This window comes from Burkholderia sp. AW49-1 (genome assembly GCF_053427845.1).
Genome location: NZ_JBSAXF010000018.1, coordinates 1 through 55,880, shown reverse-complemented (window position 1 = coordinate 55,880; position 55,880 = coordinate 1). Strand labels below are relative to the sequence as shown.

At 64.7% G+C, this 55,880-nt stretch carries 58 protein-coding genes and 1 tRNA gene (1 of these 59 running past the window's edge); 37 read left to right on the top strand and 22 right to left on the bottom strand.

The features are described from left to right. From ACV22W_RS23825 to ACV22W_RS23775, 11 genes are all read right to left on the bottom strand, one after another. A protein-coding gene (locus ACV22W_RS23825) for an ArnT family glycosyltransferase (RefSeq protein ID WP_448022149.1) crosses the window boundary here: on the bottom strand, positions 1-230 show its 5' portion. Its footprint begins 1,666 nt before the window's first position; the window shows 230 of its 1,896 coding nt (coding positions 1-230); its start codon is at positions 228-230; its stop codon lies beyond the left edge, outside the window. A 229-nt stretch (positions 231-459) separates the two neighbouring features. After that, on the bottom strand, positions 460-1,224 hold the full coding sequence (locus ACV22W_RS23820) for an SDR family oxidoreductase (RefSeq protein WP_322041177.1): 765 nt from the start codon (positions 1,222-1,224) through the stop codon (positions 460-462). Positions 1,225-1,246: 22 nt separating this feature from the next. Then, entirely contained in the window at positions 1,247-1,828 is a 582-nt protein-coding gene (locus tag ACV22W_RS23815; RefSeq protein WP_448022146.1) for an LOG family protein, read from the bottom strand. Next, positions 1,825-2,580 (bottom strand): TetR/AcrR family transcriptional regulator, encoded by a 756-nt coding sequence (locus ACV22W_RS23810; protein WP_059600412.1) that lies wholly within the window; start codon positions 2,578-2,580, stop codon positions 1,825-1,827. Before ACV22W_RS23810 ends, ACV22W_RS23815 begins: the two co-directional genes overlap by 4 nt. Before the next feature lie 192 nt (positions 2,581-2,772). Beyond that, positions 2,773-3,309, bottom strand: coding sequence for a diacylglycerol kinase (locus ACV22W_RS23805; protein ID WP_448022144.1), 537 nt, complete (start codon positions 3,307-3,309; stop codon positions 2,773-2,775). Next, entirely contained in the window at positions 3,306-4,340 is a 1,035-nt protein-coding gene (locus tag ACV22W_RS23800) for a glycosyltransferase family 4 protein (RefSeq protein ID WP_059533238.1), read from the bottom strand. The genes ACV22W_RS23805 and ACV22W_RS23800 overlap by 4 nt, the downstream gene beginning before the upstream one ends. 30 nt (positions 4,341-4,370) lie before the next feature. Beyond that, a complete protein-coding gene (locus tag ACV22W_RS23795; RefSeq protein ID WP_448022142.1) occupies positions 4,371-5,309 on the bottom strand; it encodes a UDP-2,3-diacylglucosamine diphosphatase in 939 nt (312 codons plus the stop codon). Between the two features lie 272 nt (positions 5,310-5,581). Further along, entirely contained in the window at positions 5,582-6,094 is a 513-nt protein-coding gene (locus ACV22W_RS23790) for an RDD family protein (protein WP_448022141.1), read from the bottom strand. Positions 6,095-6,099: 5 nt separating this feature from the next. Continuing rightward, positions 6,100-6,861, bottom strand: coding sequence for a DUF3106 domain-containing protein (locus ACV22W_RS23785; protein WP_448022139.1), 762 nt, complete (start codon positions 6,859-6,861; stop codon positions 6,100-6,102). A 26-nt stretch (positions 6,862-6,887) separates the two neighbouring features. Next, the gene (locus ACV22W_RS23780) at positions 6,888-7,310 is read right to left on the bottom strand and encodes a DUF3619 family protein (protein ID WP_448022137.1); all 423 of its coding nucleotides are present in this window, start codon (positions 7,308-7,310) and stop codon (positions 6,888-6,890) included. After that, entirely contained in the window at positions 7,307-7,870 is a 564-nt protein-coding gene (locus ACV22W_RS23775) for an RNA polymerase sigma factor (RefSeq protein WP_059468121.1), read from the bottom strand. The genes ACV22W_RS23780 and ACV22W_RS23775 overlap by 4 nt, the downstream gene beginning before the upstream one ends. Before the next feature lie 352 nt (positions 7,871-8,222). Here ACV22W_RS23775 and ACV22W_RS23770 point away from each other — a divergent pair, with 352 nt between their 5' ends. The 6 genes from ACV22W_RS23770 to ACV22W_RS23745 all read left to right on the top strand — a co-directional run bounded on the left by ACV22W_RS23770 (position 8,223) and on the right by ACV22W_RS23745 (position 15,230). After that, positions 8,223-9,986, top strand: coding sequence for an acetolactate synthase 3 catalytic subunit (locus ACV22W_RS23770; protein WP_059689386.1), 1,764 nt, complete (start codon positions 8,223-8,225; stop codon positions 9,984-9,986). A 111-nt stretch (positions 9,987-10,097) separates the two neighbouring features. Continuing rightward, positions 10,098-10,589, top strand: coding sequence for an acetolactate synthase small subunit (gene ilvN, locus ACV22W_RS23765; protein ID WP_034207977.1), 492 nt, complete (start codon positions 10,098-10,100; stop codon positions 10,587-10,589). 95 nt (positions 10,590-10,684) lie between these two features. Beyond that, positions 10,685-11,701 (top strand): ketol-acid reductoisomerase, encoded by a 1,017-nt coding sequence (gene ilvC / locus ACV22W_RS23760; RefSeq protein WP_059533228.1) that lies wholly within the window; start codon positions 10,685-10,687, stop codon positions 11,699-11,701. A gap of 127 nt (positions 11,702-11,828) precedes the next feature. Beyond that, a complete protein-coding gene (locus ACV22W_RS23755) occupies positions 11,829-12,473 on the top strand; it encodes a phosphatidylserine decarboxylase (RefSeq protein ID WP_059468119.1) in 645 nt (214 codons plus the stop codon). Between the two features lie 15 nt (positions 12,474-12,488). Next, a complete protein-coding gene (pssA, locus tag ACV22W_RS23750) occupies positions 12,489-13,361 on the top strand; it encodes a CDP-diacylglycerol--serine O-phosphatidyltransferase (RefSeq protein WP_059533226.1) in 873 nt (290 codons plus the stop codon). Between the two features lie 324 nt (positions 13,362-13,685). Next, a complete protein-coding gene (locus tag ACV22W_RS23745) occupies positions 13,686-15,230 on the top strand; it encodes a 2-isopropylmalate synthase (protein ID WP_059533224.1) in 1,545 nt (514 codons plus the stop codon). A gap of 80 nt (positions 15,231-15,310) precedes the next feature. Here ACV22W_RS23745 and ACV22W_RS23740 read toward each other — a convergent pair whose 3' ends face one another. From ACV22W_RS23740 to ACV22W_RS23730, 3 genes are all read right to left on the bottom strand, one after another. Beyond that, on the bottom strand, positions 15,311-16,861 hold the full coding sequence (locus tag ACV22W_RS23740) for a SulP family inorganic anion transporter (protein ID WP_059533222.1): 1,551 nt from the start codon (positions 16,859-16,861) through the stop codon (positions 15,311-15,313). Positions 16,862-16,897: 36 nt separating this feature from the next. Continuing rightward, complete coding sequence (locus tag ACV22W_RS23735; protein WP_448022134.1) at positions 16,898-17,539, bottom strand: carbonic anhydrase; 642 nt, start codon at positions 17,537-17,539, stop codon at positions 16,898-16,900. Between the two features lie 385 nt (positions 17,540-17,924). After that, positions 17,925-18,437 carry a hypothetical protein gene (locus ACV22W_RS23730; RefSeq protein WP_448022132.1) on the bottom strand — a complete coding sequence of 171 codons (513 nt, stop codon included), beginning with the start codon at positions 18,435-18,437 and terminating at the stop codon, positions 17,925-17,927. A gap of 190 nt (positions 18,438-18,627) precedes the next feature. Here ACV22W_RS23730 and ACV22W_RS23725 point away from each other — a divergent pair, with 190 nt between their 5' ends. The 28 genes from ACV22W_RS23725 (at position 18,628) to ACV22W_RS23590 (ending at position 45,329) form a co-directional block, all read left to right on the top strand. Then, positions 18,628-19,887, top strand: coding sequence for a branched-chain amino acid ABC transporter substrate-binding protein (locus tag ACV22W_RS23725; protein ID WP_448022130.1), 1,260 nt, complete (start codon positions 18,628-18,630; stop codon positions 19,885-19,887). A gap of 119 nt (positions 19,888-20,006) precedes the next feature. Continuing rightward, complete coding sequence (rpsO, locus tag ACV22W_RS23720) at positions 20,007-20,276, top strand: 30S ribosomal protein S15 (protein ID WP_006398792.1); 270 nt, start codon at positions 20,007-20,009, stop codon at positions 20,274-20,276. A gap of 290 nt (positions 20,277-20,566) precedes the next feature. Beyond that, a complete protein-coding gene (gene pnp / locus ACV22W_RS23715; protein WP_059533215.1) occupies positions 20,567-22,714 on the top strand; it encodes a polyribonucleotide nucleotidyltransferase in 2,148 nt (715 codons plus the stop codon). A 141-nt stretch (positions 22,715-22,855) separates the two neighbouring features. Continuing rightward, positions 22,856-23,875 carry an NAD(P)H-quinone oxidoreductase gene (locus tag ACV22W_RS23710; RefSeq protein WP_448022129.1) on the top strand — a complete coding sequence of 340 codons (1,020 nt, stop codon included), beginning with the start codon at positions 22,856-22,858 and terminating at the stop codon, positions 23,873-23,875. A 141-nt stretch (positions 23,876-24,016) separates the two neighbouring features. Beyond that, positions 24,017-24,772 carry a triose-phosphate isomerase gene (gene tpiA / locus ACV22W_RS23705; RefSeq protein WP_448022127.1) on the top strand — a complete coding sequence of 252 codons (756 nt, stop codon included), beginning with the start codon at positions 24,017-24,019 and terminating at the stop codon, positions 24,770-24,772. 72 nt (positions 24,773-24,844) lie between these two features. Then, complete coding sequence (secG, locus tag ACV22W_RS23700) at positions 24,845-25,222, top strand: preprotein translocase subunit SecG (protein WP_059533209.1); 378 nt, start codon at positions 24,845-24,847, stop codon at positions 25,220-25,222. A gap of 111 nt (positions 25,223-25,333) precedes the next feature. Further along, positions 25,334-25,418 (top strand) — tRNA-Leu (locus ACV22W_RS23695). Positions 25,419-25,572: 154 nt separating this feature from the next. Next, on the top strand, positions 25,573-25,932 hold the full coding sequence (locus tag ACV22W_RS23690) for an NADH-quinone oxidoreductase subunit A (RefSeq protein WP_006398798.1): 360 nt from the start codon (positions 25,573-25,575) through the stop codon (positions 25,930-25,932). 62 nt (positions 25,933-25,994) lie between these two features. Beyond that, positions 25,995-26,474, top strand: coding sequence for a NuoB/complex I 20 kDa subunit family protein (locus tag ACV22W_RS23685; protein WP_006398799.1), 480 nt, complete (start codon positions 25,995-25,997; stop codon positions 26,472-26,474). Positions 26,475-26,495: 21 nt separating this feature from the next. Continuing rightward, positions 26,496-27,098, top strand: a complete 603-nt coding sequence (locus ACV22W_RS23680) for an NADH-quinone oxidoreductase subunit C (protein WP_059502607.1) — start codon at positions 26,496-26,498, stop codon at positions 27,096-27,098. Positions 27,099-27,107: 9 nt separating this feature from the next. Beyond that, entirely contained in the window at positions 27,108-28,361 is a 1,254-nt protein-coding gene (locus ACV22W_RS23675) for an NADH-quinone oxidoreductase subunit D (protein ID WP_006750459.1), read from the top strand. A gap of 168 nt (positions 28,362-28,529) precedes the next feature. Next, positions 28,530-29,015, top strand: coding sequence for an NADH-quinone oxidoreductase subunit NuoE (gene nuoE / locus ACV22W_RS23670; protein ID WP_006478266.1), 486 nt, complete (start codon positions 28,530-28,532; stop codon positions 29,013-29,015). After that, the gene (gene nuoF, locus ACV22W_RS23665; protein WP_006756904.1) at positions 29,012-30,322 is read left to right on the top strand and encodes an NADH-quinone oxidoreductase subunit NuoF; all 1,311 of its coding nucleotides are present in this window, start codon (positions 29,012-29,014) and stop codon (positions 30,320-30,322) included. Before nuoE ends, nuoF begins: the two co-directional genes overlap by 4 nt. Before the next feature lie 84 nt (positions 30,323-30,406). Continuing rightward, the gene (nuoG, locus tag ACV22W_RS23660) at positions 30,407-32,737 is read left to right on the top strand and encodes an NADH-quinone oxidoreductase subunit NuoG (RefSeq protein ID WP_448022125.1); all 2,331 of its coding nucleotides are present in this window, start codon (positions 30,407-30,409) and stop codon (positions 32,735-32,737) included. Then, complete coding sequence (nuoH, locus tag ACV22W_RS23655; RefSeq protein ID WP_059533202.1) at positions 32,738-33,805, top strand: NADH-quinone oxidoreductase subunit NuoH; 1,068 nt, start codon at positions 32,738-32,740, stop codon at positions 33,803-33,805. Positions 33,806-33,820: 15 nt separating this feature from the next. Further along, positions 33,821-34,309, top strand: coding sequence for an NADH-quinone oxidoreductase subunit NuoI (gene nuoI / locus ACV22W_RS23650; RefSeq protein ID WP_011885529.1), 489 nt, complete (start codon positions 33,821-33,823; stop codon positions 34,307-34,309). Positions 34,310-34,423: 114 nt separating this feature from the next. Further along, a complete protein-coding gene (locus ACV22W_RS23645; protein WP_059533200.1) occupies positions 34,424-35,074 on the top strand; it encodes an NADH-quinone oxidoreductase subunit J in 651 nt (216 codons plus the stop codon). A gap of 18 nt (positions 35,075-35,092) precedes the next feature. Next, positions 35,093-35,398 carry an NADH-quinone oxidoreductase subunit NuoK gene (gene nuoK, locus ACV22W_RS23640; RefSeq protein WP_004185739.1) on the top strand — a complete coding sequence of 102 codons (306 nt, stop codon included), beginning with the start codon at positions 35,093-35,095 and terminating at the stop codon, positions 35,396-35,398. Positions 35,399-35,415: 17 nt separating this feature from the next. Further along, positions 35,416-37,470, top strand: a complete 2,055-nt coding sequence (gene nuoL / locus ACV22W_RS23635; RefSeq protein ID WP_059533198.1) for an NADH-quinone oxidoreductase subunit L — start codon at positions 35,416-35,418, stop codon at positions 37,468-37,470. An 18-nt stretch (positions 37,471-37,488) separates the two neighbouring features. Next, positions 37,489-38,979, top strand: a complete 1,491-nt coding sequence (locus ACV22W_RS23630; protein ID WP_059533196.1) for an NADH-quinone oxidoreductase subunit M — start codon at positions 37,489-37,491, stop codon at positions 38,977-38,979. 36 nt (positions 38,980-39,015) lie between these two features. Further along, a complete protein-coding gene (nuoN, locus tag ACV22W_RS23625; RefSeq protein ID WP_448022200.1) occupies positions 39,016-40,470 on the top strand; it encodes an NADH-quinone oxidoreductase subunit NuoN in 1,455 nt (484 codons plus the stop codon). Beyond that, entirely contained in the window at positions 40,470-40,766 is a 297-nt protein-coding gene (locus ACV22W_RS23620; protein WP_059533192.1) for a DUF2818 family protein, read from the top strand. Before nuoN ends, ACV22W_RS23620 begins: the two co-directional genes overlap by 1 nt. Positions 40,767-40,807: 41 nt before the next feature. Continuing rightward, the gene (locus ACV22W_RS23615) at positions 40,808-41,398 is read left to right on the top strand and encodes an NUDIX domain-containing protein (protein WP_448022123.1); all 591 of its coding nucleotides are present in this window, start codon (positions 40,808-40,810) and stop codon (positions 41,396-41,398) included. A gap of 135 nt (positions 41,399-41,533) precedes the next feature. Continuing rightward, positions 41,534-41,956: a DUF1178 family protein gene (locus tag ACV22W_RS23610; RefSeq protein WP_059600436.1), complete on the top strand. Its 423-nt coding sequence runs from the start codon at positions 41,534-41,536 to the stop codon at positions 41,954-41,956. A gap of 54 nt (positions 41,957-42,010) precedes the next feature. Further along, a complete protein-coding gene (locus tag ACV22W_RS23605) occupies positions 42,011-43,207 on the top strand; it encodes an acyl-CoA dehydrogenase family protein (protein WP_448022122.1) in 1,197 nt (398 codons plus the stop codon). Between the two features lie 19 nt (positions 43,208-43,226). After that, positions 43,227-44,360 (top strand): acyl-CoA dehydrogenase family protein, encoded by a 1,134-nt coding sequence (locus ACV22W_RS23600; protein WP_448022120.1) that lies wholly within the window; start codon positions 43,227-43,229, stop codon positions 44,358-44,360. A gap of 34 nt (positions 44,361-44,394) precedes the next feature. Continuing rightward, positions 44,395-44,856 carry a MaoC family dehydratase gene (locus ACV22W_RS23595; protein WP_448022118.1) on the top strand — a complete coding sequence of 154 codons (462 nt, stop codon included), beginning with the start codon at positions 44,395-44,397 and terminating at the stop codon, positions 44,854-44,856. After that, positions 44,853-45,329: a MaoC family dehydratase gene (locus ACV22W_RS23590; RefSeq protein ID WP_448022116.1), complete on the top strand. Its 477-nt coding sequence runs from the start codon at positions 44,853-44,855 to the stop codon at positions 45,327-45,329. Before ACV22W_RS23595 ends, ACV22W_RS23590 begins: the two co-directional genes overlap by 4 nt. 51 nt (positions 45,330-45,380) lie before the next feature. Here the strand turns inward: ACV22W_RS23590 and ACV22W_RS23585 are convergent, their stop codons facing one another. Both ACV22W_RS23585 and ACV22W_RS23580 read right to left on the bottom strand, forming a co-directional pair. Next, a complete protein-coding gene (locus tag ACV22W_RS23585) occupies positions 45,381-46,073 on the bottom strand; it encodes a glutathione binding-like protein (RefSeq protein ID WP_448022114.1) in 693 nt (230 codons plus the stop codon). 150 nt (positions 46,074-46,223) lie between these two features. Beyond that, positions 46,224-47,015, bottom strand: a complete 792-nt coding sequence (locus ACV22W_RS23580; RefSeq protein ID WP_448022112.1) for an oxepin-CoA hydrolase, alternative type — start codon at positions 47,013-47,015, stop codon at positions 46,224-46,226. Between the two features lie 210 nt (positions 47,016-47,225). Here ACV22W_RS23580 and ACV22W_RS23575 point away from each other — a divergent pair, with 210 nt between their 5' ends. Beyond that, positions 47,226-47,882: a glutathione S-transferase family protein gene (locus tag ACV22W_RS23575; RefSeq protein ID WP_448022111.1), complete on the top strand. Its 657-nt coding sequence runs from the start codon at positions 47,226-47,228 to the stop codon at positions 47,880-47,882. Between the two features lie 49 nt (positions 47,883-47,931). Here the strand turns inward: ACV22W_RS23575 and ACV22W_RS23570 are convergent, their stop codons facing one another. Beyond that, a complete protein-coding gene (locus ACV22W_RS23570; protein ID WP_448022109.1) occupies positions 47,932-49,104 on the bottom strand; it encodes a pyridoxal phosphate-dependent aminotransferase in 1,173 nt (390 codons plus the stop codon). A gap of 32 nt (positions 49,105-49,136) precedes the next feature. Further along, positions 49,137-49,634: a putative toxin-antitoxin system toxin component, PIN family gene (locus ACV22W_RS23565; protein ID WP_448022107.1), complete on the bottom strand. Its 498-nt coding sequence runs from the start codon at positions 49,632-49,634 to the stop codon at positions 49,137-49,139. 57 nt (positions 49,635-49,691) lie between these two features. Here ACV22W_RS23565 and yaaA point away from each other — a divergent pair, with 57 nt between their 5' ends. Both yaaA and ACV22W_RS23555 read left to right on the top strand, forming a co-directional pair. Then, positions 49,692-50,474 (top strand): peroxide stress protein YaaA, encoded by a 783-nt coding sequence (gene yaaA, locus ACV22W_RS23560; RefSeq protein ID WP_448022105.1) that lies wholly within the window; start codon positions 49,692-49,694, stop codon positions 50,472-50,474. A gap of 88 nt (positions 50,475-50,562) precedes the next feature. Then, positions 50,563-51,717 (top strand): M14 family metallopeptidase, encoded by a 1,155-nt coding sequence (locus ACV22W_RS23555; RefSeq protein ID WP_448022103.1) that lies wholly within the window; start codon positions 50,563-50,565, stop codon positions 51,715-51,717. A gap of 82 nt (positions 51,718-51,799) precedes the next feature. On the opposite strand, the gene ACV22W_RS23550 is transcribed toward ACV22W_RS23555, so the two are convergent. The 4 genes from ACV22W_RS23550 to ACV22W_RS23535 all read right to left on the bottom strand — a co-directional run bounded on the left by ACV22W_RS23550 (position 51,800) and on the right by ACV22W_RS23535 (position 55,597). After that, a complete protein-coding gene (locus ACV22W_RS23550; protein ID WP_448022101.1) occupies positions 51,800-52,447 on the bottom strand; it encodes a BspC domain-containing protein in 648 nt (215 codons plus the stop codon). A gap of 136 nt (positions 52,448-52,583) precedes the next feature. After that, entirely contained in the window at positions 52,584-53,258 is a 675-nt protein-coding gene (locus ACV22W_RS23545; protein ID WP_448022099.1) for an energy-coupling factor ABC transporter permease, read from the bottom strand. Positions 53,259-53,333: 75 nt separating this feature from the next. Further along, positions 53,334-54,170 (bottom strand): LuxR C-terminal-related transcriptional regulator, encoded by an 837-nt coding sequence (locus ACV22W_RS23540; protein ID WP_448022097.1) that lies wholly within the window; start codon positions 54,168-54,170, stop codon positions 53,334-53,336. Positions 54,171-54,379: 209 nt separating this feature from the next. Next, a complete protein-coding gene (locus ACV22W_RS23535; protein WP_448022199.1) occupies positions 54,380-55,597 on the bottom strand; it encodes a DUF2863 family protein in 1,218 nt (405 codons plus the stop codon). Between the last annotated feature and the right edge of the window lie 283 nt (positions 55,598-55,880).

Sequence of the window (55,880 nt, the reverse complement as noted above, 5' to 3'; positions counted from 1 at the left end):
ACGCCCGGCAGCGTGTACGCGCAGACCAGCGCCGCAACCAGCAGCCAGACACGCCAGCCGAGCCGGACGATGCGATCGGGGGGGGCGTCAGTCGCGGCGGTGCCCGCCGCGGCTGGCGTGCCGGCGGCATGAAGTGTCGCGTTGAGGTCGGGATCGGCGGCTGAGCGGGCGTGCGTGGCCGAAGCGGGCACGGACGTGCGTCGCCGGCCGGGCGCTGCGGTTCCTGGCATGGAAAAGATCTCGGTCGGGTCAAGCCGGTCCGGCGACATGGGCCGGACCCAGTAAGGGTCGCATCAGAGCGAGATACAGCCGGATGACAGGCTGTTTTTGACTTGGCGCTAGTAAAGCACGGAACTGTTACGGATGTTTACTGAAAATGGTCACGATATTGTGGAGATTTGTGGTGTCGTGACCACGGGCCGCTTCAGCTGGCCCGTTTTGCCGCCTTTCGGGGCGCGATTACCGGCCGCCGCCGACGTCGAGCAGGGCGCCCGTCGTGTATGACGCCGTATCGCCGAGCAGCCAGACGATCGCTTCCGCGATCTCCTGCGCCTCGCCCGCGCGGCCGAGCGGGGTCTGCGCGCCGAGGCGTGCCGCGCGGCCCGGCTGGCCGCCGCTCGCATGGATTTCGGTCTCGATCAGGCCGGGACGCACTGCATTGACGCGCACGCCGTGCGGGCCGAGTTCCTTCGCGAGGCCGATCGTCAGCGAATCGACCGCGCCCTTCGAGCCTGCGTAGTCGACGTACTCGTTTGGTGAACCGAGCCGCGATGCGATCGACGACACGTTGACGATCGCGCCGCCGCGCCCGCCCCGATCGGTGGACAGCCGGCGCGCGGCTTCGCGCGCGCAGAGGTAGGCGCCGAGCACATTGGTATCGAACATTCGCCGCAGCCGGTCGACCGGCATGTCGGCGAGCGGCATCGACGGCGCGACGATCCCTGCATTGTTGACGAGCGCGTCGAGGCGACCGAACGCCGCCGCGACGGTGTCGAACATCGCGATGACGTCCGCCTCGTTCGCGACGTCGCCGGCGACGACACACGCACGTGCGCCGGCGTCGCGAACGGCTTGCGCGGTCAGTTCGGCTGCCGCCGCGTCGCGTGCGTAGTTGATGCCGACGTCCCAGCCGTGCTCGGCCGCGAGCACGGCGGTCGCGCGGCCGATGCCGCGGCTCGCGCCGGTGATGAGGACGGCCTTGCGCTCGGACGACGGTGCGGGCATCGCGTGCGGCTCCCGATAAACGTTACTTGGCCGCGTCCGGCGCCCACTTGTCGCGGACGGGCGGCTGGTAGCGTCGCAGCTGTTCGATCAGCGCGACCGGTTCGGCGTCGATGCACAGCGCGTCGAAGTAGGTCGGGCGCATGAAGCCCTCGTCGACCGTATGGCGCAGGAGCGCGATCAGCGGATCGTAGAACGAATCGATGTTGTAGAGCGCGACGGGCTTGCGGTGATAGCCGAGCTGCGCCCACGTATAGACCTCGAAGAATTCCTCGAGCGTGCCGGCGCCGCCGGGCATTGCGACGAACCCATCCGCGAGGTCGGCCATCATTTTCTTGCGGTGGTGCATGTCGGGCACGACGTGCAGCTCGGACAGCCCGGTATGGCCGACTTCCTTGTCGACCAGCAACTCGGGGATCACGCCGACCGCATGGCCGCCGGCCGCCATCACTTCATCGGCGATCACGCCCATCAGGCCGACGCGGCCGCCGCCGTAGACGAGCGTGAGGCCCGCATCGACGAGCGCGCGGCCGAACGCGCGCGCGGCGTCCGCATAGACGGGCCGCACGCCGGACGACGAGCCGCAGTAAACACAGACTGCCTTCATTGTTTCGTATCCTTCGCGGCGGGCTTGGCGGCGACCGGGCTGCCCGCAGGGCGCGGCGAACCGTCGCGCGGCGGCAGGTAGTCGGTGAACTGGCGCTTGGGCAGCTTGCCGGAGACGAGATCGTCGAACAGCTGGCGCGAACGGCCGCGCAGGTACGGAGCCATGACCGAGATCACGTGCATGCTCACCTGGTGCAGCTCTTCGCGGATCGCGTCCTGATCGTTGTATTTGCGCGGGTGCATCACGTACTGATACGACAGCCAGTACGTCGAGATCACCGCCATGTTGGTGGCGATGACTTCGATCTCGGCGGGCGTCGCGACCATTTCGGCGTCGGACACGAGCAGTTCGCACATGTCGTGCGCGAAGCGCACCTTGTGGCTGATGATCTGCTTGAAGTGCGTCTCGAGCGTGCGGTTGCGCGCGAGGAGGTCGTTGAGGTCGCGATACAGGAACCGGTAGGTCCACATGAAGTCGGCCATGTACTGTAGGTACGACCAGGTTTCGTCGATCGTTGGACGGTGATCTTCGGGAAAGCGCAGCCGCCGTTCGATCTGCTGCTCGAACTGCGCGAAGATGCTGTTGATGATGTCGTCCTTGTTGCGGAAATGGTAGTACAGGTTGCCTGGACTGATTTCCATTTCCTCGGCGATCGTCGTGGTCGTGACGTTCGGCTCGCCGATCTCGTTGAAGAGTTTCAACGACAACTCGAGAATCCGTTCGCGGGTGCGGCGGGGAGGTTTCGCTTCCATGTCGTCCGGCCCTGTGTGTGCCGGACTGGCGGGCGCTGCAATCGATGCTGCGAGATTCGTCCGGCGCGGGTTGCTGTTCTAAGTCTGGCGGACGATTATAAACCGCGGTTTCCTTACAACGGGCGCATTTCGTGATCGCGATGCGTTCGGCGCATGGTGCAGCGCCGCACGCAGGCGGTGCCGCGGGCGCTGCTAGAAGCCGAGCCAGCGTGCGACGACCGGGCCGAGCACGAAGCCCCACGTCGTCACGCACGCGAACAGCGCGACCGTGACCGCCGCGCTGCCGAGATCCTTCGCGCGCTTCGACAATTCGTGCCGCTCGAGCGAGATGCGATCGATTGCGGCCTCGACGCTCGAGTTCAGCAGCTCGACGATCAGCACGAGCAGCACCGACGCGATCAGCAGCGCGCGCGACGCGGCGGGGACTGGCGAGAACGCACCGATCGGCAGCATCAGCGCGGCGAGCGTGAGCTCCTGGCGAAACGCGCTCTCCTCGCGGATCGCGACGCGAAACCCGTTCAGCGAATGCTTGAGCGCGTACCACGCACGCGTGATGCCGCCGTGGCGCTTGTACGGGTTCGGCGGCAGCGGCGCGAGCCGATCGTCGGGGCCGAGCGGTTCGTGCGTGTGCACGTCCGCGTCGGCGTGCGGCTCTTCTTCGTCGAACGGACGATGCGGTTGCGCCGTCGCGGCAGGGGGTGGGGTCTTGTCGTTCAGGTCTCGTTTCAAACGGCGGCACCTTCGGCGGGCGAGTACGCAGTCTTCGGCAGCGGTTTCAGATGCGACGCGAACTGCTCGGACGCCGCGCGCCACGAGAAGCGCTCGGCCCACGCGCGGGCAGTCTCGCGTTCGATCTTGAGCGCCTCGAGGCAGGCTTCCTGCAGGTCTTCGTGCATCGCGCCGGCATCGCCCCCGCCGAGCACGTCGATCGGGCCCGTGACCGGGTACGCGGCGACCGGCGTGCCACACGCGAGGGCCTCCAGCAGCACGAGGCCGAACGTGTCGGTGCGACTCGGGAACACGAACACGTCGGCCGCAGCATACACCTTGGCGAGCTCGGCTTGCGACAGGACGCCGAGATAGTTCGCTTCCGGATAGCGCGATTTCAGTTCGGCGAGCGCCGGACCTTCGCCCGCGACCCACTTCGAGCCGGGCAGGTCGAGGCGCAGGAACGCCTCGACGTTCTTCTCGATCGCGACGCGGCCGACGTACAGGAAGATCGGCCGCGCGGTATTGAGCACCTTCGACTCCATCGGCCGGAAGATGTCGAGGTCGACGCCGCGCGTCCACAGCACCACGTTCGTGAAGCCGAACTTCTCGAGATCCTGCTTCACGACCGGGGTCGGCGCCATCACCGCGAGCGACGGCCCGTGGAACCAGTGCAGGAACTTGTAGGTCGCCGACAGCGGAATGCCGAAGCGCGCCTGCACGTATTCCGGGAAGCGCGTGTGATACGCCGTCGTGTACGGCAGCTTGCGTGCGCGCGCATAGCGTCGCGCGGCGAGGCCGAGCGGGCCTTCGGTCGCGATGTGCAGCGCGTCGGGTGCGAACGCATCGATCCGGGCGCGCAGCTTGCGGTACGGCAGGATCGACAGGCGGATCTCCGGGTAGGTCGGGCAGGGCACCGTGCGGAATTCCAGCGGCGTCAGCATTTCGACCCGGTGGCCGAGCGCGGTGAGTTCGCGGGACGTGCTCTTCAGCGTGCGCACGACGCCGTTGACCTGCGGTTCCCACGCGTCGGTGACGATCATGATCTTCATCGCGGCATGTGTCCTGTAAGTGGAGTTGTGTCAGGCGGTGGCCTTGGCCTTGCGCGACGGGGCTGCGGACGGCGCGGCGCGCATCGCCGTCCAGTAGACGATCTTCAACTCGCCTTCCATCGTTTCGACGAGTGCGGACAGGCTCTCGACCCAGTCGCCGTCGTTGCAGTACAGCACGCCGTCGATGTCGCGGATCTCCGCCTTGTGGATGTGCCCGCACACGACGCCGTCGCAGCCGCGGCGGCGCGCTTCGTCGGTCATCACGGTCTCGAACTGCGAGATGAAGTTCACCGCGTTCTTCACCTGATGCTTCAGGTACTGCGACAGCGACCAATACTGGAAGCCCAGCCGGCTGCGGATCCGGTTGAACCAGCGGTTCAGCACGAGGATCAGCGTGTAGAGCGTGTCGCCGAGATACGCGAGCCACTTCGCGTGCTGGATCACGCCGTCGAACAGGTCGCCGTGGACGATCCACAGGCGCTTGCCCGCAAGCGTCGTGTGAAATGCCTCGCCGCGCACCTGGATGTCGCCGAACGCGAGGTCGCAGAACTGCCGCGCGCCTTCGTCGTGGTTGCCCGGGATGTAGACCACCTGCGTGCCCTTGCGCGCCTTGCGCAGGACCTTCTGCACGACGTCGTTGTGCGCCTGCGGCCAGTACCAGCCCTTCTTCAATTGCCAGCCGTCGATGATGTCGCCGACGAGGTACAGGTATTCCGAATCGTTGTGGCGCAGGAAATCGAGCAGGTACGGCGCCTGGCAGCCGCTCGAGCCGAGATGGATGTCGGACAGCCAGATCGTGCGGTAGCGATGGGTGGACGGCTCGGGGTCGTCGTGCTGCCTGGCGTGCGCGGCCGTCGGCTCATGCGACGCAAGGGCATCGGTTGCGGCCGAGCCGGACAGGAAGGCGGTGACGGCGCGGGCGCCGAGCGGTTGACGGAACAGGGAGGTCGCGGACGTTTTCTGGCCCATGCATGACTCGCGCCGGTTGACATTACCGGCATTGCGCCATGCGGGCGTGACCATGCCGTGACAGTCACGAGACGTTCTTATTACTGTCGTTCCGGCGTGTTTAGCAGTGAATGCGGCTGCGTTGCGTAATCTGCCGAACCGACCGCCCTGCGGCGATCGGGCAAGCCGTGAGCGGTGGCTGGTGACGGCGCCTTCGAGGGGTTTAGTCCGACGGATGCGCCGACGCGCGGAAACCGGTCCAGTTCGCGCGGACCGCGCGGCGCATCAGCGCATCAGCGCGGAATCGCGACGACGCGCGTGCGGGCGATGCGGTCGTGCGGGAACTGGCGATCGGCGTGCAGGCGGGCGGCGCCGGCCCATGCGACGATCCACGCGGCGGCCAGCGCGAGCGTGACGGGCACCGACAGGCCGAGGAGCGGATGCAACGCGAGCGGCGGCAGGAACCACAGCCACCCGAGCGCGTAGCGAACGAGCGCGTGGCCGGCGCTCAACGGACGGCCGCTCGACGATTCGAGCCGCAGCCGCCAGGTCTTCATCGGCAGCGTCTGGCCGCCGTGGGTCCAGAACCAGACGAAGTATGCGCCGACGACGAGCGCGATCCATGCGGCGAGGAGGTTGTGATGGACGAGGCCGTTGCGCTGCTGCATCGCGAGACTGAATGCCAGGCCGGCGAAGAACACGATGCCGAACAACAGCACGGCTTCGTACAGCATCGCGGCGAGGCGCCGGCGCACGGACGGCGCGGCGGCGACGGCCGGGGCCTGGGGTGCGGGGGCGCTCGCCACGCGGGTCAGGAACCCTTGAACATCGACGGCGCGTCGGCCGGCGAGACGGGCGTGACCGTCGCAGGCGCGGGTGCGGTACCCGACGTGGACGACGCCGCCACGGCGGGCGTGCCGGCGCCGGCCGTAGCTGGCGCGGATGTCGGCGCGGCATTGCTCGCCGGATGCTCGTGCGAATTGACGAGGCGGCGCACATCGCGGTCGGCGGCCGTCGGCGGCGCGCTGACGACGCTCGGCCGGCGACGGCGCTCGGTCGCGGCGAGGCGCTGCTTCTGTTCTTCGGGAAGTTGCTGGTAGGCCCTCCACGCACGCTCGCGCGCCTGCGCGGACAGCTCCTTCGCGCTCTGGTAATTCTCGCGCGCAACCCGGCGTTGCTCGGGCGTCATCCGCGCCCACTCGGACATTCTGTCCTGCAGGTGCTTTTGCTCATCGGGCGTCAATTTCGCGAAACGCGATGCGATCTTCAGCCATTTTCGCTTGCGTGCATCGCTGAAGCCGTCCCACTGGTCGGCGAACGGCGCGAGTGCCGCGCGTTGCGCAGGCGTCAGGCGTGCCCACGACAGCGGGCCGTTGGCGGCCGGCAGCGGCAGGGGCAGCGGGGCGAGATCGGTGGTCAGCCCGGCGGCGGCCGAAGTCGGCGCGGGCGCATTGCTGGCCGCCGTGGAGACCGTCGCGGCGGGCGGGTTGAATCGGGAATAGGTGGCGACGTACGAAACGGCGATCGCGATCACGCATCCGAAAAATACGGCCAGGCCGCGTTTCTGACTCACCCGAGCGATCCCCTCGTTATTCTCTGTTAGCGTGCGTGCGAAAGATACGCGTTGAACCCGTGATCGAGATACGCGTTGAGCGGCAGGTCGTCGCTGAGCATCGCCGCGTCGATGTCGGCGAGTTCGGCGGTGCGCTGCATGTCTTCCCAGTAAGCGATGCCGACGAGCCCCGCGAGCAGCAGCGCGAGCGGCCACGCGCGCAGCAGGCGGCGCGCGAACGACGTCTGCGGGCGATTCGCGGGTGGCGTACCGTATGCGGCGGCGCCGGCGAAGGCGGGCACGAACACCGGCGCGGTCGCGGCTTCCGGCTTCTTGCGCGCGAGCGCGGCCCGGCGCGCGACGGCCAGACGATCGGCGGTCGCGGCAGGCAGCGCCGCGGCACGTTCGTCCAGCGCGCGGCGAACCTTCAGCGCGAATTCGTGTTCTCGATTTACGGGAGCGGAGCTCATAGCGTGATTCCTTTGGCCTTGAGCGCTTGCGCCAGGGTGTGGGTGGCTCGCGAGCAGTGCGTCTTGACGCTGCCTTCGGAGCACCCCATTGCGGCGGCAGTCTCGGCGACATCCATATCTTCCCAATAACGCATCAGGAACGCTTCCCGTTGACGCGTCGGAAGTTTCTGGATTTCTTCGTCGATCAGGGCCAGAACCTGCTCCCGCTCGAGGCGGTGCTCGGTGCTCTCGACGCCCGCATTGTCGTCCGCGGACTCGAGCGTTTCCAGCGGATCGAAATCCTCGTCGTCCGTGTTGTTGAGCGACGAGAAGAGCGTCACCCAGGTATTGCGGACCTTCTGCCGGCGGAACCAGTCGTGGATCGCGTTCTGCAGGATCCGCTGGAACAGCAGCGGCAGCTCGGCCGCCGGCCGGTCGCCGTACTTCTCCGCCAGCTTGATCATCGCGTCCTGCACGATGTCGAGCGACGCATCGTCGTCGCGCACGGCGTACGCAGCCTGCTTGAACGCGCGCCTTTCGACGCCCGCCAGAAAGTCGGCGAGTTCCTTGTCTGATGCCATTCCGTAAAGGTATGCGCTGCGGACTGCGGCGTGTGAAAGGTCGAAAAATTTCGTAAAACCCGCGGATGCTAACAAATTTTCGCGTGACTTGGCACCGTCGACGACTCGGTACGTTGCGCGCGAGCAGCGTCCGCGGGCCGCCGGGCGGGGCGCATGATGCGCTGCGGGATATTTTGCTTGACGACCCAATCATGACCCGCTATCGTCAGCGATTCGCAACATGAAGTGATGGTCTCATTTGAGGCTGGCCCAAGAAGCCCGCCCTTCAAACTGGACGCGCCGCTTGAACCCGAGCCACAAGCCCGGCAGAGAGCACCCGATCAATTTTTTGCCGAAAATTCGAAAGGTCAAAATGAACATGCCCAGCGCGGAATTCTCCACGTCGGAACCCCTTTCCCCTCCCGATAGCGACTCCATCGGCGCCACCGTGCTCATGAAGGCACTGGCCGACGAGAACGTCGAATTCATCTGGGGCTATCCCGGCGGCTCGGTACTCTACATCTACGACGAGCTTTACAAGCAGGACAAGATTCAGCACGTGCTGGTGCGCCACGAACAGGCGGCCGTGCACGCAGCCGATGCGTATGCGCGTTCCACCGGCAACGTCGGCGTCTGTCTCGTGACGTCCGGCCCCGGTGTCACCAATGCGGTGACCGGCATTGCAACGGCCTACATGGATTCGATCCCGATGGTCGTGATCAGCGGCCAGGTGCCGACTGCCGCGATCGGCCAGGACGCGTTCCAGGAATGCGATACGGTCGGCATCACGCGTCCGTGCGTGAAGCACAACTTCCTCGTGAAGGACGTGCGCGACCTCGCGGAAACCGTCAAGAAGGCGTTCTACATCGCCCGCACCGGCCGTCCGGGCCCGGTGCTGATCGACATCCCGAAGGACATCTCGAAGACGCCGTGCCAGTACGAGCCGGTCAAGAGCGTGTCGCTGCGCTCGTACAACCCCGTCACGAAGGGCCATTCGGGCCAGATCCGCAAGGCCGTGTCGCTGCTGCTGTCGGCGAAGCGTCCCTATATCTATACGGGTGGCGGCATCATCCTCGCCGACGCGGCGCGCGAGCTGAACCAGTTCGCCGACCTGCTCGGTTACCCGGTCACGAACACGCTGATGGGCCTCGGCGGCTATCGCGCGTCGGACAAGAAATTCCTCGGCATGCTCGGCATGCACGGCACGTACGAAGCGAACATGGCGATGCAGCACTGCGACGTGCTGATCGCGATCGGTGCCCGCTTCGACGACCGCGTGATCGGCGACCCGGCGCACTTCGCGTCGCGTCCGCGCAAGATCATCCACATCGACATCGACCCGTCGTCGATCTCGAAGCGCGTGAAGGTCGACATCCCGATCGTCGGCGACGTGAAGGAAGTGCTGAAGGAGCTGATCGAGCAACTGCAGACGGCCGAGCACGGCCCCGACACCGAGGCGCTGGCGCAATGGTGGAAGGACATCGAGGGCTGGCGTTCGAAGGACTGCCTGAAGTTCGACCGCGACAGCGAGATCATCAAGCCGCAGTACGTGGTCGAGAAGGCATGGGAGCTGACGGACGGCAACGCGTTCGTGTGCTCGGACGTCGGCCAGCACCAGATGTGGGCCGCGCAGTTCTACCGTTTCAACAAGCCGCGTCGCTGGATCAACTCCGGCGGCCTCGGCACGATGGGCTTCGGCCTGCCGGCAGCGATGGGCGTCAAGATGGCGCACCCGGACGACGACGTGTTGTGCATCACGGGCGAAGGCTCGATCCAGATGTGCATCCAGGAGCTGTCGACCTGCCTGCAGTACGACACGCCCGTGAAGATCATTTCGCTGAACAACCGCTATCTCGGCATGGTCCGCCAGTGGCAGCAGATCGAATACAGCAAGCGCTATTCGCATTCGTACATGGATGCGCTGCCTGATTTCGTGAAGCTCGCCGAAGCGTACGGCCATGTCGGCATGCGGATCGAAAAGACCTCGGATGTGGAGCCGGCGCTGAAGGAAGCGCTGCGCCTGAAGGACCGCACCGTGTTTCTCGATTTCCAGACCGATCCGACCGAAAACGTCTGGCCGATGGTACAGGCCGGCAAGGGCATCACCGAGATGCTGCTCGGATCGGAAGATCTGTAACGGCGCGACGCGCGCCGGGGCCGAGGCGGCCGCCTTCACGAAGGGCGGTGCGGCACCGGGCGGCGCGCGGCGCGAGTGAATCGACACGGACACATTCTGGAAGAAGCGAACATGAGACACATCATTTCCGTCCTGCTGGAAAACGAACCGGGCGCGCTGTCGCGCGTGGTCGGTCTGTTTTCCGCACGCGGCTACAACATCGAAACCTTGACGGTGGCGCCGACCGAAGACCAATCGCTGTCGCGGCTGACCATCGTTTCCATTGGCTCGGACGACGTGATCGAACAGATCACGAAGCATCTGAACCGCCTGATCGAGGTGGTGAAAGTGGTGGACCTGACCGACGGTGCACACATCGAACGCGAGCTGATGCTGATCAAGGTACGTGCAGTGGGCAAGGAGCGCGAAGAAATGAAGCGGATGTCGGATATTTTCCGCGGCCGCATCATCGACGTGACCGAAAAGACCTACACGATCGAATTGACGGGCGCGAGCGACAAGCTCGACGCATTCATCCAGGGGCTGGACGCGACCGCGATCCTAGAGACCGTGCGTACCGGCAGCTCCGGCATCGGACGCGGCGAGCGCATCCTGAAGGTGTGATGCCGGACAGGCACGCCGGGTGCGCCGTCATGTCCCGGCCCGCAGTACTCCATCTGAACGAATTGTTGAATTTTTGAATTGGCGAAGGAACCATCATGAACGTTTTCTACGATAAAGACGCTGACCTCTCCCTCATCAAGGGCAAGCAAGTCACGATCATCGGCTACGGCTCGCAAGGCCATGCACACGCACTGAACCTGAAGGACAGCGGCGTGAACGTGACGGTCGGCCTTCGCAAGGGCGGCGCGTCGTGGAGCAAGGCCGAAAACGCAGGCCTGTCGGTCAAGGAAGTCGCGGAAGCGGTGAAGGGCGCGGACGTCGTCATGATGCTGCTGCCGGACGAGCAGATCGCCGACGTGTACGCGAAGGAAGTGCACGCGAACATCAAGCAGGGCGCCGCACTGGCATTCGCACACGGCTTCAACGTCCACTACGGCCAGGTGATCCCGCGCGCCGACCTCGACGTGATCATGATCGCGCCGAAGGCTCCGGGCCACACCGTGCGCGGCACGTACTCGCAAGGTGGCGGCGTGCCGCACCTGATCGCGGTTGCGCAGAACAAGTCGGGCGCGGCACGCGACATCGCGCTGTCGTACGCGGCAGCGAACGGCGGCGGCCGTGCCGGCATCATCGAGACGAACTTCCGTGAAGAAACCGAAACCGACCTGTTCGGCGAGCAGGCCGTGCTGTGCGGCGGTACCGTCGAGCTGATCAAGGCAGGTTTCGAGACGCTGGTCGAAGCCGGCTACGCGCCGGAAATGGCGTACTTCGAGTGCCTGCACGAGCTGAAGCTGATCGTCGACCTGATCTACGAAGGCGGCATCGCGAACATGAACTACTCGATCTCGAACAACGCCGAATACGGCGAGTACGTGACCGGCCCGCGCGTCGTCACGGAAGAGACGAAGAAGGCGATGAAGCAGTGCCTGACCGACATCCAGACGGGCGAATACGCGAAGAGCTTCATTCTCGAGAACAAGGCAGGTGCGCCGACGCTGCAGTCGCGCCGCCGCCTGACGGCCGAGCACCAGATCGAGCAGGTTGGCTCGAAGCTGCGCGCGATGATGCCGTGGATCGCGAAGAACAAGCTCGTCGACCAGACGAAGAACTAACCACCGCGTGCTGTTCCGGCCCTTCGAGTGGAGGGTCGGTATCAAAAAGCCGTCCGAAGGCAGCAGTGCCCCGGGCGGCTTTTGCTATCCTACGGGCTTTGCAATTCACCGAACACCGAACGAACCCATGAACTATCCTCATCCGATCATCGCGCGCGAAGGCTGGCCGTTCATCGCGATTGCAGCCGTCATCGCGTTGTTGATCCACGCCGTCGGGGGCTTCGGCTTCGCGTGGCCGTTCTGGCTGCTGCTCGTCTTCGTCGTCCAGTTCTTCCGCGACCCGCAGCGCCCGATCCCGGCGCAGCCGAACGCGGTGCTGTGCCCGGCGGACGGCCGTATCGTCGCGGTCGAGACCACCCAGGATCCGTACGCGAATCGCGAAGCGCTGAAGATCAGCGTGTTCATGAATGTCTTCAACGTCCATTCGCAGCGTTCGCCGGTCGACGGCGCCGTCACCAAGGTCGAATACTTCCCGGGCGCGTTCCTGAACGCGGCGATCGACAAGGCGTCGACCGAGAACGAGCGCAATGCGGTCGTGATCCAGACGGCGAGCGGCAAGACCGTTACCGCCGTGCAGATCGCCGGCCTCGTCGCCCGCCGGATCCTCTGCTACGTGCGTGCCGGCGAGCCGCTGTCGCGCGGTCAGCGCTACGGTTTCATCCGCTTCGGTTCGCGCGTCGACGTGTACCTGCCGCTCGGCAGCCGCGCGAAGGTGTCGATCGGCGAGAAGGTCTACGCGTCGTCGACGATCCTCGCCGAGCTCGAACAGTAAGCGGCGGGACGCACGATGGCCGCATTCAAACCGCGTCGTCCGCGCAACGGCTCCGGCCAGGCGCCACGCCCGTTCCGCCGCAACAAGGTGATGGCGCAGGATCCGGCGCCCATCGAGAGCCGCCGCGCCGCGCGCCAGCGGTTCCTGAAGACGCGCGGCATCTACCTGCTGCCGAACGCGTTCACGACCGCCGCGCTGTTCTGCGGCTTCTTCGCGGTCGTGCAGGCGATGAACGTGCGCTTCGAGATCGCCGCGATCGCGATCTTCGTCGCGATGGTGCTCGACGGGATGGACGGGCGCGTCGCGCGGATGACGCATACGCAAAGCGCGTTCGGCGAACAGTTCGACAGCCTGTCGGATATGGTGTCGTTCGGCGTCGCGCCGGCGCTCGTGATGTACGAGTGGGTGCTGAAGGATCTTGGCCGCTGGGGCTGGCTCGCCGCGTTCGTCTACTGTTCGGGCGCCGCGCTGCGTCTCGCGCGCTTCAACACGAACATCGGCGTCGTCGACAAGCGCTTCTTCCAGGGGCTGCCGAGCCCGGCCGCGGCCGCGCTGATCGCCGGGTTCGTCTGGCTCGCGACCGACAACCGCGTGCCGATGAAGCTCGGCTGGCTGCCGTGGGTCGCGTTCGCACTGACGATCTATGCAGGCGTGACGATGGTGTCGAACGCGCCGTTCTACAGCGGCAAGGCGCTGGACGTGCGGCACCGCGTGCCGTTCGCGGCGATCCTGCTGGTCGTCGTCGCGTTCGTGCTCGTGTCGTCCGATCCGCCGTTGATGCTGTTCTGCCTGTTCGTGCTGTACGGGCTGTCCGGCTACGTGTTTTGGGCCTACATGGCCGTGCGCGGACGGGCGAACCCCGCGCGCTCGTCGCAGCGCGATCACTGACGCGCAACCTGCCCGGCAACGGCGGCCTCGGATGTGATTCCGGGTCGCCGTTTTCATTTGCCCCTTTTTCGCGCGGCGCGGTCTGTCATCCCGGGTGCCGTCCGATTGCGCGCCCAGCGGAATGTCGCTATAGTCTTCGGCATGACCGCATTTTCCCGCCTCTCCCTCCTTCTAGCCGGTGCGCCGCTACGCGCGCTAGCTTTGGCGCGCCTGCCGCGCTGACCGTTCTCGCCCTCCGTCAAGCCTCGTCTGTTGTTGAGCGTCGCCAGCGGTGGCGCGATCTCATTACGTTTGATTCCCGTATAAAGAGCCCTGGAGCCCCCCATGACAGACAAGCTGATCATTTTTGATACGACGTTGCGTGACGGCGAACAATCGCCCGGCGCGTCGATGACGAAGGAAGAGAAAGTCCGCATCGCGAAGCATCTCGAGCGGATGAAGGTCGACGTGATCGAGGCCGGCTTCGCGGCCAGCTCGAACGGCGACTTCGACGCGATCCACACGATCGCTGGCCTGGTGAAGGACAGCACGATCTGCTCGCTGGCGCGCGCCAACGACAAGGACATCCAGCGTGCGGCCGACGCACTGAAGCCGGCCAACAGCTCGCGGATCCACACGTTCATCGCGACGTCCCCGCTGCATATGGAGAAGAAGCTGCGGATGACGCCGGACCAGGTGTTCGAGCAGGCGCGCCTCGCGGTGCGCTTCGCGCGCAAGTTCACCGACAACGTCGAATTCTCGCCGGAAGACGGCAGCCGTTCGGATCTCGACTTCCTGTGCCGCGTGCTGGAGGCCGTGATCGCCGAAGGGGCGACGACGATCAACATCGCCGACACGGTCGGCTACGGCGTGCCGGAGCTCTACGGCAACCTCGTGAAGACGCTGCGCGAACGCATTCCGAACTCGGACAAGGCGATCTTCTCCGTGCACTGCCACAACGACCTCGGGATGGCGGTGGCGAACTCGCTCGCCGGCGTGAAGATCGGCGGTGCGCGGCAGGTCGAGTGCACGATCAACGGTCTCGGCGAGCGCGCGGGCAACACGTCGCTCGAGGAAATCGTGATGGCCGTGAAGACCCGCAAGGACTACTTCGGCCTCGACGTCGGCATCGACACGACGCAGATCGTGCCGACGTCGAAGCTCGTGTCGCAGATCACCGGTTTCGTCGTGCAGCCGAACAAGGCCGTCGTCGGCGCGAACGCATTCGCGCACGCATCGGGCATCCACCAGGACGGCGTGCTGAAGGCGCGCGACACCTACGAGATCATGCGCGCGGAAGACGTGGGCTGGACCGCGAACAAGATCGTGCTCGGCAAGCTGTCGGGCCGCAACGCGTTCAAGCAGCGCCTGCAGGAACTCGGCGTGTCGCTCGACAGCGAAGCCGAACTGAACGCCGCGTTCATGCGCTTCAAGGACCTCGCCGATCGCAAGGCCGAGATCTTCGACGAAGACATCATCGCGATCGTCTCCGAAGAATCGGCGCTCGCGCAGGAGCAGGAGCACTTCAAGTTCGTGTCGTTGTCGCAGCGTTCGGAGACGGGCGAGCAGCCGCAGGCGAAGATCGTGTTCGCGGTCGAAGGCAAGGAAGTGACCGGCGAGGCGCGCGGCAACGGGCCGGTCGATGCGACGTTCAACGCGATCGAGGGCGAAGTCGGCAGCGGGTCCGAACTGCTGCTGTATTCGGTGAACGCGATCACGACCGGCACCCAGGCGCAGGGCGAAGTGACCGTCCGGCTGTCGAAGAGCGGGCGGATCGTCAACGGCGTCGGCACCGATCCGGACATCGTCGCGGCGTCCGCGAAGGCGTACATTTCGGCGCTGAACAAGCTGCATTCGAAGGACGACAAGGTCAACCCGCAGCGCTCGTAAGCGCTGCGCGTCGAGCGCCCGACGCATACGAAACGCCCCGTGCGGCCTTGCGCCGCCCGGGGCGTTTTTTCATGCGCCGCTCATTCGGCCGCAGGCGCGCGGAACAGCCAGCGGCGCGCGGCCGCGCGAGGTGCCGGGCTGCGGCGGCGGAATTCGACCGCGATCCCGCGCCGCGGCGCATCGGCGACGAACGCGTCGAGCAGTTCGAGCACGTCGTGATCGATGTAGTCGGCACGCGTCGCGTCGATGATCACGGCCGCGCGGTCGGGAATGTGCCGCAGGTGATGCTTGACCTGCACCTTGCCGAGGAACGACACGTCCTTGCGGAACGACAGCAGGAAGTGGTCGTCGTGCTGCGCGAGCGTGACGGGGCTTTTCAGGTTCGCGACCGCGACCGCCAGCACGCTGCACGCGAGGCCGACGGCGATGCCGAACAGCAGGTCGACCGCCAGCACGCCCGCGATCGTCGCGGCGAACGGCACGAACGCGGCCGGGCCCTGCTTCAGCACCGAGCGGAACAGCGCCGGTTTCGCGAGCTTGAAGCCGGTGTGGATCAGGATCGCCGCGAGGCTCGCGAGCGGGATCAGGTTGATCAGCCCGGTGAGCGCGAACACGCTGGCAAGCAGCAGGATTCCGTGCACGATCGCAGACATCCGGCTTTGCGCACCCGCGTTCACGTTCACCGAACTGCGCACGATCACCGACGTGATCGGCAGCCCGCCGAACGCACCCGCGACGAGATTGCCGACGCCCTGGGCCTTCAGCTCGCGGTCCGGCTGCGTCGGGCGACGCTTCGGGTCGATCTGTTCGACCGCCTCGAGGCTCAGCAGCGTCTCGAGGCTCGCGACGACCGCGAGCGTGATCGCGACGCGCCACACGTCCGGATTGACGAGCTGCGCGAAGTTCGGGCCGAGCTCGGCGTGCTTCAGCGATGCCGCGAGCGCCGCGAACGATTCGAGCTCCGGCAGCGTGACGCGATGCGCGGCGCCCGGCGCGACCGACGGCGCAACGACGCCGAGCACCAGCGTCGCGCCGATGCCGAACACGACGACCGCGAGCGGCGCGGGCACCGAGCGCACCCTGCCGAAGCGCTTGAACGCCGGTGTGTCCCAGGCGATCAGCAGCGCGAGCGAGACAAGTGCGATGGCCGTCGCGGCCCAGGCGGTCGGCAGGCTCGTCCAGGACGCAAACGATTGCGCGGCCGGTCCGCCGATGCCGAATGCGAACGGAATCTGCTTCACGATCAGCAGCAGGCCGATCGCCGCGAGCATGCCCTTGATGACGGGCGACGGCACGTACGCGGCGAAGCGGCCGGCGCGGAGCATGCCGAAGCCGAACTGCAGCACGCCGGACAACAGCACCGCGAGCAGGAACGCGGAAAAGCTGCCGAGTTGCGCGATCCCTTCGACGACGATCACGACGAGGCCGGCGGCCGGTCCGCTGACCGACAGCGACGAGCCGCTCAACAGCGCGACGATGATGCCGCCGACGATGCCGGACACGAGCCCGGCGAACGGCTCGACGCCGGACGCATTGGCGATGCCGAGACACAACGGCAGCGCGACGAGGAAAACGACGATGCCGGCGACGATGTCGCGCGGCAGGGTGGACAGGCGCTCGTTCAGTTTCATGGTTGGGGTGATTTCATTGGCGTAGGGGGAGGCGGATCAGCCGAGCGCGGCGGCCATGGCGGCATGCTCTGGCTCGGCTTCGGCCGGTGGTGCCGTGTAGCCGGAGTCGAGTTCCTTCAGGCGGCCGTCCGCGAGTGAAAAGATCCAGCCGTGAACGAGGGGCGGCCGCTGCTGGCCATGCACGATCGGCGACGCGCGCAGCAGCCGCACTTGCTCGAGCACGTTGAGCTCGGCCAGGCGGTCGGCGGCCTCCGTGTCGTCGAGTCCGTCAAGCGTGTCGCGATGGCGCCGAGCAAGCGCGCACAGCGGCGCGATGCGGCGCGCGACGTGCGGCAGGTCGGTGGGTGGCGGCAGCAGCGACGCGCGAACGCCGCCACATCCGTAGTGGCCGCACACGATCACGTGGTCGACTTCGAGCACACGCACGGCGTACTCGAGCACGCTCGCCGAATTGTCGTCGTCGGGATGGAACAGGTTCGCGATGTTGCGATGGACGAACAGCTCGCCGGGCACGCAGTGCGTGATGGTTTCGGCGGGAACCCGGCTGTCGGCGCAGCCGATCCACAGCACCCGAGGGTTCTGGCCGCGCGCGAGCGCATCGAAGAAGCCGGGCGTGTGTTCGTGCGTCTCGCGGGCCCAGGCGATGTTGGCAACCAGCATGCTCTTGGGGCGATTCATAAGGACTCCTTTCTGATAAGGACAAGCAGATACGGACGAAGTGGAGCAATATGATGCTTTCTAAATTGAAAGGTTCAATTTCGTCCGATATTAGGGGTATGCCCTAACGTCTGGTGCCAATGATACAAATTGTTTCAACTGGATCTGGAGAGGTGCATCGAATGCACCAATCCAACGTATGACATGTATCGTGCCTGCCTGTTTCCTGCTGGCGCCCCATGGCACGGGGCTTCGTATAATGCGGCCAGCACAGCTTCGATCGGAAAGGATTGCCGCGTCGAATCGGAAATTAATCGAATATGACGGAAAAAATGAAATGGCCACTCACGCAATAATTCGTGAATGGCCATTGTGAAAATTGCGCGTAAATGCGCAATCGATCCGATCAGAACAGGTTGCGACGGTCGGGGTCGTGCAGCGGGTCCGGCGTTTTTTGCGTGGTGCGCAGAATGCCTTGCGGGTCGAAGTAGAAGCTGTACATCATGTACCAGACATTGTCTTCAAGATAGCGGTAGGTCCACACCTCGCGCTTCATCAGCGGGAAGTAGGACGTCTCGACCGGGCGGCCGAAATTGACGAGCACGTCAGTCTTGGTCCACTTGCCGATTTCCGCGCGATAGAACTCGCTCGGCTGCAGCACCTGGCGGACGTTGACGATCCGGTGGGCCGCGTCGACGTCGGCCGCGATGGTGATTTCGCCCATCGGCTGGGTCGGCCACATCAGACGCTTGCCGCCGCCGGGCAGGTCGTAGATCTCGCGCGGCGGGCCCATGCGCGCGACGATCGCCGACTCGTCCTGGCCGGCCTGGTATTGCTGCCACGGCTGTGCACAACCGGCAAGCAGCGCCGCCGCGCAGGCGACCAGCGCCGGCAGGTGCACGGGAAGGCGAATGGGCATGGGATTCTCCAGGGCTTTCTAACTGTTCAGTTGTATCACGGACGGCGCGCGCCGGCGCATCATGCCGAAAAAATCGGTGCGGATCGCGGGAAGTGCGTCGTCGGGGCGTCGCTTCGCGCCGCGCTTGCGGCCGGCAGTGCCTGCGGCCTATGATCCGCGCTTCTCGGACAGATCGAAGGGCAGGGAGCCGATGCAGCTGTGGAAACGATGCGCGCTCGCATTGAGCGCTGGGTGGACGCTGGCGTCGTGCGCGTTCGCGGCAGGCGAGCCGGTGCGGATCGCGCTGATAGAAGGGATGTCGGGCCCGTTCGCGAACGCGGGCGCGGCGGTCGAGCGCAATCTCCGCTTCGGCGTCGAACAGGTCAATGCGGCGGGAGGTGTGAAACTGCGCGATGGCGCGCACCCGCTCGAACTCGTCGTGCTCGACAGCAAGGGCAGCCCGGAGGAGGCGCTCGTGCAGTTGCGCGCGGCGGCGGACCGGCATATCGGCTTCGTCGCGCAGGGCAACAGCTCGGCAGTCGCGGCCGCGCTCGTCGCGGCGCTCGACAAGATGAACACGCGCAATCCGGGCAGCCGGATGCTGTTCCTCAACTATTCGGCCGACGATCCGGCGCTGACCGGTGCGCGCTGCAGCTTCTGGCATTTCCGCTTCGACGCGCACGCGGGGATGCGGATGGCCGCGCTGGCCGACGTGATGGCGCGCGACCGCGCGCTGCGCAAGGTCTACCTGCTGAACCAGGACTACAGCTTCGGTCACGACGTCAGCGGTCTGGCGCGGCAGGCGCTGGCCGAGCGGCGTCCCGACGTGACGATTGCCGGCGACGAATTTCATCCGATCGGCCGCATCAAGGATTTCTCCCCTTATATCGCGAAGATCCGCGCGAGCGGTGCGGACGCCGTCGTGACCGGCAACTGGGGCAACGACCTCACGCTGCTCGTGAAGGCGGCACGCGAGCAGGGGCTGAACGCGAAGTTCTATACGTTCTACGGCAACAGCCTCGGCGCGCCTGCCGCGCTGGGCGATGCGGGCGTCGGGCGGGTGGTGGCCGTTGCGGACTGGCATCCGAACGCAGGCGGCGCGAAGTCGGATGCGTTTTACCGCGCGTTCCGGACCCGTTTCCCCGCCGCTCAGGACGACTACCCGGTGCGACGCATGAGCCTGATGATCGAGATGCTCGCGGCGGCGATGACTCGGGCCGGCTCGACCGACCCGGTGGCGGTGGCACGCGCGCTGGAGGGGCTGTCGTTCGACGACGGCTTCCACGCGTCGACGATGCGCGCGCAGGATCATCAGTTGATCCAGCCCCTTTACGTGATGGAAATGGACAAGGCCGGTGCGCCCGGCGTGCGCTTCGACAACGAGGGCTCGGGATATGGCTTCCGGACGATCCTCGCGGTGCCTGCGCAGCGCACCCAGACGGCGTCGACCTGCTCGATGACGCGTCCGTGACAGGGGGCGGTAGGAACGGCGCGCAGTTGTGCTACAATGCCCGCCGGTTGTAAGTCACGGCACGGCCATTCTTCCGTGTCCGCCTGTTCAGTTAGCAAGTAGGAAACAAAGGAAATCACATGTCTGTTGCAGATATCAAGAAGTCGGAAGTCGTTGCTCAGTTCGCCCGCGGTACCAACGACACGGGCTCGCCCGAAGTCCAGGTCGCACTGCTGACCGCACGTATCGTCGAACTGACGGGTCACTTCAAGACCCACGCGAAGGACCACCACAGCCGCCGCGGCCTGCTGCGCATGGTGAGCCGCCGCCGCAAGCTGCTCGACTACCTCAAGGGCAAGGATGCCGACCGTTACCGCGCACTGATCGAGAAGCTGGGTCTGCGTAAGTAATCGAGGCGATTGCCGCCAGCAAGATGCCTGTGTCAGTCCGCTGATGCAGGCATTTTGTTTTTGCGCGGTGCGTAGCGTCACGCGCACCGCGGGTTGTCCGGCACGTGAGTGCCGGCTGCCGGAACGGCTGATGCCGGGGTCGGGATTTGTGTCATTCCAGCGCGCCGCTCGACGAGCGCCGCGCTGGAATGGCATAAAAAACACACCTTGCTCCGGGTGATTCGGTCGGGACGCCGCCGCACGGGATGGCCCGGGCGGCGAATGAAATGAATGAATTCAAAGGAGCAACCATGTCCATGTTCAACAAGGTCGTGAAGGAATTCCAGTGGGGCCAGCACAAGGTGCGCCTCGAAACCGGTGAAGTCGCTCGCCAGGCGAGCGGTGCCGTGATCGTCGACGTGGAAGACACCGTCGTGCTGGCAACCGTCGTCGGCGCGAAGTCGGCGAAGCCGGGCCAGGATTTCTTCCCGCTGACCGTCGACTACCTCGAAAAGACCTACTCGGCCGGCAAGATCCCGGGCGGCTTCTTCCGTCGCGAAGGCCGTCCGTCGGAACACGAGACGCTGACGTCGCGCCTGATCGACCGTCCGCTGCGCCCGCTGTTCCCGGAAGGCTTCTACAACGAAGTGCAGGTCGTGATCCACGTGCTGTCCGTGAACCCGGAAATCCCGGCGGATATCCCCGCGCTGATCGGTGCATCGGCTGCGCTCGCCGTGTCGGGCCTGCCGTTCAACGGTCCGGTCGGTGCCGCGCGCGTCGCGTACATCGACAACGCATACGTGCTGAACCCGACGCGTGACCAGATCAAGGCATCGAGCCTCGACCTCGTCGTCGCCGGTACGGAGCGTGCGGTGCTGATGGTCGAATCGGAAGCCGACCAGCTGCCGGAAGACGTGATGCTGGGCGCGGTCGTGTTCGGCCACGAGCAAATGCAGACGGCGATCGATGCGATCCACGAACTCGTGCGCGAAGGTGGCAAGCCCGAGTGGGACTGGCAGCCGGCACCGAAGAACGAGGCGCTGATCGCGCGCGTGACGGAACTGGCGCACGGCGACTTGCTCGCCGCTTACCAGCTGCGCGACAAGCAAGCGCGTTCGACGAAGCTGAAGGAAGTCTACGCGGCGACCTCGGCGAAGCTCGAGGAAGACGCGCTGGCGGCCGGTACGGTCGCGGCCGACAAGGCTACCGTCGGCAACATCCTGTTCGACATCGAAGCGAAGATCGTCCGTTCGCAGATCCTGAACGGCGAGCCGCGCATCGACGGTCGCGACACGCGCACCGTGCGTCCGATCGAGATTCGCACCGGCGTGCTGCCGCGCACCCACGGTTCGGCGCTCTTCACGCGTGGCGAAACGCAGGCGCTCGTCGTCGCGACGCTCGGCACGAAGGGTGACGAGCAGATCATCGACGCGCTCGAAGGCGAATACCGCGAGCGCTTCATGCTCCACTACAACATGCCCCCGTTCGCGACCGGCGAAACGGGGCGCGTCGGCTCGCCGAAGCGTCGTGAAATCGGCCACGGCCGTCTCGCGAAGCGCGCGCTGGTCAAGTGCCTGCCGAGCGCGGACGAATTCGGCTACTCGATCCGTGTCGTCTCGGAAATCACCGAATCGAACGGTTCGTCGTCGATGGCGTCGGTGTGCGGCGGCTGCCTCGCGCTGATGGACGCCGGCGTGCCGATGAAGGCGCACGTCGCGGGTATCGCGATGGGCCTGATCCTCGAAGGCAACAAGTTCGCGGTGCTGACCGACATCCTCGGCGACGAAGATCACCTCGGCGACATGGACTTCAAGGTGGCCGGCACGGAGCAAGGCGTGACGGCGCTGCAGATGGACATCAAGATCCAGGGCATCACGAAGGAAATCATGCAGGTAGCGCTCGCGCAGGCGAAGGAAGGCCGCATGCACATCCTCGGCAAGATGACGTCGGCGGTCTCGGGTGCGAACACGCAACTGTCGGAATTCGCGCCGCGCATGATCACGATCAAGATCAACCCGGAAAAGATCCGCGACGTGATCGGCAAGGGCGGTTCGGTGATCCGTGCGCTGACGGAAGAAACCGGCACGACCATCGACATCTCGGATGACGGCGTCGTGACGATCGCGAGCACGAACAGCGAAGGCATGGCCGAAGCGAAGAAGCGCATCGAGCAAATCACGGCCGAGATCGAAGTCGGCCAGGTTTACGAAGGCACGGTGCTCAAGCTGCTCGATTTCGGCGCGATCGTGAACCTGCTGCCGGGCAAGGACGGCCTGCTGCACATCTCGGAAATCGTCAACGAGCGCGTGAAGGACATCAACGACTACCTGAAGGAAGGCCAGCAGGTGAAGGTCAAGGTGATCCAGACGGACGAGAAGGGTCGCGTGCGTCTGTCGGCGAAGGCGCTGCTGAACGAAGCAGCGGCAGCGTCGCAGTCCGATACGCCGCCGCAGCAGTAAGGGGGCAGGCGTGAGAACGGCCGGCAGTGCGAAAGCGTGCCGGCCGTTTTTTCTGTAGCATCGTTGTGCGGCGCAGCAGCGCCGGCGAGGCGCCCGTGCCGCGCACGGGTGCGCCCCCCGACTGATCCTGGAGCGACCACCATGAAAGCCATCGAAATCACCGAATTCGGCGCCCCCGACGTGCTGAAGCTCGCGGAGCGTCCGCGCCCCGAACCGAAGCGCGGCGAAGTGCTGATCAAGGTGACGGCTTCCGGCGTGAACCGGCCGGACGTATTCCAGCGCAAGGGCGCGTATGCGCCGCCGCCGGGTGCGTCGGATCTGCCGGGCCTCGAGGTCGCGGGCGAGATCGTCGGCGGCGACCTGTCGGATGCGGCGCTGAATCCGTTCGGCCTGAAGCTGGGCGATCGCGTCTGCGCGCTGCTCGCGGGCGGCGGCTATGCCGAATATGCGGTTGCGCCGCTGCCGCAATGCCTGCCGGTGCCCGACGGACTGACCGACATCGAAGCCGCATCGCTGCCCGAAACCTTCTTCACGGTGTGGAGCAACGTGTTCGACCGTGCGCTGCTCGGCGCGGGCGAAGGCGGCGAGCAGGAAACGCTGCTCGTGCAGGGCGGCTCGAGCGGGATCGGCGTGACGGCGATCCAGATCGCGCACGCGCTCGGCTTTCGCGTGTTCGCGACGGCCGGGAATGCCGACAAATGCCGCGCGTGCGAGGCGCTCGGCGCCGAGCGTGCAATCAACTACAAGACCGAGGACTTCGTCGAGGTAGTCAAGTCGCTGACGCACGATCGCGGCGTCGACGTGATCCTCGACATGGTCGCGGGCTCGTACGTGCCGCGTGAACTGTCCGCGCTCGCGGATGGCGGCCGCCTCGTGCTGATCGCGTTGCTCGGCGGCGCGAAGGCCGAGGTCAACCTGAATGAAATCCTCCGCCGCCGGCTGACGGTGACGGGCTCGACGCTGCGTCCGCGTCCGGTCGAATTCAAGGCGCGCATCGCGGCGCAGCTGAAGGCGCGCGTCTGGCCGCTGCTCGCGGACGGTCGAATCAAGCCCGTCATCTACCGTGTGCTGCCGGCAGGGGCGGCCGCGCAGGCGCATGCGCTAATGGAAAGCGGCGAGCACATCGGCAAGATCGTGCTTGATTGGGGCGCGAACGCGTGACGGCCCGTGCGGCGGGCTTGACATGCGCGGTTTGACCGGTTCAAGCCGCGCGCAGTAAAATCGCGGGTTTGCTTCGCCAGATCCAACCTGACGGGCCGGTTTCCGGTGCGTTAATGACAAGATAGTGACGAGACAGACACGATGTCGAAACAACGAACGAAGCGAGTGATCGGCAACTGGAAGATGCACGGCCGGCTGGCCGGCAACCAGGCATTGCTGAAGGAAGTGGTGCAGGGCGTGGGCGCGGTGCCGGCCGAAACGTCGGTCGGCGTATGCGTGCCGTTCCCGTATCTCGCGCAGGTTCAGGCGCAGCTCGCCGGCGGCCGTGTCGCATTCGGCGCGCAGGACGTGTCCGCGCACGAGCAGGGCGCGTTCACCGGTGAAGTGGCGGCCGCGATGGTGGCGGAGTTCGGCGCGCAGTACGCGATCGTCGGTCACTCGGAGCGTCGCGCGTATCACGGCGAGCGCAACGAAACCGTCGCCGCCAAGACGCAGCGCGCGCTCGCGGCGGGCCTCACGCCCGTCGTGTGTGTCGGTGAAACGCTCGACGAGCGCGAAGCGGGCGCGACCGAGCAGGTGGTCGGTGCGCAGCTCGACGCCGTGCTGGCCGCGCTGACGGCTGACGAGGCCGCCCGCATCGTCGTCGCATACGAGCCGGTCTGGGCGATCGGCACGGGCAAGAGTGCGACGTCGGCGCAGGCACAGGACGTGCACGCATTCCTGCGTGCGCGTCTCGCGGCGAAGGGGGCGGCGGACGTATCGGTGCTGTACGGCGGCAGCGTGAAGCCGGACAACGCGGAAGAGCTGTTCGCGCAGCCGGACATCGACGGCGGCCTGATCGGCGGCGCGTCGCTGAAGGCGGAAGATTTCCTGGCGATCTGCCGGGCCGCACGTTGAGCGGTCCGGGATCGATTTGAACCATGATGGCGGCCGGGCGGTCCGGTTGCCTGATCCAATCGGGTGGGTGTGATGCTGTTATTCAAGACGCTGATTATTGTCGTGCAGGTGCTGTCTGCGCTCGGTGTGATCGGACTCGTGCTGCTGCAGCACGGCAAGGGTGCCGACATGGGCGCTGCATTCGGTAGCGGCGCGTCGGGCAGCCTGTTCGGTGCAACCGGCTCCGCGAACTTCCTGTCGCGCACGACGGGCATTCTCGCGACGATTTTCTTCGTCGCGACGCTCGCGCTGACGTACCTCGGTTCGTACAAGTCGACGCCGTCGGCAGGCGTGCTCGGCACGGCCGCAACCGCGCCGGCATCGGCGCCCGCAGCGTCGGCGCCTGCCGTCGCGGCGTCCGCTGCCGCAGGGTCGGCGGCGAGCGCGCCGGGCCAGGATGTCCCGAAATAAAAAGTCGAATTTTTTGCGTTTGTGCGTTGAACAAATCTGGAACTCGGGTTAGAATTTAATTCTTGAAGCGATTCGCGGGAAACAAGCAGCACAACCCGAGTTGCATGCAGTGCCGACGTGGTGAAATTGGTAGACACGCTATCTTGAGGGGGTAGTGGCGAAAGCTGTGCGAGTTCGAGTCTCGCCGTCGGCACCAAAGTTACTCAATGCCAGCCGCTTCTAGTGGCTGGCATTTTTCATTTCTGGGGTGTGCCTTGCGATTGTCTTGTGATCGCACGCACTCCGAAATGATTCCTTCCGCCGGAAGTGGTATTCTCCGGACGCTCAGAACCAACCGATAGAGGATTGCCTTGAACCTCGCAGCCTATTACCCCGTCTTGTTGTTCCTCCTCGTGGGCACTGGTTTAGGTATAGCGCTGGTCAGCATCGGCAAGCTCCTTGGTCCCAATAAGCCGGACGTCGAGAAGAACGCACCGTATGAGTGCGGCTTCGAAGCCTTTGAAGACGCCCGGATGAAATTCGACGTCCGGTACTACCTCGTCGCCATCCTGTTCATCATCTTCGATCTCGAAACCGCATTCCTGTTTCCGTGGGGCGTCGCGCTCCGGGACATCGGCTGGCCGGGTTTCATCGCAATGATGATTTTTCTGCTCGAATTCCTGCTGGGCTTTGCCTATATCTGGAAGAAAGGCGGCCTCGACTGGGAGTGATGGGTTAATCGCCGGTTTGCATGGGCGGCCACGCTGGGCCGCTCGTCTGGAGTGGAAAGCAAATGAGTATCGAAGGGGTCTTGAAGGAAGGGTTTGTCACCACGACGGCTGACAAGCTGATCAACTGGACGCGTACCGGCTCGCTGTGGCCGATGACGTTCGGGCTCGCGTGTTGCGCCGTCGAGATGATGCATGCGGGCGCGGCCCGTTATGACCTGGACCGGTTCGGGGTCGTGTTCCGTCCGAGCCCGCGTCAGTCGGACGTGATGATCGTCGCCGGCACGCTGTGCAACAAGATGGCGCCGGCATTGCGCCGCGTGTACGACCAGATGGCCGAGCCGCGCTGGGTGATCTCGATGGGGTCGTGCGCGAACGGTGGCGGTTACTACCACTACTCGTACTCGGTGGTCCGCGGTTGCGACCGGATCGTGCCGGTCGACGTCTACGTGCCGGGCTGCCCGCCCACGGCCGAGGCGCTGGTCTACGGTGTGATCCAGCTGCAGGCGAAGATCCGCCGCACCAATACCATCGCCCGTCAATAAAGCCCCGAGCGTCCCCTCAATATGGCAAGCAAAATCGAGACCCTCAAGGCAAACCTCGAAGCCGCGCTCGGCGCGCGCGTGGTGAGCCTCACCGAAGCGATCGGTGAACTGACGCTCGTCGTGAAGGCGAGCGATTACCTCGAAGTCGCAAAGATGCTGCGCGACGATCCGAAGCTCCGTTTCGAGCAACTGATCGACCTCTGCGGCGTCGACTACCAGACCTACGGCGACGGCGCCTACGACGGCCCGCGTTTCGCGGCCGTGTCGCAGCTGCTGTCGGTCACGAACAACTGGCGCCTGCGCCTGCGCGTGTTCGCGCCGGACGACGATCTGCCGATCGTGGCATCGCTCGTCGATATCTGGACCTCCGCAAACTGGTACGAGCGCGAAGCGTTCGACCTGTACGGCCTCGTGTTCGAGGGGCACCCCGATCTGCGCCGCATCCTCACTGACTACGGCTTCATCGGCCATCCGTTCCGCAAGGACTTCCCGGTGTCGGGCTATGTCGAAATGCGGTACGACCCGGAAGAGAAGCGCGTCGTCTACCAGCCGGTGACGATCGAGCCGCGCGAAATCACGCCGCGCGTGATCCGCGAGGATCGCTATGGCGGTCTGAAACATTAAGGGGGCGTCATGGCAGAAATCAAGAACTACACCCTCAACTTCGGCCCGCAGCACCCGGCAGCGCACGGCGTGCTGCGCCTCGTGCTCGAGCTCGACGGCGAAGTCATCCAGCGCGCCGATCCGCACATCGGCCTGCTGCATCGTGCGACTGAAAAGCTCGCGGAAAGCAAGACCTTCATCCAGTCCGTGCCGTACATGGACCGTCTCGACTACGTGTCGATGATGGTCAACGAGCACGGCTACGTGCTCGCGATCGAGCGTCTGCTCGGCATCGACGTGCCGGAGCGCGCACAGTACATCCGCGTGCTGTTCGACGAGATCACGCGCGTGCTCAACCACCTGATGTGGATCGGCGCGCACGCACTCGACGTCGGCGCGATGGCGGTGTTCCTGTATGCATTCCGCGAGCGCGAAGACCTGATGGACGTGTACGAAGCGGTGTCCGGTGCCCGGATGCACGCGGCGTACTACCGTCCGGGCGGCGTCTACCGCGACCTGCCTGACGCAATGCCGCAATACAAGGCGTCGAAGATTCGCAACGAGAAGGCGCTCGCGAAGATGAACGAAGCGCGCAGCGGCTCGGTGCTCGACTTCATCGACGATTTTTTCACGCGCTTCCCGAAGTGCGTCGACGAATACGAAACGCTGCTGACCGACAACCGGATCTGGAAACAGCGTCTGGTCGGGATCGGCGTCGTCAGCCCGGAGCGTGCGCTGCAGATGGGCCTGACGGGTCCGATGCTGCGCGGCTCGGGTATCGCGTGGGATCTGCGCAAGAAGCAGCCGTACGAAGTGTACGACCGCATGGATTTCGACGTGCCGGTCGGCGTGAACGGCGACTGCTACGACCGCTATCTGGTGCGAGTCGAGGAAATGCGCCAGTCGATTCGCATCGCGAAACAGTGTATTGAGTGGCTCCGCAAGAATCCGGGCCCGGTGATGACCGACAATCACAAGGTTGCGCCGCCGTCGCGCGTCGGCATGAAGACCAACATGGAAGACTTGATTCACCACTTCAAGCTCTTCACCGAAGGTTTTCACGTGCCGGAAGGCGAGGCGTACGCAGCTGTCGAGCATCCGAAGGGCGAATTCGGCATCTACCTCGTGTCGGATGGTGCCAACAAGCCATATCGCCTCAAGATCCGCGCACCGGGCTTCGCGCACCTCGCGTCGCTCGACGAAATGGCGCGCGGTCACATGATTGCCGACGCCGTCACGATCATCGGTACGCAGGACATCGTGTTCGGCGAAATCGATCGCTAATGGTCGCGCCGCCCGCGCGAGCGGGCGGCGAGCAGTAAGTCACACGCGATGCGCGCTGAACCGGCGCGGCTTCGCAAGCTGTCAACAGTGAGCGCCAGGTCTGCCGTCCTTGCACAGCAGTGCGGCAGGTTGTTCGTTCGGTAGGAATTGAAAGAGTCGTGTCTGAAAATGATCTCAGCTGAAGGCCTGAAGGAAATCGATCGAGCGTTGACGAAGTATCCCGCCGATCAGAAACAGTCCGCCGTGATGTCGGCGTTGGCCGTCGCTCAGGAAGAGCACGGCTGGCTGTCGCCCGAACTGATGCAGTTCGTCGCGGACTATCTCGGCATGCCGGCCGTCGCCGTGCAGGAAGTCGCGACGTTCTACACGATGTACGAGCTCAAACCGGTCGGCAAGCACAAGATCACGCTCTGCACGAACCTGCCGTGCCAGCTTGGCCCGCACGGCGGCGCGGAAGCGACTGCCGACTACCTGAAACAGAAGCTGGGCATCGGCTTCGGCGAGACCACGCCCGACGGCAAGTTCACGCTGAAGGAAGGCGAATGCATGGGCTCGTGCGGCGATGCGCCGGTGCTGCTGGTGAACAATCACAGAATGTGCAGCTTCATGAGCCGCGAGAAGATCGACCAGCTGCTTGAGGAGCTCTCGAAATGACGTCCCTCCACGACCGTCACATCAAACCGCTGATCCTCGCTGGTCTGAACGGCGAGAACTGGCATCTCGAAGACTACGTTGCCCGCGGCGGCTACAAGCAGCTGCGCCGCATTCTCGAAGAAAAGATTCCGCCGGAGCAGGTGATCGCCGACGTGAAGGCGTCGGGCCTGCGTGGCCGTGGCGGTGCGGGCTTCCCGACCGGCCTGAAGTGGAGCTTCATGCCGCGCCAGTTCCCGGGGCAGAAGTACCTCGTCTGCAATTCGGACGAAGGCGAACCGGGCACGTTCAAGGATCGCGACATCCTGCGCTGGAACCCGCACGCACTGATCGAAGGCATGGCCATCGGCGCGTACGCGATGGGCATCACCGTCGGCTACAACTACATCCACGGCGAAATCTTCGAAGTGTATCGACGCTTCGAGGCCGCGCTCGATGAAGCGCGTGCCGCGGGTTTCCTCGGCGACAACATCATGGGCTCGGAATTCTCGTTCCAGCTGCACGCGCACCACGGTTACGGCGCGTACATCTGCGGAGAGGAAACGGCGCTGCTCGAGTCGCTCGAAGGCAAGAAGGGCCAGCCGCGCTTCAAGCCGCCGTTCCCGGCGAGCTTCGGCGTGTATGGCAAGCCGACCACGATCAACAACACCGAGACGTTTGCCGCGGTGCCGTTCCTGCTGTCCATCGGGCCGCAGAATTACCTCGAGATCGGCAAGCCGAACAACGGCGGCACGAAGATCTTCTCGGTGTCGGGCGACGTCGAGCGTCCGGGCAACTATGAAGTGCCGCTCGGCACGCCGTTCGCGACGCTGATGGAGCTCGCCGGCGGGATGCGCGGCGGGCGCAAGATCAAGGCCGTGATTCCGGGCGGTTCGTCGGCACCGGTGATCCCGGGCGACATCATGATGCAGACCGATCTCGATTACGACTCGATCGCGAAGGCGGGCTCGATGCTCGGCTCCGGCGCGGTGATCGTGATGGACGAGACGCGCTGCATGGTGCGTTCGCTGCTGCGCCTGTCGTACTTCTACTACGAGGAATCGTGCGGCCAGTGCACGCCGTGCCGTGAAGGCACCGGCTGGCTGTATCGCGTCGTGAATCGTATCGAGCACGGCGAAGGTCGCCAGGAAGATCTGGACCTGCTGAACTCGGTTGCCGAGAACATCATGGGCCGCACGATCTGCGCGCTCGGCGATGCGGCGGCGATGCCGGTACGCGGGATGCTCAAGCATTACTGGGACGAATTCGCGTACCACGTCGAGCACAAGCACTGCATGGTCGGCGGCCACGCGCACGCGGCGGCAGCCTGAAGCGAAGCACCGGTTGCGGAATTTGAGCGCACGGTCGGGCGAAGGCGCGAACGGGCGGAAATAGGTTAAGGACCATTCACCATCATGGTTGAACTTGAAATAGACGGCAAGAAGGTCGAGGTGCCCGAAGGCAGCATGGTGATCCAGGCTGCGCACAAGGCGGATACGTACATTCCTCACTTCTGCTATCACAAGAAACTGTCGGTCGCGGCCAACTGCCGGATGTGTCTCGTCGAAGTCGAGAAGATGCCGAAGGCCGTGCCTGCCTGCGCGACGCCCGTGTCGGCCGGCATGATCGTGCGCACGCAGTCCGACAAGGCCGTGAAGGCGCAGCAGTCGGTGATGGAATTCCTCCTCATCAACCACCCGCTCGACTGCCCGATCTGCGATCAGGGCGGCGAATGCCAGCTGCAGGATCTGGCGGTCGGCTACGGCAAGTCGTCGTCGCGCTACTCGGAAGAAAAGCGCGTGGTGTTCCACAAGAACGTGGGCCCGCTGATCTCGATGGAAGAAATGTCGCGCTGCATCCACTGCACGCGCTGCGTCCGCTTCGGCCAGGAAATCGCCGGCGTGATGGAGCTCGGCATGCTGGGTCGCGGCGAGCACTCGGAAATCACGACGTTCGTCGGCAAGACGGTCGACTCCGAACTGTCGGGCAACATGATCGACCTGTGCCCGGTCGGCGCGCTGACCAGCAAGCCGTTCCGCTACAGCGCCCGTACGTGGGAACTGTCGCGCCGCAAGTCGGTGAGCCCGCACGATTCGGTCGGCGCGAACCTCGTCGTGCAGGTGAAGAACAACCGCGTGATGCGCGTGTTGCCGTTCGAGAACGAAGCGATCAACGAATGCTGGATCTCGGACAAGGATCGTTTCTCGTACGAAGGCCTGAACAGTGAAGAGCGCCTGACGAAGCCGATGCTGAAGCAGGGCGGCCAGTGGATCGAGACCGACTGGCAGACCGCGCTCGAATATGTCGCGAAGGGCCTGAAGGGCATCGCCGCGGATCACGGCGCGAACGCGCTGGCGATGCTCGCGAGCGCGCACAGCACCGCTGAAGAGCTGTTCCTCGTGAAGCAGCTCGCCAGCGAACTGAAAACGCCGAACGTCGACTTCCGTCTGCGTCAACAAGATTTCTCGGCGCCGGTCCAGGGCGCACCGTGGCTCGGCATGCCGATCGCCGATCTGTCGAGCGTGGATGCCGCGTTCATCGTCGGTTCGTTCCTGCGCCGCGACCACCCGCTGTTTGCCGCGCGCCTGCGCCAGGCCGCGAAGAACGGCGCGAAGCTGCATTTCCTGCACGCGACTGCCGACGACTCGCTGATCCCGACCGCGAAGCGCATCGTCGCCGCGCCGTCGGCATGGCTCGACGAGCTGGCCGGCATCGCCGCCGCCGTCGCGCAACTGCGCGGCGTCGCGCTGCCGGACGCGCTGGCGGGCGTCACCGCATCGCCGGCAGCACAAGCAGTCGCCCAGTCGCTCGCGAACGGCGAGCGCCGCGCGGTGCTGCTCGGCAATGCGGCCGTCCGTCACCCGCAATTCGCGAAGCTGCACGCCGTTGCACAGTGGATCGCCGACAACACCGGCGCCACGTTCGGTTTCCTGACGGAAGCGGCGAACACGGTCGGCGCGCACGTCGTCGGCGCACTGCCGGGCGAGGGCGGCCTGAACGCACGCGAAGCGTTCGCGCAGCCGCGCAAGGGCTACGTGCTGCTGAACGTCGAACCGGAATTCGACACGGCCGATCCGGCGCAGGCACTTGCCGCGCTGAACCAGGCCGAAATGGTCGTCGTGATGTCGCCGTTCAAGCACGGCCTCGATTACGCCGACGTGCTGCTGCCGATCGCGCCGTTCACGGAAACGGCAGGCACGTACGTGAACGCGGAAGGCTCGGTGCAGAGCTTCAACGGCGTCGTGCGTCCGCTCGGCGATACGCGTCCGGCGTGGAAGGTGCTGCGCGTGCTCGGCAGCCTGCTCGGCCTGCCGAACTTCGAATATGAAACGGCGGAAGAAGTGCGTCTCGCGGCGCTCGGCGACGCAGGCGTCGCGAAGCGCCTGTCGAACCAGGCGTCGGTCGCGCCGGCACGCGTCGCGGCAGCTGCCGCGAACGGCGGCTTCGAGCGCCTCGCCGACGTGCCGATCTATCATGCCGACGCACTCGTGCGCCGCGCCGGCGCGCTGCACCTGACGGCCGCCGCGAAGATGGCGAACGCCGCAGCCCTGCCGGCCGCGCTGTTCGACAAGCTGGGCTTGAAGGAAGGCGACGCGGTGCGCGTGCGCCAGGGCGAGCGTACGGTGCAGTTGCCGGCCGTGCGCGACGCGAATCTTGCGGAGACGGTCGTTCGCGTGTCGGCGGCGACGCCTGCCGGCGCAGCGCTCGGCAGCCTGTCCGGTGAACTGGTGGTGGAGAAGGCGTAAATGAGCTTGTTCGATACGATCAACGCGGGCGGAGCCCAGCTTCTCGGCGTCGCGTGGCCGACGGTGTGGGCCGTCGTGCGCATCCTCGTCGTCGCCGTCGTGATCCTGCTGTGCGTCGCGTACCTGATTCTGTGGGAACGCAAGCTGATCGGCTGGATGCACGTGCGTCTCGGCCCGAACCGCGTCGGCCCCGGCGGCCTGCTGCAGCCGATCGCCGACGTGCTGAAGCTGCTGCTGAAGGAAGTGATTCAGCCGAGCGCCGCCAGCCGTTGGCTGTACCTGATCGCGCCGGTCATGACCGTCGTGCCGGCGTTCGCCGTGTGGGCGGTGATCCCGTTCCAGGCCGAGGCCGTGCTCGCGAACGTGAACGCGGGCCTGCTGTATGCGATGGCGATCTCGTCGATCGGCGTGTACGCGGTGATTCTCGCCGGCTGGGCGTCGAACTCGAAGTACGCGTTCCTCGGCGCGATGCGCGCTGCGGCGCAGATGGTGTCGTACGAGATTTCGATGGGCTTCGCGCTGGTGCTCGTGCTGATGACGGCCGGCAGCCTGAACCTGTCGGAAATCGTCGGCTCGCAACAGCACGGCTTCTTCGCAGGCCACGGCGTGAACTTCCTGTCGTGGAACTGGCTGCCGCTGCTGCCGGCGTTCGTCGTCTACTTCGTGTCCGGCATCGCCGAAACGAACCGTCACCCGTTCGACGTGGTGGAAGGGGAGTCGGAGATCGTCGCGGGTCACATGATCGATTACTCGGGTATGGCGTTCGCGCTGTTTTTCCTCGCCGAGTACATCAACATGATCGTGATCTCGGCGCTGGCCGCGACGCTGTTCCTCGGCGGCTGGGACGCACCGTTCGAATTCCTGTCGTTCATTCCGGGCATCTTCTGGCTGGTGCTGAAGGTATTCGCGCTGCTGTCGGTGTTCATCTGGGTGCGCGCGACGTTCCCGCGCTACCGTTACGACCAGATCATGCGTCTGGGCTGGAAGGTGTTCCTGCCCGTCACGGTGATCTGGGTGGTCGTGGTCGGCTTCTGGATGATGTCGCCGCTCAACATCTGGGTGAAGTAAAGATCGGACGAAATCATGACGGCAATCCAACACTTCTTTAAGACCTTCTTCCTGACGGAGCTGCTGAAGGGGCTCGCGCTGACCGGTCGTTACACGTTCCGGCGCAAGTTCACCGTGCAGTTCCCGGAAGAGAAGACCCCGATTTCGCCGCGTTTCCGCGGGCTGCATGCGCTGCGCCGCTATGAAAACGGCGAAGAGCGCTGCATCGCGTGCAAGCTCTGCGAGGCCGTGTGCCCCGCGATGGCGATCACGATCGAGTCGGAAACGCGCGCGGACAACACGCGCCGCACGACGCGCTACGACATCGACCTGACGAAGTGCATCTTCTGCGGTTTCTGCGAGGAAAGCTGCCCGGTCGATTCGATCGTCGAGACGCAGATCCTCGAGTACCACGGCGAAAAGCGCGGCGACCTGTATTTCACGAAGGAAATGCTGCTCGCGGTGGGCGATCGCTACGAGAAGGACATCGCTGCGGCGAAGGCCGCCGACGCGCCGTATCGTTGATTGTGTTTGCAGTGCCGGCCCGGCATGAACGGGCCGAGCCGCCGCGACGGGTGCGGCACGCGAGAGCGTCCCGCAAGCCGCGCCTGACTATGGCCTAACGATGAACCGGTAATCATGGAATTCACGACCGTACTGTTCTACATCTTCGCGCTGCTCCTGGTGGTATCAGGGCTGAAGGTGATCACTTCGCGCAACCCGGTGGCGTCTGCGCTTTTCCTTGTGCTGGCGTTCTTCAACGCCGCCGCGATCTGGATGCTGCTGGAAGCGGAGTTCCTCGCGATCCTGCTGGTGCTGGTGTACGTGGGCGCCGTGATGGTGCTGTTCCTGTTCGTCGTGATGATGCTGGACATCAACATCGATTACCTGCGCCGCGACTTCAAGCGCTTCGTACCGATGGCGACCGTCGTCGGCGCGATCATCGTGGTCGAGACCGCGCTGATCCTGTGGCGCGGCTACGGCGACACGCACACGGTGCACGCGATGGCGACGGGCGCGATGGCCGACTGGTCGAACACGCGCCTGATCGGCAAGGTGATCTACACCGACTACATCTTCGCGTTCGAAATCGCCGGCCTGGTGCTGCTGGTCGCGATCATCGCCGCGATCGGGCTGACCGAGCGCAAGGGCAAGGACAGCAAGCGCCAGCGCGTGTCGGATCAGGTCAAGGTGCGCCGCAATGACCGCGTGCGCCTCGTGAAGATGGAAGCGGACAAGCCGCAGCCGGAAACGGCGCAGAGCGAAGCCGGTACGAGCACCAACGGCTAAGCGGAGGAAAAGAAAACCATGCTGACTCTTGCTCATTACCTCGTGCTCGGCGCGATCCTCTTTGCGATCGCGATCGTCGGGATCTTCCTGAACCGCCGCAACATCATCATCATCCTGATGGCGATCGAACTGATGCTGCTGGCGGTGAACACCAACTTCGTCGCGTTTTCCCACTACCTCGGCGACGTGCACGGCCAGATCTTCGTGTTCTTCGTGCTGACCGTCGCCGCAGCGGAAGCCGCGATCGGTCTCGCGATTCTGGTGACCCTGTTCCGCAAGCTCGACACGATCAATGTCGAGGATCTCGATCAGCTCAAAGGTTAATTTCAGGCAACGCTGTTATGTCAACGACACTCAATGAAAACCTGCTGCTGGCGATTCCGCTCGCTCCGCTGGCCGGCTCGCTGATTGCGGGGCTGTTCGGGAACGCAGTGGGGCGCAAGGGCGCACACCGGATCACGATCCTCGGCGTATTGATCGCGTTCCTCCTGTCGGCGAAAGTCTTCCTCGACGTGATGGGCGGCGCGAGCTTCAACGCGACCGTCTACGAATGGATGAACGTCGGCTCGCTGAAACTCGAAGTCGGCTTCCTCGTCGATTCGCTGACCGCGATGATGATGGTCGTCGTAACCTTCGTCTCGCTGATGGTGCACGTGTACACGATCGGCTACATGTCGGAAGAAGACGGCTACCAGCGCTTCTTCTCGTATATCTCGCTGTTCACGTTCTCGATGCTGATGCTCGTGATGAGCAACAACTTCCTGCAGCTGTTCTTCGGCTGGGAAGCGGTGGGTCTGGTGTCGTACCTGCTGATCGGCTTCTACTTCACGCGTGAGAGCGCGATCTACGCGAACATGAAGGCGTTCCTCGTGAACCGCGTGGGCGACTTCGGCTTCCTGCTGGGCATCGGCCTGCTGCTGGCGTTCGCGGGTTCGATGAACTACGGCGAAGTGTTCGCGAAGCGTGCCGAACTCGCGAGCCTGCACTTCCCGGGCACCGACTGGGGCCTGCTGACCGTCGCCTGTATCTGCCTGTTCATCGGCGCGATGGGTAAATCGGCGCAGTTCCCGCTGCACGTGTGGCTGCCCGACTCGATGGAAGGCCCGACCCCGATCTCCGCGCTGATTCACGCGGCGACGATGGTGACGGCCGGCATCTTCATGGTGTCGCGCATGTCGCCGCTGTTCGAACTGTCGGATACCGCGCTGTCGTTCATCACGGTGATCGGTGCGATCACGGCACTGTTCATGGGCTTCCTCGGCATCGTCCAGAACGACATCAAGCGTGTCGTCGCGTACTCGACGCTGTCGCAGCTCGGCTACATGACCGTCGCGCTCGGCGTGTCCGCTTACCCGGTCGCCGTATTCCACCTGATGACGCACGCGTTCTTCAAGGCGCTGCTGTTCCTCGGCGCCGGTTCGGTGATCATGGGCATGCACCACGACCAGGACATGCGCAACATGGGCGGCCTGCGCAAGTACATGCCGATCACGTGGATCACGTCGCTCGTCGGTTCGCTGGCGCTGATCGGTACGCCGTTCTTCTCGGGCTTCTACTCGAAGGACTCGATCATCGACGCGGTGAAGCTGTCGCACCTGCCGGGTTCGGGCTTCGCGTACTTCGCTGTCGTCGCGAGCGTGTTCGTCACGGCGCTGTACTCGTTCCGCATGTACTTCCTGGTGTTCCACGGCGAAGAGCGCTTCCGCAAGCCGAAGCATCCGGAATCGCCGATGGGCATGGCGGCCGCGCACGGCCACGACGATCACGGCCATGGCCACGGTCATGACGATCACGCGCACGAGCCGCACGAGACCCCGTGGGTCGTGTGGGTGCCGCTGGTCCTGCTGGCAATTCCGTCGGTGATCATCGGTGCGATCGCGATCGGCCCGATGCTGTTCGGCGACTTCTTCCAGCACGGCGTCGCGTTCGACAAGGTGATCTTCATCGGCGAAAACCATCCGGCACTGGCCGAGATGGCCGAAGAGTTCCACGGCTGGGTGGGCATGGGTCTGCACTCGGTGTCGGGCCTGCCGGTGTGGCTGGCGCTCGCCGGTGTCGTCGTCGCGTGGTTCCTGTACCTGAAGCGTCCGGAGCTGCCGGCGTCGATCCGCCGCGCGTTCGGTCCGATCTACACGCTGCTGGACAACAAGTACTACATGGACAAGATCAACGAAGTGGTGTTCGCCCGTGGTTCGGTGGCGATCGGCCGCGGCCTGTGGAAGGAAGGCGACGTCGTCGTGATCGATGGCCTCGTCAACGGCAGCGCGCGGTTCATCGGCTGGTTCGCCGGCGTGATCCGCTTCCTCCAATCCGGTTACATCTATCACTACGCGTTCGCCATGATCATCGGCATGCTGGGGCTCCTGACCCTGTTTGTAACGCTCGGCGGCAAATAAGGCGGGGGGACAACACTAATGCACGCTTTTCCGATTCTCAGTACCGCGATCTGGCTGCCGATCGTTTTCGGCCTCCTCGTGCTCGCGGTGGGTAACGACAAAAATCCGGGGACGGCCCGCTGGGTCGCGCTGATCGGTTCGCTGCTCGGCCTCGCGGTCACGATTCCGTTGATCACGGGCTTCGACTCGAGCACGGCTGCGCTGCAGTTCGTCGAGCAGTCGACCTGGATCGAACGCTTCGATATTTCGTACCACCTCGGCGTCGACGGCATCTCGATGTGGTTCGTCGTGCTGACCGCGTTGATCACCGTGATCGTCGTGATCGCCGCGTGGGAAGTGATCACCGAGAACGTCGCGCAGTACCTCGCGGCCTTCCTGATCCTGTCCGGGATCATGATCGGCGTGTTCTCGGCGGCTGACGGCCTGCTGTTCTACGTGTTCTTCGAGGCGACCCTGATCCCGATGTACATCATCATCGGTGTGTGGGGCGGCCCGAACCGCGTGTACGCGGCGTTCAAGTTCTTCCTGTACACGCTGGCCGGCTCGCTGCTGATGCTGGTCGCGCTGATCTACCTGTACACGCAGACGCATTCGTTCGACCTCGCGACGTGGCAGAACGCCAAGATCGCGATGACGCCGCAGATCCTGCTGTTCATTGCATTCTTCCTCGCGTTCGCGGTGAAGGTGCCGATGTGGCCGGTGCACACCTGGCTGCCGGACGCGCACGTGGAAGCGCCGACGGGCGGCTCGGTCGTGCTGGCGGCGATCATGCTGAAGCTCGGTGCGTACGGTTTCCTGCGTTTCTCGCTGCCGATCACGCCTGACGCAAGCCACTTCCTGGCACCGGTGGTGATCACGCTGTCGCTGATCGCGGTGATCTACATCGGCCTCGTCGCGATGGTGCAGGCCGACATGAAGAAGCTGGTCGCGTATTCGTCGATCGCGCACATGGGCTTCGTCACGCTCGGCTTCTTCATCTTCAACCAGCTCGGCGTCGAAGGCGCGATCGTCCAGATGATCTCGCACGGCTTCGTGTCGGGCGCGATGTTCCTGTGCATCGGCGTGCTGTACGACCGCGTGCACTCGCGCCAGATCGCCGATTACGGCGGCGTCGTGAACGTGATGCCGAAGTTCGCGGCATTCGCGATGCTGTTCTCGATGGCCAACTGCGGCCTGCCGGGTACCTCGGGTTTCGTCGGCGAATTCATGGTGATTCTCGCGGCTGTCCAGTACAACTTCTGGATCGCATTCGGCGCGGCATTCACGCTGATCCTCGGCGCCGCCTACACGCTGTGGATGTACAAGCGCGTGTACTTCGGCGCGGTCGCGAACGATCACGTTGCCAAGCTGAAGGACATCGGCCGTCGCGAATTCGTGATGCTGGCCGTGCTCGCCGCGTTCACGCTGCTGATGGGTCTGTATCCGAAGCCTTTCACCGACGTGATGCACGTTTCCGTGGAAAACCTCCTCTCCCACGTCGCGCAGTCGAAGCTGCCGCTGGCCCAGTAATCGCGAGCGGAGGAAATCAAGATCATGAACGCACCTATGAATGTCCTGTTGCCTGACGCGCTGGTGATGGTCGCCATCGTCGTCGCATGGCTGAACGACACCTTTACCGGTGCCGCTGGCCGCCGCCTGACCTATCTGATCGCGGTGGTTTCGTCGGTCGTCGCCGGCGTGTGGTTCGCGGTGCAGGCGCTGGACCCGCAGCAGTATTACTTCTTCTCGCGGATGGTCGTCGTCGACTCGTTCGCGAGCATGATGAAGGCCGTCGTGTCGCTGGGCTTCGCGGTCTCGCTCATTTATTCGCGCAAGTACCTCGAAGACCGCGACATGTTCCGCGGGGACGTGTTCCTGCTGGGCATGTTCTCGCTGCTCGGTCAGCTGGTGATGGTGTCGGGCAACAACTTCCTGACGCTGTACCTCGGCCTCGAACTGATGTCGCTGTCGCTGTACGCCGTCATCGCGCTGCGCCGCGATGCCGCGCAGTCGAGCGAAGCGGCGATGAAGTACTACGTGCTGGGCGCGCTTGCGTCGGGCTTCGTGCTGTACGGCATTTCGATGCTTTACGGCGCGACCGGCTCGCTCGAGCTGGGCGAGGTGTACAAGGCGGTCGGCGGCAACACCGACGCGGCCGTGCTGATGTTCGGCGTGGTCTTCATCGTCGCCGGTATCGCGTTCAAGCTCGGCGCCGTGCCGTTCCACATGTGGGTACCGGACGTCTACCAGGGTGCACCGACCGCGATGACGCTGTTCGTCGGCGGCGGCCCGAAGGTTGCCGCATTCGCGTGGGGTCTGCGCTTCCTGGTGATGGGCCTGCTGCCGCTCGCACAGAACTGGCAGACCGCGCTCGTGATCCTCGCCGCGCTGTCACTGATCGTCGGTAACATCACCGGTATCGTCCAGCGCAACATCAAGCGGATGCTCGCGTACTCGGCGATCTCGAACATGGGCTTCGTGCTGCTCGGCCTGCTCGCCGGCATCGTGAAGGGCGACGCGACCGCACCGGCGAACGCGTACAGCTCGGCGATGTTCTACGCGATCGTCTACCTGATCACGACGCTCGGCTCGTTCGGCGTGGTGATGCTGCTCGCACGCCGCGATTTCGAAGCGGAAACGATCGACGACTTCAAGGGCCTCAACAAGCGCAGCCCGGTGTTCGCGTTCGTGATGATGGTCATGATGTTCTCGCTGGCCGGTATCCCGCCGACCGTCGGCTTCTACGCGAAGCTCGCGGTGCTCGAGGCGACCGTCAACGCGGGTCTCACGTGGCTGGCCGTGCTGGCCGTGATCACGTCGCTGTTCGGCGCGTTCTACTACCTGCGCATCGTCAAGCTGATGTACTTCGATGCACCGCAGGATGCGACCCCGGTCACCGGCGATTTCTGCAAGCGCACCATCCTCGTGCTGAACGGTGTTGCAGTCGTGGTGCTCGGCCTGATCCCGAGCCCGCTGCTGACGGCCTGCCTGCAGGCGATCCGTCACACGCTGCCGCTGTAATGTCGGCAGCCGGCTGGTTCATCGTGTTGTTGGCGCTCGTATGCGCCAACGTGCCGTTCCTGAACCAACGCCTCTTCGCCGTCGTGCCGATCGGTGCGACGAAGAAGAACGCGTGGGTTCGGATCGGCGAGCTGATCGTGCTGTATTTCGTTGTCGGTGCGCTCGGCTTCTGGCTCGAGTCGCGCGCCGGCAACCGCTTCGAACAAGGCTGGCAGTTCTACGCGATCACGTTCAGTCTCTTCGTTGTGTTCGCGTTTCCCGGCTTTACGTTCCAGTATCTCGTCAAACGACGCTGACGGCTTCGGCCGTCGCGTGCTCAATCCTCCGGAGCCCGCCGATGGCCGAACTACCCAATCACGACGCCGCACTGACCGAAACCTGCCTCGAGAGCGAGGCGATTTTCGACGGCTCGTTCCTCAAGCTGAAGCGCGATACCGTTCGTTTGCCCGACGGCACGCAGGCCACGCGCGAATACGTCCAGCACCCCGGCGCGGTGATGGTGATCCCGCTGTTCGACGACGGCCGCGTGCTGATGGAAAGCCAGTATCGCTATCCGATCGGCAAGGTGATGGCCGAATTCCCCGCCGGCAAACTCGACCCTAACGAGGGAGCGCTTGCCTGCGCGGTGCGCGAACTGCGCGAGGAAACCGGCTACACGGCACGCGAATACGTGTTCCTGGCACGGATTCACCCGATCATTTCCTATTCGACCGAATTCATCGACCTGTATCTCGCGCGAGGCCTGACGGCCGGCGAGCGCAAGCTCGACGAAGGCGAATTCCTCGAGACCTTCACGGCGACGCTGCCCGACCTGCAGGAGTGGGTGCGCACCGGCCAGATCACCGACGTGAAGACGATCATCGGCACGATGTGGCTCGACAAGGTCCTGTCCGGCACCTGGCCGCTCGGCCCGGTCGAGAAGCCTTGACGCGTGTCAGCGGCGGGTGGGGCACCGCGTTACAATCCTGTGACGCAGCCGCTGTCCGGCCACGCGATCCTCGTTTAGCACGATCGTTCACAAAAGCGCGTTTTGCGCTACACTCGCCACACGCCCTGATTCAGCATGAAGGTCCTCGATTTACAGTGCCCGCACGGTCATCGGTTCGAAGGCTGGTTCGCTTCCGCCGATGAATTCGAAGCGCAGTTGTCCCGCAAGCTGGTCGAATGTCCGGTGTGCGGGACGACCGAGATCAACCGGATGCCGTCGGCGCCGCGCCTGAACCTGTCGGGCGCGACGCAGGCACAGCCGACCGATCCGCGCGCGCTGCAGGCGCAGGTGATGCGCGCGCTGCGCGAGGTGCTGGAGAAGACCGAGAACGTGGGCGAGCGCTTCGCCGAGGAAGCGCGGCGCATTCATTACAACGAGGCGCCGGCGCGCAGCATTCGTGGCGTCACGACGCCGGAGGATGCGCAATCCTTGGTCGAAGAAGGCATCGACGTGATGCCGCTGCCGATTCCTGCCGCGCTCAAAGAACCGCTGCAATGACGTACGCAGCGTGTCCTTGCCGGGCCGGACGGCCGCGGTCAGGAGACACTGCGCATGGACCTGGATTATTCCCCCGCCGACGACGCGTTCCGCGTCGACGTTCGCGCCTGGCTCGAGGCCAACCTGCCTCATGCACTGCGCGCCAAGGTACTCGATCACAAACGACTCGACCGCGAGGATTTCGCGAGCTGGCACCGAATTCTTGGCCAGCGCGGCTGGTCCGCGCCTGCGTGGCCGGCCGAATACGGCGGTCCGGACTGGAACGCGACGCAGCGCCACATCTGGGATGAGGAGTGTGCACGGATCGGCGCGCCGACCGTGCTGCCGTTCGGCGTATCGATGGTCGCGCCGGTGTTGATGAAATACGGCAGCGAAGCGCAGAAGCGCCACTATCTGCCGCGCATCCTGGACGGCACCGACTGGTGGTGCCAGGGTTATTCGGAGCCGGGCTCCGGGTCGGATCTCGCATCGCTGCGCACGCGTGCCGAACGTCACGGCGACCACTACGTCGTCAACGGCCAGAAGACGTGGACGACGCTGGGCCAGTACGCGGACATGATGTTCTGTCTCGTGCGCACAGATCCGGCGGCGAAGAAGCAGGAGGGCATCTCGTTCCTGCTGATCGACATGAAGACACCCGGCATCACGGTGCGCCCGATCATCACGCTCGATGAGGATCACGAAGTCAACGAGGTGTTCTTCGAGGACGTGAAGGTGCCCGCCGAGAATCTCGTCGGTGATGAAAACCGCGGCTGGACTTACGCGAAATACCTGTTGGGCCACGAGCGCACCGGCATCGCACGCGTCGGCGCGTCGAAGCGTGAGCTCGCATTCCTGAAACGCGTGGCGTCGAACCAGCGCAAGAACGGCAGACCGCTGCTCGCCGACCCGGTGTTTGCCGCGAAGGTCGCGGCGCTCGAAGTCGAACTGATGGCGCTCGAGGTGACGGTGCTGCGTGTCGTGAGCCGCGAGACGAGCGGCAAGGGGCCGGGCCCCGAGGCATCGATGTTGAAGATCAAGGGTACCGAGGTGCAGCAGGCGCTTACCGAGCTGATGTTCGAGGCGATCGGGCCGCTCGCCGCGCCGTTCGACGTCCCGTTCCTCGCGGGCGAACGCGAACACAGCAGCGCGGGAGACGACGATGCCGCGCCGCTCGCTGCCTACTACTTCAATTACCGAAAGACATCGATCTACGGCGGTTCGAACGAGATTCAGAAGAACATCATCGCGCAGATGATCCTGGGGCTGTGATCAGGGAACGGAGACAACCATGGATTTCAGCTTTACCGATGAGCAGCAACAGTTTGCCGACGCGCTGCGCCGTTATCTCGGCGAGCAATACGGTTTCGACGCGCGTCAGGTCATCGTGCGAAGCGATGCCGGCGTGTCGGAGGCGCAATGGAGCGCATTCGCGGAGCTCGGCCTGACCGCGCTGCCCGTGCCGGATGCACAGGGCGGCTTCGGCGGCGACCCGGTCGACATGCTGGTCGCGATGCAGGAACTCGGCCGTGCACTCGTGGTCGAGCCGTACTGGGCGACGGCGGTCGGCATCGAGGCGCTGCGTGTCGCCGGATCCGGCACGGGCGACGATGCCGCGCTGCTGGAAGCGGTTGCGCAAGGGCAGAAGCGCCTGGCCGTTGCATTCCACGAACCACGGGCACGCTACGACCTGTACGAACTCGATACGCACGCGCGCGATCACGGCGGCACGTATCGGCTGACCGGCACCAAGTCGGTCGTTCAGCACGGCGCCCAGGCGCATGCGTGGATCGTACCCGCGCGTGTCGATGGCGGCAGCATCGGCCTGTTTGTCGTCGAGCGCGATGCCGCGGGGGCGAAGCTCGTCGACTACCGGACGATCGACGGCCAGCGCGCCGCGACGATCGAGCTGCATGACACACCCGCGCGGCAGCTGACGGGCGGCGCACGCGATGCGGCCGCACTCGAGCAGATTGCCGATTACGCGACCTTCCTGCTCTGCGCGGAAGCGGTCGGCGCACTCGACGAACTGAATCGCGCGACGGTCGAATACACGAAGACGCGCGAACAGTTCGGCGTACCGATTGCACGTTTCCAGGCACTGCAGCACCGGATGGTCGACATGCTGATTCACGCGGAGCAGGCGCGCTCGCTGACTTATCTGGCCGCGGTGCGTTACGCGGGCGGCGATGCCGATGCGCGTCGCAAGGCGGTGTCGGCCGCGAAGGCGCGGGTCGGCACGGCTGCGCGCTTTGTCGGCCAGCAGGCGGTGCAACTGCACGGCGGCATGGGCGTGACCAATGAGGTTGCCGCCGCACACCTGTTCAAGCGGCTGTCGATCATCGAGACGACACTCGGCGACACCGATCATCATCTTGCGCGCATCGCGGCCCTGCCGGATTTCGCGCAGACCGACGCGGCATGACGGCGACGCGCGAGCGCGCCATGGGAGATAGACAGTGGGTATCAGTTTCGAAGATCTGGAAGTCGGCAGTACGACCGAAATCGGCCGCTATACGTTCGAATCGGACGACATCAAGGCGTTCGCGCAACGCTACGATCCGCAACCGTTCCATCTCGACGAGGAGGCTGGCAAGGCATCGCCGTTCGGCGGACTCGTTGCGAGCGGCTGGCATACGTGTTCGGTGTTCATGAGCCTGCTCATCAAGAAGCTGGGACCGGATTCGACCAGCATGGGCTCGCCCGGCATCGACTCGATCCGCTGGCTCAAGCCCGTGCGTGCCGGCGACACGATCACGATGTACCAGAAGGTCCACGACAAGCGCGTGTCGGCGAGCAAGCCCGATCGCGGCATCGTGTCGACGGAGTGGATCGGCGTCAACGAAGCCGGCGACACGGTGATCACCGTGCATACCAAGGTGATCTTCGGACTGCGTCATCCGCAAGGAGCGCGCGCATGACGGACGTGACATTGCCGCTGATCGCGTCGGCACATGCGCTGCATGAGCGCGTCGGCGCGGAGCCGCTCGCGAGCGGCTGGGTCGAGATCGACCAGCGTCGCGTCGATGGTTTTGCCGACGCCACCGGCGATCACCAGTGGATTCACGTCGATCCCGAGCGGGCGCGGCGCGAATCGCCGTTCGGCGGCCCGATCGCGCACGGATTCCTGACGCTATCGCTGATTCCCGCGCTGATGACCGATGCGATGCGTTTCGAGCAAAAGATGGGCGTGAACTACGGACTGAACCGCGTGCGCTTCCTGAAGCCGGTGCCGGTCGGTGCACGCGTGCGCGCGCTGTTCGCGGTGAAGGAAGCCGCGGAGGCCGCGCGGGGCGGCGTGCAGGTGACGTGGTCGGTGTCGATGCAGGTCGAGCGTCCGGACGTGCCGTTGCTCGTTTGCGCGGCGGAATTCATTACGCTGCACTACTTCTGATGCGCGCGGCGGCATCGACGGATGCCGCCGCGTCGCACGGCGCGTGGTGCGTCAGTGCTTTGCGTATTGCGTCGCGCCGAACAGCATTTCGCGTGCCTTGTCGTCCTGCAACGGCTTGCGCAGCGATGCGAGCACTTCGACACCGCGCTGCACGGCAGGACGCGCGGCAATCGTTTCGTGCCAGCGCTTCACGTTCGGCAGTTCGTCGAGCACGATGCCCTGGTTCTGCCATGAGCGCGTCCACGGGAACGTCGCGATGTCCGCGATCGTGTACGTGTCGCCGGCCAGATATTCGGATTCGCCGAGACGCTTTTCCATCACGTTGTACAGGCGCTTCGCTTCGTTCGTATAGCGATTGATCGCATAGTCGATCTTCTCCGGCGCGTACAGCCGGAAGTGGTGCGCCTGCCCGAGCATCGGGCCGACGCCGCCCATCTGGAACATCAGCCATTCGAGCGTCGCGTAGCGCTCGGCCGGCTCGGTCGGCAGAAACTTGCCGGTCTTTTCCGCCAGGTACACGAGGATCGCGCCCGATTCGAACAGCGAGATCGGCTTGCCGCCGGGGCCGTCCGCGTCGACGATCGCGGGGATTTTGTTGTTCGGGCTGATCTTCAGGAATTCGGGCTTGAACTGGTCGCCCGCGCCGATATCGACCGGATGCGCACGATATGCGAGGCCCGTTTCCTCGAGCATGATGTGTACCTTGTGGCCGTTCGGGGTCGCCCAGCTGTAGACGTCGATCATCGTCAACTCCTTTATTGCATGCGCGAAAACGGCGCCGGCGGGGCGCCGCGACAGGCGGTCATTAGAGCATGGATCGATGCGGGCTGCAGGCGACGCAAATGTGCGACCGGGCGCCTGCGCGTGCGTGTCGTCGCAGCGGCGGCGCGCGGATCAGCGCTTGTAGCGCGGCTGGCGTTTCTCGAGGAATGCGGTAATGCCTTCGAATGCATCCGCATGATGCAACGATGCGACGAAGTGATCGCGCTCGGTGCCCAGATGCGCATCGAGCGGCTGTGCGGTCGCATCGTCGAGCAGCGACTTGATGCGCGTGAGCGCGTTCGGCGAGATGCCGGCAAGCGAGTCAGCCCATGCGAGCGCGTCGGACAGCGCGGCACCGGGCACGGCGAGCCGATTGACGACGCCGAGCGCGTGCAGGCGGTCGGCCACGACGGGCTTGCCCTCGAACAGGATTTCGGCGGCGAGCGCACGCGGCAGTGCGCGCGCGAGGAACCACGAGCCGCCGCCGTCGGGCGTTAGGCCGACGCGTGCGTACGACATCACGAACTTCGCGTCGTGCGCGGCAACGATCAGGTCGCATGCGAGCGCGAGCGAAAAGCCCGCGCCGGCCGCCGCGCCTTCGACTGCCGCGATCACGGGCTTGGTTGTTGCGCGGATCGCCGTGATCCACGCGGCGAGCTGATCGATGCTGTCGGCCTGGTAGGACGGATCCTTCGAGCGGTTGTCGAGCAGCCGGTTCAGGTTGCCGCCCGCGCAAAAGAAACGATCGGCACCCGTGAGAACGACCGCGCGAATGGCGGGGTCGCGCTCGGCGGTAGCGAGCGCCTCGACGCCGGCCGCATACATGTCGGGATGCAGCGCGTTGCGTGCGCCGGGATTCGACAGCGTGAGGACGAGCGTCGATTCGCTCTGGGGCGGGCGCGAGGCCAGCAGTTCAGCACTCATGCGAGTGTGTCTCCATCGGATGGCGAGGCTGCGGCGCCGCATGCCACGCGGGCGCATACGCATGCCCGTGAGGGGGCTGCCGCAGCGGATGCATTGTTGTCGTGACGGACGCGAAACTGCTTTAGACTAGCACGAACGTGCTTTTCAGCGCGACGTATCCCGATGCCGCCGCCATCGCCGCGGCGCGCTTCAGCAACGAAGGAGACTCCGATGCTACAGCTGTGCGGTATTCCGTTGTCCAACTATTACAACAAGGTGAAGTTCGTCCTGCTCGAACATGACATCCCGTTCGAGGAGTCGGCATGCAGCCTGCCGATCAGCGATCCGGCACTGCTCGCCGATTCGCCGCTCGGCAAGATTCCGTTCTTGAAGACGGAAGAGGGCGCGCTGTTCGAATCGCAGGTGATCATCGAATATCTGGCGGCGCGTTATCCCGACAAGGCCATTTTTCCGGCCGCACCGTTCGCGGCCGCGAAGGTGCGCGAACTCGTCGAGACGCTCGAGCTGTATCTCGAATGGACCGCACGCGAGGTCTATACGGAAGCGTTTTTCGGCGGCAAGGTCAGCGACGGGATGAAGGCGCACGTCGAGAAGCGCCTTCCGCGCGCGATCGATGCGTTCAAGCGGATGACGCAGTTCTCGCCATACGTGCTCGGCGACACGTTCGGCCTCGCGGACATTGCTGCGGCGATCCATCTGCCGGTGATCGGAATGGCGACGAAGGCCATCTTCGGCCGCGATTTCCTGCTCGATGCCGGCATCGACTGGAAGGCGCACGCGAAGCTGGTCGGCGAGCGGCCGGTCGCGCAGCGCGTGGCGGCCGATCGCAAGGCCTATGTCGAGGCGACGAGCGCCGCGCGTTCGTAAGCGCGGCGCGGGCGCGGTGTCGTACCGTGCCCGGCTGCCCATGCAGGACTTACAGGCGTGCGAGCCGTTCGAGTGCGGATGCGAGCGTGCTTTCCTGTTTCGCAAAGCAGAAGCGCACGACGCCCGATTCGTGCGGCTCGTGATAGAACGCAGACACGGGAATCGCCGCCACGCCGATCTCCGACGTGAGCCACTTCGAGAATTCCGCTTCGGGCAGGTCGCTGATCGCCGAATAGTCGACGCACTGGAAGTACGTGCCGGGGCATGGCAGCAGCTTGAAGCGCGTGCGCTCGAGGCCGGCGCGGAAGAAGTCGCGCTTCTTCTGGTAGAAATCGGGCAGTGTCAGGTACGGTGCCGGATCGCGCAGGTAGTCGGCGAGCCCGATCTGCATCGGCGTGTTCACCGTGAACACGTTGAATTGATGGACCTTGCGGAACTCCGCGGTCAGCGCGGCAGGCGCCGCGACATAGCCAACCTTCCAGCCCGTCACATGGTAGGTCTTCCCGAAGCTCGACACGATGAAGCTGCGCGCGGCCAGCTCCGGGTAGCGCGCGACGCTTTCGTGTCGCGCACCGTCGTAGACCATGTGTTCGTACACCTCATCCGACAGGATCAGCACGTTGGTGCCGCGCACGATCTCCTCGAGCTTGCGCATGTCGGTCTCGCGCCACACGGTGCCGGTCGGGTTGTGCGGCGTGTTGATCATGATCATCCGCGTTTTCGGCGTGATCGCGGCGGCGAGCCGATCGAACGGAATCGCATAGTCGGGCGCTTCCAGCGTAACGAATACGGGCTTGCCGCCGGCGAGCTCGATCGACGGCAGATAGCTGTCGTAGGTCGGTTCGACGACGATCACCTCGTCACCCGGATGGACCGCGCACAGGATCGCCGTCAGCAGGGCCTGCGTCGCGCCGGCGGTGACCGTGATCTCGGTGGCCGGATCGTAGCGCCGGCCGTAGACCTGCGCGATCTTGTCAGCGATCGCGTCTCGCAACGGCGCGACGCCGGCCATCGGCGGATACTGGTTGTGACCGTTGCGCATTGCGGCCGCGACCGCGTCGACGATGCGCGGGTCGCAGTCGAAATCCGGAAAGCCCTGGCCTAGGTTCACGGCGCCTTTCTCGGCGGCGAGCGCGCTCATGACCGTGAAGATCGTTGTGCCGACGTTCGGCAGGCGCGAGGGAAAAACGGGAGTCGTAGGCATGTCGGAAGGAGCGTTCATCGATACGGTCGCAAGCGGGTGGCGGCGGGCCTTCAGGCCGGCGTGGTAGGGGTGGCCAATGCGGCATCGAGCGCGCAGGCTTCGGTAAATGGCGCGGGCTGCGCGATCCGGAAGCCGAAGTCGCGCGCGGTGCGCTTCGCGAGCTTGAGCAGCGCACGGTCCTTCGACACGAGCCAGTCAACCTGCGCGGCGCGCGCGAGCTCGAGAAATTTCTGGTCGTCGCGGTCCTTGCACTTCGGCAGGGGTGGCGCGTCGGCGTCGACGGGTGGCGGCTCGACGAGGCTGGTCAGGCGGGCGACAGTCGCGAGCGCTTCGGCCTTGTCGATGGCGCGTGCCTGAAATTGCGGATAGTCGAGCACGAGCTCGAGTTCGTTCAGACAGCGGCCGTCGATTACGGCGGCAAGCGTGCCGCGCTCGAGCGCAGCCCGGATCGGGCGTGTGGCAGGGTCGTCGAATACGAGTATGTCGATCCAGACGTTCGAGTCGAGCACGACGCGATGTGCGGCATGCGGGGCGAGAGAGCGGGTCATTCGTTACAATCGGTGGTTTTCGTCTGACCGCAAGGCACGGCGTGCCAGCGAGCCTCTATGATAATCGTTCTCTCCCCAGCCAAATCCCTCGACTACGATACGCCCGCCCACGTCCCGTCTTACACGAAGCCTGCATTCGTCGACGATGCGTCGGAACTGATCGACGGCCTGCGCAAGTTGTCGCCGCAGGACATCTCGACGCTGATGGACATCTCCGACGCGCTCGCGCGGCTGAACTTCCAGCGCTATGCGGACTGGTCGCCGACCTTCACGACGGCCAACGCGAAGCAGGCAGTGCTCGCGTTCAATGGCGACGTATACGAAGGGTTCGATGCCAAATCGCTGTCGGCCGCCGATCTCGACTATGCGCAGCAGCACGTGCGCGTGCTGTCGGGCCTGTACGGGCTGCTGCGTCCGCTCGACCTGCTGCAGCCGTATCGGCTCGAGATGGGTACCCGTTTCGCGAACGCGCGCGGCAAGGATCTGTATGCGTTCTGGGGCGACCGGATTACACGCGCGCTGAACGAGCAGCTCGAGACGCGTAGCGGCGCGGGGCGCGTGCTGGTCAACTGCGCGTCGACCGAGTACTTCAAGTCGGTCAAACCGAAACTATTGGCCGCTCCGATCGTCACGCCGGTGTTCGAGGACTGGAAGGGCGGCCGCTACAAGATCATCAGCTTCCATGCGAAACGCGCCCGTGGCCTGATGGCGCGTTACATTGTCGAGAATCGCATCGCCGAACCGGCGGCGCTGAAGGATTTCGCGGTGGAAGACTACGCGTTCGATGCCGCTGCGTCGAACGATTCGACTTACGTATATCGCCGGCGAATCGGCGAGTGACCAAGCCGGCCGTTCACGAGACGGCCCGCGCATGCATGAGGCCGGACACGCGGCAAACCGCCGGTTCCGGTCGACACTGGAGAGATAGATGACCCTTTCGATCACCAGCAATTTCGACGCGGGCGCCATCGACGTCGTGTCGTGCGACAGCCCCGACGCGATCCGGCTGCGCGTACGCGGCGACAACCGCTCGGAATTCGCCCAGTGGTTCTACTTCCGCCTGACGGGCGCACGCGGTGAGCGGTGCGTGATGTCGTTCGAGAATGCGGCCGAATGCGCGTATCCGTCGGGATGGCGTAGCTACAGCGCGGTCGCGAGCTACGACCGTGTCGACTGGTTCCGTGTGCCGACGACGTTCGACGGCAAGACGATGATCATCGACCATACGCCCGAGTTCGACAGCATCTACTACGCGTATTTCGAACCGTACTCGGAGGAGCGTCATGCGGCGTTCCTCGGCGCGGTCCAGCAATTGCCGCAGGCGAACGTCGTCGAGCTCGGTCGAACGGTGGAAGGCCGTCCGATGTCGCTGCTGACGCTCGGTACGCCGGAAGTCGACGGCGCACCGAAGAAGAAGGTATGGATCATCGCGCGCCAGCACCCGGGCGAGACGATGGCCGAGTGGTTCGTCGAAGGGCTCGTCAAGCGACTTGCCGGGTGGGGCGACTGGTCAGGCGATCCGGTGGCGCGCAAGCTGTACGACCGAGCGACGTTCTATATCGTTCCGAACATGAATCCGGACGGCAGCGTGCACGGCAACCTGCGCACCAACGCGGCGGGCGCGAACCTGAACCGCGAGTGGATGGCGCCCGATGCCGAGCGCAGCCCCGAAGTGATGGCCGTGCGCGATGCGATCCATTCGATCGGCTGCGACATGTTCTTCGACATTCACGGTGACGAGGATCTGCCGTACGTGTTCGTCGCGGGTTCGGAGATGCTGCCGAGCTTCACGGAGCAGCAGGGCAAGGAGCAGACGGCATTCATCGATGCATTCAAGGTCGCGAGCCCGGATTTCCAGACTGAGCACGGTTATGCGGCGAGCAAGTACAAGGAGGACGCGCTCAAGCTCGCGTCGAAGTACATCGGTCATCAGTTCGGCTGTCTGTCTCTTACGCTCGAGATGCCGTTCAAGGACAATGCGAACCTTCCGGACGAGCGGGTCGGCTGGAATGGCGAGCGGAGCGCTGCGCTCGGCGCGGCGATGCTGGCGGCAATCCTGGTGCACGTCGAGACGTTCGCGTAAGCGTACCGTCGTCGATATGAAAAAGCCGGCGCATCGTGCGATGCGCCGGCTTTTTTGCTTCTGTCGCTGCCGCTCCGTCGGATCAGGACTTCTTCGCCGTTTTCTTCCTCACGGCTTTCTTCTGGCCGCTTGATTTCTGCGTTGCGACGGCTTTCTTGCCGGTGCGGCCGGATGCCTTGACCTTGCCGCGGTGCGACTTGCCCTTGAACTTCTTCGTCGACGACGACGGACGCTCGACGCGCGGCTTCAATGGCGGCACCGGATCGTTCCAGCTGAACGCCAGCATTTGCTGCCCGACATAGCCGCAGCGGAATTTCAGCGGCGTCGGGTCGCTGCCGTCGCTGTGGACGCCGAGGCCGTCCACGGTGACGATGTTGTCGACCTTCACGCGCTGCTTGCCCTGATCGAACGAATCGTTCCACGGCGTGATCGTCGCGTTGCCGCTTTCGAACGCGTTCGGCGCGAAGTCGACGCGGTCGAAGGCCGTCGATGTGCTGGCGATGAAGCTGCCGTGCGCCGCACAATCGGCGACGATCGGATCGGCATGCATCTCGTTGACGAATTTGTTGATCAGTTCGGATCGCTGGTCGAGGAGGTCGGCGAATACCGGTGCCGGAAGCGCAAGCGACAGGCCCGCGACACAGGCTGCCAGCTTGCCGAACGCCCGGAAGATCCGTAGCGAGGCAGAAGAGCTGTCCATCTGATTATTGGTGAGGAGCGAATGAGACATCGGGCACGTATAGATGCCCGATGAAGAACAGGAGTTCAATCTTAGCGTAAAAAAGTTGTGCGGCAGTAGATGTCGCACTCTCCCGCGCTGCGGAAGCGGATCGTCATGCGCGCCGATCGCTCCGGGACCAGCGTGTTCAGGCGCGCGGGCCGCCGAGGCGATAGCGCCGAACGTCGAACGTCGTGACCCACGCCGGACGATAGACGGCGATGAGCGCAGTGGCCATGCCGGTGAACCACGCTTCGCCGAGCGCGAGCAGCGCGGTGTTCAGCAGATAGCCGGCGGGAATGACGACGGGCACGCCGTCCGCGAGAGCGAGCTGGACACCGGCCGCGGCCGCGGCGACTGCGACGATTGCGATGGCCGGTGACAGGAATCCCTGACCGGTGATGAACGACGCGAGATTGTGCGGGAGCCACGCGATCGCGGCGCGTTGCAGCAACGCGGACACGGCGACCGGTAGCGCGCCGTAGATCAGATAGGTGACGCCGATGCCTTGCCACGGCGCATCGAAGACGATCGCGGCGACGGCCGTGACGGCACCCATCGCAAGTAGCGCAAGCGTCCAGTCGAACAGCGTGACGAGCAGCGTCGCGCCGAGCAGGTGCATGACGATACCGTCTTCGAGCCACGCATTCGAGGCCCAGAGCACCGTGATCGCTGTGACGAGCGCGAGCCATACGTGCTGGAGCGTCGCGTCCTGAAGACGGACGAAGGGACGCTTCCAGAGCGCGAGCGCGAGCAGCGCCACGGTGGCGATCCAGCCACCGATGCCAACCCAGAGCGGAAGCGGTGTGAAAAGAAAACCCATGCGTCCATATTACTCGTTGAGCATCAAAGGTGGGAATTCGCACATGTCGACCGTCGCAATATCGATACTGTCCGATCAGCGCTCGCGGCGAAATCGCGCTGGCGGTTCGGCCGCGAGCGGCAGGTCCCGGGTGTCTGTGTTTGCGGCGGGCAGCGGGTATGGACGGTCGGTCCGTTGCATGCGCAGCGGAACCGGGCCGCGTTCGCCGATGACGGGCTTGTTTGCACGATCACGGTTTGCCAGCAACACCTCGAGATGCGGCGACAGCCACCCGTTGTAGATCGCGACTGCGGCCGCGCGGTTTGCCGCGCCCAGCTGCTGGAAGATGCTGGCGAGATGGATTTTCACGGTGCCTTCGCTGATGCCGAGTGTGCGAGCGATCATCTTGTTGGTGCTGCCCATATGGACGAACCGCATGATCTGCGCCTGCCTCGGCGACAGGAGGCCACTTGGCGGGCGGCGCGGCAGCGATCCGGCGAGCGTCTGGAAATGGGCATCGTGGCGCACCGCGGCAGCTGAGGGCAGCAGGCTGAGTGCGATGGGCGGGATGTAATGGCCGCCCAACAGAACCATTTCGAGTGCCCGCACGATCAGATGCGGCCTCGTGGAGTGCGGGATCACACCCGCGACGCCATAATTGTAGAAGCGCTGGATGGCTTCCGGCGTTGATTCGTCGATCAGTACCGCGGCGGGTGTCGGTGAGCAGGCGCTGCAGAGTGCCTGGAGTTCGCAGAGGCGGCCGACGTCCAGCCAGTCGATGGCAACAAGGTCGAAGCGCTGGGTGCGCAGCAGCCGGCGCGCCTGGAAACCATCGGGCGCATCGTTGATGCTGGCATGACGGTCGATCTGCCGCAGCAGGGCCTTCAGTCCGTCACGCCGTTCGGCGTCTGAGTTCAGCACCAGGAACCGCATATTCAACCTCCGTAAGGTGAGTCATTGAGCTGCCGTTGGCATGCGTTGGATCCGATAATGACAAAAACCTTACAAGAAGTCTGCTTGGCTGAAAGGCTTAGGAGAAGTCCGAAACTGCGAGTGAGTGAAATTAGGACGAGAAAAAAGCCGCTCCGGCTGGAACCGGGAGCGGCTTCGTCGGGCAGGTGTCGCGGGCCTGCGATGTACGATCAGTGAAAGTGCGGTTGGGCGGGCGATGCGTCTTCTGGCATTTCCGCGTGGACGATTTCGCCGAGCGGATCCGCATAGAGCGGCACGCCGCAGTCGTCGCAATATTCCGGGTCGAAGCGGCCCGCATGCCGGCGGACGTCGGTTACGCCGCATTCCTTCAGCAGACTTACGATCTCCTCGAGCGGCCCTTCGATTGGTGCTTCGCCTTCGAGCGTCGCGCTGTCGATCGAGACGTCGCCGTTTTCGCGGCCGTAGAGCGGCCATACGACGCCATAGATGACGTCGTTGCTGGCGCGTCGCGTGAAGCCGACACGATACTCGTCGATCCGTCGCTCGCCGAAGCCTGCGACCACGGCGCGCAGCTCTTGCGGTGCCGTACCAAGTGTGTCGAAAAGATAACGGATAGCCGTTCGGACCGTGTGCGGACGGATGCGCTCGTCCGCATCACGGCAGGCCGAATAGTATGCGTCCGGGAGGAGGCATTCGAACTCGCAGCCGGGGAGGGCAATCGACAGGTTCGGACCGCCTTGCGCGGTCCATTGTTCGAGACACTGACCGCGTTCGATCCGATTGCCATGCTCTTCTTCCTGCCAGCGGAACAGCGGTGCGCCGGCTGGAGCGGCGACGACGGCGAGAAGGAAGCGCGGGTCGGCCAGGATCGGCGAGGTTTCGGGCAAGTCGCCGAAGCTGAGCTTGGCGGCGTGCTGGCCGAGCGCCGCGTGCGCGAGCTGCTGGGCGAGCCGATAGGTCTCGACGTGGTGGCGCGGCAGTTGATCGATGCTGTACAGGAACGGGGCCAGACCGACCAGCGTGCCGGTGGCGAGCACGTGCGCCTGCAAGTGCGTGCGCAATGCGTCGGCGGCGTCGCCTTTCAGCGGGCCCGACGGAATCATGTAGCGCGTCCAGGCAAGAACGGGAACGGCGACCAGCAGCGCATCGTACGGCTGGCCGTCGTGCTCGATCACCATCGATTCACTATGCGTCTCGGCCATGTCGGCGAGCGCGCCATAGGCATCAGGATGGTTCTGCTGCAGATGGTCGAGTGCCGCATCGAGCGTGGTCTGGTTGCCGTTGCGAACGATCTTGGCGAGTAGCGCATCGAGCTTCGCTTCCCAGAAGCGATCCTCGATGCGGCTGCCCGAGGCGAAGAGCGCAAGCGACAGGCCGACCAGTTTGTCGGCGTCGGGGGGGAGGCGTTTGGCGATTCGCTGGCGCATATTAAATACGTATAGAAAGGGGCGAAGAACCTCACATTCTAGTCCGTTCTTTGCGCCATAAGCGGTCTCGTGCTCGGACATGGCCGGAAGGCCGAATCGGCGGGGATGAAGAAAAATCCATCAAACCCTTGCGCGATTGCCAGGAGCTGCTTAGAATCACGCCTCTTTCGCGCTAACGGCAACGCGGCGCGGAGGAAGAAGGGAAGCGGTGCGCTCGAGTATGGGTTGTAGAACCCCGGCGCACACGAAGTTGAGCCCCCGCCGTCGCAACGAAGTAGTTCAA

Excerpts from the sequence above, each read along its gene's own strand:
- ACV22W_RS23820 (WP_322041177.1), bottom strand. The coding sequence starts at position 1,224 with ATGCCCGCACCGTCGTCCGAGCGCAAGGCCGTCCTCATCACCGGCGCG.
- ACV22W_RS23815 (WP_448022146.1), bottom strand. The coding sequence starts at position 1,828 with ATGAAGGCAGTCTGTGTTTACTGCGGCTCGTCGTCCGGCGTGCGGCCC.
- ACV22W_RS23810 (WP_059600412.1), bottom strand. The coding sequence starts at position 2,580 with ATGGAAGCGAAACCTCCCCGCCGCACCCGCGAACGGATTCTCGAGTTG.
- ACV22W_RS23800 (WP_059533238.1), bottom strand. The coding sequence starts at position 4,340 with ATGAAGATCATGATCGTCACCGACGCGTGGGAACCGCAGGTCAACGGC.
- ACV22W_RS23795 (WP_448022142.1), bottom strand. The coding sequence starts at position 5,309 with ATGGGCCAGAAAACGTCCGCGACCTCCCTGTTCCGTCAACCGCTCGGC.
- ACV22W_RS23780 (WP_448022137.1), bottom strand. The coding sequence starts at position 7,310 with ATGAGCTCCGCTCCCGTAAATCGAGAACACGAATTCGCGCTGAAGGTT.
- ACV22W_RS23775 (WP_059468121.1), bottom strand. The coding sequence starts at position 7,870 with ATGGCATCAGACAAGGAACTCGCCGACTTTCTGGCGGGCGTCGAAAGG.
- ACV22W_RS23770 (WP_059689386.1), top strand. The coding sequence starts at position 8,223 with ATGAACATGCCCAGCGCGGAATTCTCCACGTCGGAACCCCTTTCCCCT.
- ilvN (WP_034207977.1), top strand. The coding sequence starts at position 10,098 with ATGAGACACATCATTTCCGTCCTGCTGGAAAACGAACCGGGCGCGCTG.
- ilvC (WP_059533228.1), top strand. The coding sequence starts at position 10,685 with ATGAACGTTTTCTACGATAAAGACGCTGACCTCTCCCTCATCAAGGGC.
- ACV22W_RS23755 (WP_059468119.1), top strand. The coding sequence starts at position 11,829 with ATGAACTATCCTCATCCGATCATCGCGCGCGAAGGCTGGCCGTTCATC.
- pssA (WP_059533226.1), top strand. The coding sequence starts at position 12,489 with ATGGCCGCATTCAAACCGCGTCGTCCGCGCAACGGCTCCGGCCAGGCG.
- ACV22W_RS23745 (WP_059533224.1), top strand. The coding sequence starts at position 13,686 with ATGACAGACAAGCTGATCATTTTTGATACGACGTTGCGTGACGGCGAA.
- ACV22W_RS23740 (WP_059533222.1), bottom strand. The coding sequence starts at position 16,861 with ATGAAACTGAACGAGCGCCTGTCCACCCTGCCGCGCGACATCGTCGCC.
- ACV22W_RS23735 (WP_448022134.1), bottom strand. The coding sequence starts at position 17,539 with ATGAATCGCCCCAAGAGCATGCTGGTTGCCAACATCGCCTGGGCCCGC.
- ACV22W_RS23730 (WP_448022132.1), bottom strand. The coding sequence starts at position 18,437 with ATGCCCATTCGCCTTCCCGTGCACCTGCCGGCGCTGGTCGCCTGCGCG.
- ACV22W_RS23725 (WP_448022130.1), top strand. The coding sequence starts at position 18,628 with ATGCAGCTGTGGAAACGATGCGCGCTCGCATTGAGCGCTGGGTGGACG.
- rpsO (WP_006398792.1), top strand. The coding sequence starts at position 20,007 with ATGTCTGTTGCAGATATCAAGAAGTCGGAAGTCGTTGCTCAGTTCGCC.
- pnp (WP_059533215.1), top strand. The coding sequence starts at position 20,567 with ATGTCCATGTTCAACAAGGTCGTGAAGGAATTCCAGTGGGGCCAGCAC.
- ACV22W_RS23710 (WP_448022129.1), top strand. The coding sequence starts at position 22,856 with ATGAAAGCCATCGAAATCACCGAATTCGGCGCCCCCGACGTGCTGAAG.
- tpiA (WP_448022127.1), top strand. The coding sequence starts at position 24,017 with ATGTCGAAACAACGAACGAAGCGAGTGATCGGCAACTGGAAGATGCAC.
- secG (WP_059533209.1), top strand. The coding sequence starts at position 24,845 with ATGCTGTTATTCAAGACGCTGATTATTGTCGTGCAGGTGCTGTCTGCG.
- ACV22W_RS23685 (WP_006398799.1), top strand. The coding sequence starts at position 25,995 with ATGAGTATCGAAGGGGTCTTGAAGGAAGGGTTTGTCACCACGACGGCT.
- ACV22W_RS23680 (WP_059502607.1), top strand. The coding sequence starts at position 26,496 with ATGGCAAGCAAAATCGAGACCCTCAAGGCAAACCTCGAAGCCGCGCTC.
- ACV22W_RS23675 (WP_006750459.1), top strand. The coding sequence starts at position 27,108 with ATGGCAGAAATCAAGAACTACACCCTCAACTTCGGCCCGCAGCACCCG.
- nuoE (WP_006478266.1), top strand. The coding sequence starts at position 28,530 with ATGATCTCAGCTGAAGGCCTGAAGGAAATCGATCGAGCGTTGACGAAG.
- nuoF (WP_006756904.1), top strand. The coding sequence starts at position 29,012 with ATGACGTCCCTCCACGACCGTCACATCAAACCGCTGATCCTCGCTGGT.
- nuoG (WP_448022125.1), top strand. The coding sequence starts at position 30,407 with ATGGTTGAACTTGAAATAGACGGCAAGAAGGTCGAGGTGCCCGAAGGC.
- nuoH (WP_059533202.1), top strand. The coding sequence starts at position 32,738 with ATGAGCTTGTTCGATACGATCAACGCGGGCGGAGCCCAGCTTCTCGGC.
- nuoI (WP_011885529.1), top strand. The coding sequence starts at position 33,821 with ATGACGGCAATCCAACACTTCTTTAAGACCTTCTTCCTGACGGAGCTG.
- ACV22W_RS23645 (WP_059533200.1), top strand. The coding sequence starts at position 34,424 with ATGGAATTCACGACCGTACTGTTCTACATCTTCGCGCTGCTCCTGGTG.
- nuoK (WP_004185739.1), top strand. The coding sequence starts at position 35,093 with ATGCTGACTCTTGCTCATTACCTCGTGCTCGGCGCGATCCTCTTTGCG.
- nuoL (WP_059533198.1), top strand. The coding sequence starts at position 35,416 with ATGTCAACGACACTCAATGAAAACCTGCTGCTGGCGATTCCGCTCGCT.
- ACV22W_RS23630 (WP_059533196.1), top strand. The coding sequence starts at position 37,489 with ATGCACGCTTTTCCGATTCTCAGTACCGCGATCTGGCTGCCGATCGTT.
- nuoN (WP_448022200.1), top strand. The coding sequence starts at position 39,016 with ATGAATGTCCTGTTGCCTGACGCGCTGGTGATGGTCGCCATCGTCGTC.
- ACV22W_RS23620 (WP_059533192.1), top strand. The coding sequence starts at position 40,470 with ATGTCGGCAGCCGGCTGGTTCATCGTGTTGTTGGCGCTCGTATGCGCC.
- ACV22W_RS23615 (WP_448022123.1), top strand. The coding sequence starts at position 40,808 with ATGGCCGAACTACCCAATCACGACGCCGCACTGACCGAAACCTGCCTC.
- ACV22W_RS23610 (WP_059600436.1), top strand. The coding sequence starts at position 41,534 with ATGAAGGTCCTCGATTTACAGTGCCCGCACGGTCATCGGTTCGAAGGC.
- ACV22W_RS23605 (WP_448022122.1), top strand. The coding sequence starts at position 42,011 with ATGGACCTGGATTATTCCCCCGCCGACGACGCGTTCCGCGTCGACGTT.
- ACV22W_RS23600 (WP_448022120.1), top strand. The coding sequence starts at position 43,227 with ATGGATTTCAGCTTTACCGATGAGCAGCAACAGTTTGCCGACGCGCTG.
- ACV22W_RS23590 (WP_448022116.1), top strand. The coding sequence starts at position 44,853 with ATGACGGACGTGACATTGCCGCTGATCGCGTCGGCACATGCGCTGCAT.
- ACV22W_RS23585 (WP_448022114.1), bottom strand. The coding sequence starts at position 46,073 with ATGATCGACGTCTACAGCTGGGCGACCCCGAACGGCCACAAGGTACAC.
- ACV22W_RS23580 (WP_448022112.1), bottom strand. The coding sequence starts at position 47,015 with ATGAGTGCTGAACTGCTGGCCTCGCGCCCGCCCCAGAGCGAATCGACG.
- ACV22W_RS23575 (WP_448022111.1), top strand. The coding sequence starts at position 47,226 with ATGCTACAGCTGTGCGGTATTCCGTTGTCCAACTATTACAACAAGGTG.
- ACV22W_RS23570 (WP_448022109.1), bottom strand. The coding sequence starts at position 49,104 with ATGAACGCTCCTTCCGACATGCCTACGACTCCCGTTTTTCCCTCGCGC.
- ACV22W_RS23565 (WP_448022107.1), bottom strand. The coding sequence starts at position 49,634 with ATGACCCGCTCTCTCGCCCCGCATGCCGCACATCGCGTCGTGCTCGAC.
- yaaA (WP_448022105.1), top strand. The coding sequence starts at position 49,692 with ATGATAATCGTTCTCTCCCCAGCCAAATCCCTCGACTACGATACGCCC.
- ACV22W_RS23555 (WP_448022103.1), top strand. The coding sequence starts at position 50,563 with ATGACCCTTTCGATCACCAGCAATTTCGACGCGGGCGCCATCGACGTC.
- ACV22W_RS23550 (WP_448022101.1), bottom strand. The coding sequence starts at position 52,447 with ATGTCTCATTCGCTCCTCACCAATAATCAGATGGACAGCTCTTCTGCC.
- ACV22W_RS23545 (WP_448022099.1), bottom strand. The coding sequence starts at position 53,258 with ATGGGTTTTCTTTTCACACCGCTTCCGCTCTGGGTTGGCATCGGTGGC.
- ACV22W_RS23540 (WP_448022097.1), bottom strand. The coding sequence starts at position 54,170 with ATGCGGTTCCTGGTGCTGAACTCAGACGCCGAACGGCGTGACGGACTG.
- ACV22W_RS23535 (WP_448022199.1), bottom strand. The coding sequence starts at position 55,597 with ATGCGCCAGCGAATCGCCAAACGCCTCCCCCCCGACGCCGACAAACTG.